At 66.1% G+C, this 57,671-nt stretch carries 38 protein-coding genes and 5 pseudogenes (1 of these 43 running past the window's edge); 21 read left to right on the forward strand and 22 right to left on the reverse strand.

What is annotated here, in order from left to right; all coding sequences use genetic code 11:
- The 5 genes and pseudogenes from ACIREI_RS26370 to ACIREI_RS26390 all read left to right on the forward strand — a co-directional run.
- Positions 1-289 (forward strand): hypothetical protein (locus ACIREI_RS26370; protein ID WP_403337438.1); only part of this gene is annotated, 289 nt, incomplete at its 5' end.
- A 525-nt stretch (positions 290-814) separates the two neighbouring features.
- Positions 815-1,054, forward strand: a complete 240-nt coding sequence (locus ACIREI_RS26375) for a hypothetical protein (protein ID WP_403337441.1) — start codon at positions 815-817, stop codon at positions 1,052-1,054.
- 1,182 nt (positions 1,055-2,236) lie between these two features.
- Positions 2,237-2,671 (forward strand): hypothetical protein, encoded by a 435-nt coding sequence (locus ACIREI_RS26380; protein WP_403337444.1) that lies wholly within the window; start codon positions 2,237-2,239, stop codon positions 2,669-2,671.
- A 69-nt stretch (positions 2,672-2,740) separates the two neighbouring features.
- Complete coding sequence (locus ACIREI_RS26385; protein WP_403337447.1) at positions 2,741-3,757, forward strand: hypothetical protein; 1,017 nt, start codon at positions 2,741-2,743, stop codon at positions 3,755-3,757.
- 100 nt (positions 3,758-3,857) lie between these two features.
- Positions 3,858-4,704: pseudogene (locus ACIREI_RS26390) on the forward strand (IS5 family transposase); the annotation flags it as partial.
- A gap of 1,106 nt (positions 4,705-5,810) precedes the next feature.
- Here ACIREI_RS26390 and ACIREI_RS26395 read toward each other — a convergent pair.
- From ACIREI_RS26395 to ACIREI_RS26410, 4 genes are all read right to left on the reverse strand, one after another.
- Positions 5,811-5,996 carry a hypothetical protein gene (locus ACIREI_RS26395; protein WP_403337449.1) on the reverse strand — a complete coding sequence of 62 codons (186 nt, stop codon included), beginning with the start codon at positions 5,994-5,996 and terminating at the stop codon, positions 5,811-5,813.
- A gap of 881 nt (positions 5,997-6,877) precedes the next feature.
- A complete protein-coding gene (locus ACIREI_RS26400) occupies positions 6,878-7,399 on the reverse strand; it encodes a hypothetical protein (RefSeq protein WP_403337451.1) in 522 nt (173 codons plus the stop codon).
- Between the two features lie 1,693 nt (positions 7,400-9,092).
- Positions 9,093-9,650 (reverse strand): hypothetical protein, encoded by a 558-nt coding sequence (locus tag ACIREI_RS26405; protein WP_403337454.1) that lies wholly within the window; start codon positions 9,648-9,650, stop codon positions 9,093-9,095.
- 357 nt (positions 9,651-10,007) lie between these two features.
- Positions 10,008-10,505 (reverse strand): hypothetical protein, encoded by a 498-nt coding sequence (locus tag ACIREI_RS26410; protein ID WP_403337457.1) that lies wholly within the window; start codon positions 10,503-10,505, stop codon positions 10,008-10,010.
- Between the two features lie 129 nt (positions 10,506-10,634).
- Here ACIREI_RS26410 and ACIREI_RS26415 point away from each other — a divergent pair.
- Positions 10,635-10,755, forward strand: a pseudogene (locus tag ACIREI_RS26415) (IS5/IS1182 family transposase); the annotation flags it as partial.
- Between the two features lie 157 nt (positions 10,756-10,912).
- Here the strand turns inward: ACIREI_RS26415 and ACIREI_RS26420 are convergent.
- From ACIREI_RS26420 to ACIREI_RS26450, 7 genes are read right to left on the reverse strand one after another with little or no spacing between them, the layout of a single operon-like run.
- Positions 10,913-11,119, reverse strand: coding sequence for a hypothetical protein (locus ACIREI_RS26420; protein WP_403338041.1), 207 nt, complete (start codon positions 11,117-11,119; stop codon positions 10,913-10,915).
- 17 nt (positions 11,120-11,136) lie between these two features.
- Positions 11,137-12,081 (reverse strand): hypothetical protein, encoded by a 945-nt coding sequence (locus tag ACIREI_RS26425; RefSeq protein ID WP_403338044.1) that lies wholly within the window; start codon positions 12,079-12,081, stop codon positions 11,137-11,139.
- A gap of 13 nt (positions 12,082-12,094) precedes the next feature.
- Positions 12,095-14,515 carry a hypothetical protein gene (locus ACIREI_RS26430; protein ID WP_403337460.1) on the reverse strand — a complete coding sequence of 807 codons (2,421 nt, stop codon included), beginning with the start codon at positions 14,513-14,515 and terminating at the stop codon, positions 12,095-12,097.
- A gap of 33 nt (positions 14,516-14,548) precedes the next feature.
- On the reverse strand, positions 14,549-16,780 hold the full coding sequence (locus ACIREI_RS26435) for a hypothetical protein (RefSeq protein WP_403337463.1): 2,232 nt from the start codon (positions 16,778-16,780) through the stop codon (positions 14,549-14,551).
- A gap of 41 nt (positions 16,781-16,821) precedes the next feature.
- Positions 16,822-18,999, reverse strand: coding sequence for a hypothetical protein (locus ACIREI_RS26440; RefSeq protein WP_403337466.1), 2,178 nt, complete (start codon positions 18,997-18,999; stop codon positions 16,822-16,824).
- 20 nt (positions 19,000-19,019) lie between these two features.
- Entirely contained in the window at positions 19,020-21,275 is a 2,256-nt protein-coding gene (locus ACIREI_RS26445) for a hypothetical protein (RefSeq protein WP_403337469.1), read from the reverse strand.
- The gene (locus ACIREI_RS26450; protein WP_403337471.1) at positions 21,272-23,374 is read right to left on the reverse strand and encodes a hypothetical protein; all 2,103 of its coding nucleotides are present in this window, start codon (positions 23,372-23,374) and stop codon (positions 21,272-21,274) included. The genes ACIREI_RS26445 and ACIREI_RS26450 overlap by 4 nt, the downstream gene beginning before the upstream one ends.
- Before the next feature lie 661 nt (positions 23,375-24,035).
- Between ACIREI_RS26450 and ACIREI_RS26455 the strand changes: the two genes are divergently transcribed.
- The 4 genes from ACIREI_RS26455 (at position 24,036) to ACIREI_RS26470 (ending at position 28,490) form a co-directional block, all read left to right on the forward strand.
- Positions 24,036-25,091 (forward strand): hypothetical protein, encoded by a 1,056-nt coding sequence (locus tag ACIREI_RS26455; RefSeq protein ID WP_403337474.1) that lies wholly within the window; start codon positions 24,036-24,038, stop codon positions 25,089-25,091.
- 351 nt (positions 25,092-25,442) lie between these two features.
- Positions 25,443-26,576, forward strand: a complete 1,134-nt coding sequence (locus ACIREI_RS26460) for a hypothetical protein (protein WP_403337477.1) — start codon at positions 25,443-25,445, stop codon at positions 26,574-26,576.
- 31 nt (positions 26,577-26,607) lie between these two features.
- Positions 26,608-27,327 carry a hypothetical protein gene (locus tag ACIREI_RS26465; protein WP_403337480.1) on the forward strand — a complete coding sequence of 240 codons (720 nt, stop codon included), beginning with the start codon at positions 26,608-26,610 and terminating at the stop codon, positions 27,325-27,327.
- A gap of 722 nt (positions 27,328-28,049) precedes the next feature.
- Positions 28,050-28,490, forward strand: a complete 441-nt coding sequence (locus ACIREI_RS26470; protein ID WP_403337482.1) for a hypothetical protein — start codon at positions 28,050-28,052, stop codon at positions 28,488-28,490.
- Positions 28,491-28,544: 54 nt separating this feature from the next.
- Here ACIREI_RS26470 and ACIREI_RS26475 read toward each other — a convergent pair whose 3' ends face one another.
- From ACIREI_RS26475 to ACIREI_RS26490, 4 genes are all read right to left on the reverse strand, one after another.
- The gene (locus ACIREI_RS26475; RefSeq protein WP_403337485.1) at positions 28,545-29,144 is read right to left on the reverse strand and encodes a hypothetical protein; all 600 of its coding nucleotides are present in this window, start codon (positions 29,142-29,144) and stop codon (positions 28,545-28,547) included.
- 148 nt (positions 29,145-29,292) lie between these two features.
- Positions 29,293-30,585, reverse strand: a complete 1,293-nt coding sequence (locus tag ACIREI_RS26480; protein ID WP_403337487.1) for a hypothetical protein — start codon at positions 30,583-30,585, stop codon at positions 29,293-29,295.
- Positions 30,586-30,624: 39 nt separating this feature from the next.
- Complete coding sequence (locus tag ACIREI_RS26485; protein WP_403337490.1) at positions 30,625-31,488, reverse strand: hypothetical protein; 864 nt, start codon at positions 31,486-31,488, stop codon at positions 30,625-30,627.
- 160 nt (positions 31,489-31,648) lie between these two features.
- Positions 31,649-32,839 (reverse strand): hypothetical protein, encoded by a 1,191-nt coding sequence (locus ACIREI_RS26490; protein ID WP_403337492.1) that lies wholly within the window; start codon positions 32,837-32,839, stop codon positions 31,649-31,651.
- 155 nt (positions 32,840-32,994) lie between these two features.
- Here ACIREI_RS26490 and ACIREI_RS26495 point away from each other — a divergent pair, with 155 nt between their 5' ends.
- From ACIREI_RS26495 to ACIREI_RS26505, 3 genes and pseudogenes are all read left to right on the forward strand, one after another.
- On the forward strand, positions 32,995-35,031 hold the full coding sequence (locus ACIREI_RS26495; RefSeq protein ID WP_403337494.1) for a helix-turn-helix domain-containing protein: 2,037 nt from the start codon (positions 32,995-32,997) through the stop codon (positions 35,029-35,031).
- A gap of 407 nt (positions 35,032-35,438) precedes the next feature.
- Positions 35,439-35,735, forward strand: coding sequence for a hypothetical protein (locus ACIREI_RS26500; protein ID WP_403337497.1), 297 nt, complete (start codon positions 35,439-35,441; stop codon positions 35,733-35,735).
- Positions 35,736-35,855: 120 nt separating this feature from the next.
- Positions 35,856-36,370: pseudogene (locus ACIREI_RS26505) on the forward strand (hypothetical protein).
- Here the strand turns inward: ACIREI_RS26505 and ACIREI_RS26510 are convergent.
- Positions 36,362-37,303 (reverse strand): IS5 family transposase, encoded by a 942-nt coding sequence (locus ACIREI_RS26510; RefSeq protein ID WP_403337500.1) that lies wholly within the window; start codon positions 37,301-37,303, stop codon positions 36,362-36,364. The pseudogene ACIREI_RS26505 and the gene ACIREI_RS26510 sit on opposite strands and share 9 nt — an antisense overlap.
- A gap of 105 nt (positions 37,304-37,408) precedes the next feature.
- On the opposite strand from ACIREI_RS26510, the gene ACIREI_RS26515 reads away from it, so the two are divergent.
- From ACIREI_RS26515 to ACIREI_RS26525, 3 genes are all read left to right on the forward strand, one after another.
- A complete protein-coding gene (locus ACIREI_RS26515; RefSeq protein WP_403337503.1) occupies positions 37,409-41,023 on the forward strand; it encodes a LamG domain-containing protein in 3,615 nt (1,204 codons plus the stop codon).
- A gap of 150 nt (positions 41,024-41,173) precedes the next feature.
- A complete protein-coding gene (locus ACIREI_RS26520; protein ID WP_403338007.1) occupies positions 41,174-47,677 on the forward strand; it encodes an RHS repeat-associated core domain-containing protein in 6,504 nt (2,167 codons plus the stop codon).
- Positions 47,678-47,696: 19 nt separating this feature from the next.
- Positions 47,697-48,014, forward strand: coding sequence for a hypothetical protein (locus ACIREI_RS26525; RefSeq protein WP_403337506.1), 318 nt, complete (start codon positions 47,697-47,699; stop codon positions 48,012-48,014).
- Between the two features lie 275 nt (positions 48,015-48,289).
- Here the strand turns inward: ACIREI_RS26525 and ACIREI_RS26530 are convergent.
- Positions 48,290-48,608 (reverse strand): annotated as a pseudogene (locus ACIREI_RS26530) (transposase); the annotation flags it as partial.
- Between the two features lie 142 nt (positions 48,609-48,750).
- On the opposite strand from ACIREI_RS26530, the gene ACIREI_RS26535 reads away from it, so the two are divergent.
- Positions 48,751-48,981 carry a hypothetical protein gene (locus ACIREI_RS26535; RefSeq protein WP_403337508.1) on the forward strand — a complete coding sequence of 77 codons (231 nt, stop codon included), beginning with the start codon at positions 48,751-48,753 and terminating at the stop codon, positions 48,979-48,981.
- 97 nt (positions 48,982-49,078) lie between these two features.
- Here the strand turns inward: ACIREI_RS26535 and ACIREI_RS26540 are convergent, their stop codons facing one another.
- The 4 genes from ACIREI_RS26540 to ACIREI_RS26555 all read right to left on the reverse strand — a co-directional run bounded on the left by ACIREI_RS26540 (position 49,079) and on the right by ACIREI_RS26555 (position 52,319).
- Entirely contained in the window at positions 49,079-50,554 is a 1,476-nt protein-coding gene (locus tag ACIREI_RS26540) for a UvrD-helicase domain-containing protein (RefSeq protein WP_403337511.1), read from the reverse strand.
- Positions 50,551-51,027 carry a hypothetical protein gene (locus ACIREI_RS26545; RefSeq protein ID WP_403337514.1) on the reverse strand — a complete coding sequence of 159 codons (477 nt, stop codon included), beginning with the start codon at positions 51,025-51,027 and terminating at the stop codon, positions 50,551-50,553. Before ACIREI_RS26545 ends, ACIREI_RS26540 begins: the two co-directional genes overlap by 4 nt.
- A 2-nt stretch (positions 51,028-51,029) precedes the next feature.
- Entirely contained in the window at positions 51,030-51,884 is an 855-nt protein-coding gene (locus tag ACIREI_RS26550) for a DUF6083 domain-containing protein (protein WP_403337516.1), read from the reverse strand.
- Between the two features lie 171 nt (positions 51,885-52,055).
- A complete protein-coding gene (locus ACIREI_RS26555) occupies positions 52,056-52,319 on the reverse strand; it encodes a helix-turn-helix transcriptional regulator (protein WP_403337519.1) in 264 nt (87 codons plus the stop codon).
- A 175-nt stretch (positions 52,320-52,494) separates the two neighbouring features.
- On the opposite strand from ACIREI_RS26555, the gene ACIREI_RS26560 reads away from it, so the two are divergent.
- The 4 genes and pseudogenes from ACIREI_RS26560 (at position 52,495) to istB (ending at position 57,372) form a co-directional block, all read left to right on the forward strand.
- Entirely contained in the window at positions 52,495-53,541 is a 1,047-nt protein-coding gene (locus tag ACIREI_RS26560; protein ID WP_403337522.1) for a hypothetical protein, read from the forward strand.
- A 186-nt stretch (positions 53,542-53,727) separates the two neighbouring features.
- Positions 53,728-54,342 carry a hypothetical protein gene (locus tag ACIREI_RS26565; RefSeq protein ID WP_403337524.1) on the forward strand — a complete coding sequence of 205 codons (615 nt, stop codon included), beginning with the start codon at positions 53,728-53,730 and terminating at the stop codon, positions 54,340-54,342.
- Positions 54,343-55,015: 673 nt separating this feature from the next.
- Positions 55,016-56,612 (forward strand): annotated as a pseudogene (gene istA / locus ACIREI_RS26570) (IS21 family transposase).
- 52 nt (positions 56,613-56,664) lie between these two features.
- On the forward strand, positions 56,665-57,372 hold the full coding sequence (gene istB, locus ACIREI_RS26575; RefSeq protein ID WP_403337527.1) for an IS21-like element helper ATPase IstB: 708 nt from the start codon (positions 56,665-56,667) through the stop codon (positions 57,370-57,372).
- Here the strand turns inward: istB and ACIREI_RS26580 are convergent.
- On the reverse strand, positions 57,365-57,671 hold the 3' portion of the coding sequence (locus ACIREI_RS26580; protein WP_403338010.1) for a hypothetical protein. It continues 119 nt past the right edge of the window; only the last 307 of its 426 coding nucleotides appear in the window; its start codon lies off the right edge, out of view — the gene reads right to left on this strand; it ends in the stop codon at positions 57,365-57,367. The two genes, istB and ACIREI_RS26580, sit on opposite strands and share 8 nt — an antisense overlap.

Genomic DNA, 57,671 nt, shown 5'->3' on the forward strand with positions numbered 1-57,671 from the left:
GGGGCGGAGGGGCATAAAGCCCCTTTGGGAATTCCTGGCGGAATTCCTCGCCCGGGAATTCGCCTGGCGGCGAATTCTCTGTGGTTTATGCCGGGCCGCTGGCGCGGCCCTGGGTTTAGCGCTTGAATTTGCCTGGCGGCAAATTCTGCGTTGTGGGTGGATTTTTGGTTTGTGTATTTTGCCTGGCGGCAAAATTTCTTGTTTTGTTTTGTTGGGCCGCTGGCGCGGCCCTTTCTTGGGTTTTTGGGGTTGTAATTTTGTCGGAGCGCTGGTGCGCTCCGGGTGTTGACGGATTGTCAAATGCGTGACGCGGTGTCATGCCGGATGGCATGACGGGGAGTTACCGGGTTGGTGGGGTGGGGTGTTGCGGGCCTGGTGGCCCGCGGGGGTGTTCTGGAGTTGGTGTCTGCGTTTGAGGTGATGTCAGGTGTCTTGGCTGGCTGGTGCTTTGTACTGGATGGCTTCTGGTGGTGGTCTGCTCTGGCTCTTGGCCGTGTAGCGAAGTGCTCGCTATCGGCGGTCCGGGCCCTGCTCGGCAAAACGGCCTGGGACGGGTCCTCCTGACGGGCCGTACGGCAGAGCACGGTCGGCATGGATCGGTCGGCGGCGCCGGGCCGGGCGTGCACACATGCTGCTCGGTTATGTCCGCTGGCCTGCGCTGCGATGCAGAGGGCGGAGTCGATGTCGCGTTCGGCGGCGGCCGACTCAGGTTGGGGCCACGGGCGCTGCCACCATCAGCTCGCCGCGTCGTTGAACTTCTGCCAGGCCCACGGTCGTTGAGCACTGCGCCCGATATCCGCCCGGAGGCTCCGCCATGCCCACCGCCCAGCTCGACCATGCGCCGACATCCAGCCGACCGCCCAGGCCCCTGCCGCGTCCTCGCGTGGGGGAGGGTGAGGCCGCCGTCGTGATCACCGCGATCGCCGCAGTGACGGTGCCCGCCGTCCTCGAGCGCCCCGTCCCCGCCGTTCTGACCGCCCTCGTCGCCGGGGCCTGCATGCTGCTGCGCGGCCGTGCCGCCGAGCTGCTCAGCGTCCTCACCGGCGGCTGCTGATGCTCCATCCGCCACCCGAACTGTTCGAACTGACGGTGCTACGGGGCCTGTTGTGCGCGTGGAAGGGACGGCTGACCTTCGAGGCCATCGCGCGCTGGACCGCCAAGAGCGACCGATGTGTCTCCGCGTGCATGCTGCGCCGGGCCCTGGACTGCTGGCTGCCCACCCGAAACACCGTCCTCGCCTTCGCCGTCGGCGCGGTCCATGCCCGTGCCCGCGGGGCGCCAGCCAAAATGAGGGTACGGGTGGCCGAAGAGGCCGCCGAAGCACTGTCGCAGGCGGCCTCGGGCTCGGTCGCCCGCCAGCGGTCGGGACAGTCCCCGGCCCCGCACGTGCCGGGCCGCATCGGCGGCGTTGGCCGGCAAGCGCGCCGCCACGATGCTTCTCCTCCTGCTCGGGGCGCAGCCTCGGTCCGGGGCGGGCGCGCCGCGACGTGGCAGGGGAGGCTGTGGTGCCGGGCCGCACGGCGGCCGCTGTTCATGGTGTGCGTCCGATCAACGGGGTGGCCGCCGGGGCTGGTCAGGACGGCGCCGAGGGTACCGGCCCGGGCCTGAACATCTCTCCTTTCAGTACGTGTTGTCGCAGTTCACCGCCCCTGTGACGGAGATCGTCACGGTCGCCGCGGTGGTCGTGACGGACTCGGTCGCCGAGCTTGTCCCTCGGGGCAGGAGATGCCCTGGGAAGGGGGCGGGAACTCGGCCAGGTGGCCGCTGCGTTGGGATGTCGTTCGGGCCGCGTCGGCCAGAGCATCGTGGAGCAGGAGGACGTTCATGGATCGCGTTTCCGGTTCTCGATGCGACGACGGCGCGCTGTTGAGCAGCTTCGACTGCCGCGTGAGCAGGCGGGATGCCCAACAGGGCCTGGGGCAGGAGCCGGTGAGTGATCTTCAGAAGTGGCTCATGGCTCCGGGAAGTGGTAGCGCGTAGGTCATGATTGGTACCGAGGACCTCTCGCACCTCGTGGCGTCAGCTGCAACTGACGTCATGAGGTCACGGTGCTCGAGCAAGACCCAAATCCCTGTCTGGACCAACGGATGAGAGGAGATTCCGCGAGGTGGCGCCGCTGCGGTGGCGCCACCGTGCACCCCGCCTGGGGCCTCACTCATTGACGAAGAGACGTACGGAGAACACGTTGCAGTCCAACGATCCTTCGAACCCGTCCGCCATCGGGACTGGGCCGTTCATGCTTGTCGACGGCCGGATGGTCCCCTACACCCCCACCCCCGTGCCGGACACGGGTGGTGTCCCGGCCGGCTCGACGTTCTCGGCCTCCCAGGCCGCGTCCGCCGCGCCGACGGGCCCGTTCATCATCATCGACGGTGCCGTCCGTCCCTACGAGTCGGCCACGCCGATCGCCCCGGCGGCCGTGCCGGTGCCCGGCTCCGGGCCGATGGTCGTCCACGGCGTCACTCTGCCCTCGCTGCCCGTGGCGGGCACGGCGGGTGGCGTGGCCAGCGGCACGGCGCACAGCGTGTCCTGGCCGTCCGTGGCGATCACGGCGATCGTCGCCGTGGTCGTCGTCACCTGCATGCTCATGGGCATGTCGACCGAGGCGATCGTCGCGGGAATCGTGCTGATCGTCCTGCTGGCCAACCACGTGCGGACCGCACTGGCCTGACGTCCTGGATCCATCGGCCGGGGCCCTGACAGGGTCCCGGCCCCGGGCCGGACGGAAAGGAGACCGGTGATGGCCCGTACCCCCGACCCGCTGCCCCAGCGGGACGATCCGATGATCAAGCTCGCGCGGTTCCTGCGTGCCACGCAGGCCGACGCCAGCACGATCACCGAGTTCATGACCTTGCAGAAGATCTCGCAGCTGTCCGGGGTCTCGGAGGGCTCGCTGTCCAAGGCGCAAAACGGCGATCCGCGCGTCTCGTGGCGAACCGTGGAGGGGTGGATGCACGCCTGTGGCGGTGACCTCATGACCGCGCGCCGCCTGTGGAACAAGGTCCACGAGCTGCAGCAGGCGAAGGCCCCCGCTGACGCGGCCGCCGTGCAGGCCCGGGCGTTCGGCTACTGGGAACGGTCCGGGGGCCGGGCGGTCGTGCCGGGCTTGGAGACCGAGGCGCAGTTCCTCCTCGCCCTGACCGCACTGCGCAAGTACGTGGGCATGTCGCTGCGCGAGCTGTCGCAGGCCACCGAGCGCCTTGGTGTCCCCTACAGTCGCGCCACCCTAGGTGCCGTCATCGCCGGAGAGCGTGCCATGACCTTCGAGCACCTGGCCGCGGTCCTGGCCGGCTGCGGTGTGCCGGTACGCCAGCAGCAGGGATGGGCGCGCACCTTCGCCAAGTTCGATCCGGCACGTGACGTGCGCACGGGCTGGAGCCCGCGCTCCTTGCGCAGGTCCCGCCTGGTGGAGCCGGCCGGCGAGCAGGTCGAGGAGATCCTCCTCTCCTCCCCCGCGCGCACGCGCTTCGCGTCCGTGCTGGAGCGGGCGCTGACGGAGGAGAACGTGACCATCAAGGAGTTCGCCGCGCGCGCCAAGCTAGACATGCCGCTCGTCGACCGCCTGTTCGCGGGCAAGTTTCTGCCCGCCCACATGCTCGCCCGGGCAAGCGAGGCGGCCGTCGGGGCGAACCCCCGTACGAGGAGGGAACTCACCGTGCTGGCCCAGGCGCTCGTGCGCTCCCCCGCCCCCGGGGAACAGCGGGAGTGGGGCAGGTTCTGTCGCGCGAACGGCATCGCCGAGTCCTGGGCCGGGTAACCAGCCTGTTCCTCCAAAATAGGTGTTTTTGATCCCTGGCCCTGAGGTGTGTGCGCCTGGATGATCTGAGCTGGTAGGTGGGTAGGCCCGCGGGCGTGCCATGCCCGCTGCCGCCCGTCGCCGCCGCTACCCGTCCGACACATCCGTCGCCGAATGGGCCCTCCTGGAACCCCTGTTGCCGATCCCGGCCTGCCAGACCAAGACCGGCGGCCACCCAGAGAAGTGGCCCCGGCGGCAGATCGTCGACGGCATGCGCTACATCGTCGACAACGGCGCGAAAGGCGGGCTCTGCCTGCGGACTTTCCCCGTGGGAGACGGTCTACGGGTTCTTCCGGCGGTGGAACCGGGCCGGGGTCGTCACCTACATCCGTGACCAGCTCCGCCGCCGGATCCGTACCGGCAAGGGCCGCTGCCCCCACCCCGGTGACCCTGATCGTCGACTCCCAGTCGGTCAAGGGAGCCTCCACCGTCGGCCGCAACAGCCGCGGCTACGACGCCGCGAAAAAGATCAACGGGCGCAAACGACATATCACCGTGGACACGTTCGGCCTGCCCGTGATGATCACGGTCACGCCCGCCGACATCCAAGACCGCGACGTCTTCTGGCACCTGCGCCTCACCCAGCCCCAGATCACCCAGGTCTGGGCCGACCGCGGCTACGCCGGCGACCTCGTGGACTGGGCCCGACCCCGCCTCTGGCTCACCCTGCGCATCATCTCCCGGCCCCAAGGGCACCCAGGGCTTCGTCGTCCTGCCCCCCCCCCCGCTGGAAAGTCGAGCGCACGATCGGCTGGTGCATGAACGCCCGCCGCAACGCACGCGACTACGAACGCCTTCCCCAGCACTCCGAAGCCCACCTGTAACTGGGCACTCATCACCATGATGACCCGACGCCTCACCCGCAGAGCCCCCGCACCAGCCAGTGGGCCAAGAAGCCCCTGGTGACCCGCTGACCTGTGATGCCCCATACTGCGAAAGGGATGCGCACATCCGACAAAACAGCCGTCTTCGTCACTCATCGGCTTCGAGAGCGTGGCGCGCGGCAACTCGGAACTCGGCGAGCGCCTTGGCGAAGTCAAGGGTGAATCTCGTCCAGAGTTCTCTCACATCTGGGCTCAGCGAAGTCCTGGGCAGCGCGGATGATCTCCCAGGAGAGGGCAATAACTGGGTGAAGAGCCTCAGAAAGAGGCTCGGGGCCTTCGAACCCCACCAACTGTGCGGCCTGAAGCAGATCTGATCGCGCTCGAGACGCTGCGGAAAGGACCTCGGCGCGTTCGTCGCCGGTGAGTTCGTCCCTCAGCCTTCCGGTGTTCCAGGACATAGTGCGACCAGCCGATATGAAACCGATGTAAGCATCTCGTCGGGCTTCACGCCGCCACTGTTTATGAGCGGCGCTTGCGTGGAAACGGGTCTGCCATCGCATGGCCCAGGCGGTCGCCAGGGCCGTGAGGGCGGCGCCTACCGCACCGATGCCAGCACCAAGGACTGCCGCTACTCCTGGGTCCATACAGAGAGTATGTCGACACAGAGGCAGGAACAGGCCCGCTGCACCGGGTTGAAAAACAGCTACAAAGGGGCGGGGCGAGGTGTTCGTTGACCTCGCCCCGCCCCTTCTTCGATGCCGCAGCCCGGCGGCGCAGCCGGCGACGAGTGTCCGCTGCTGCGCAGCAGCGTCGGCCTGTGGGGCGGGATGCCTACCGTATACGGGGCGGCGCCCGCCAGCCGGTCGCCAACGACTGCACCTGGTACAAAGGGGTTGGGCGGCCTCGATGCCGTGTTCTGCGTGCCCAACTCCGGCTTCCTTTCCCGCCGCTCCTCGGGGTGCCCGGGGCCACCAGTCGTGGCTGGCCCGCAGCGGTACCGGGGGGGCCAGCCACGGGTGCAGCGGTACTGCGACGCCGTACACGTGCAGCGTGATCGGCTTCGGGGGCGGGTCGGTCACGCGCCACTCCGGCGTCGTGCGTCCTCGCGGCCGACCACCGTCGGCCGGATGCCCTCCTCGACCGGTGGCCACGACGGCACGGCGCACCGCCTGCCCCACCGTCGCAGTTCCTCAAGCTCGCACCGGCGCCTGGCCTTGCGCAGCACGGTCGTCGACGCCGACCTCCATGCCGGAGAAGGCCGTCGGCACCGTCTGCCCAGGGGGCTGCTGGCCTCGCGACGACTGGCCCTGGCCGGTCCACGCTGTCTGCGTGCCGGACGCCACGTCGTTCCACCGCCAGATCACGGCCGACGACATCGGACTCTTTCGGAGCGGACCGCGCCAGACCAGCCCCCAGGACGTCCGCCCTCGGCGTCTGCGAACAAGTAGGCGTATACCCCGACCGCCGCGTCGTCCACGGGAATGAGACTGGCGCTCCGTATGCCGATGTCCGGATACGACCACTCGCATGCGTGACATGCATGCGAGTGGTTCACAGCGAACCCGGGCAGCACAATGGCTACCAGGGTCACGCAGTCTGACTCTCCACCGGCAGAGCTACGGACCCGGCGCCAGGGCTTCGGAAACGGGTCGTCAGATCTTCCGGCTTCCTGTACTACTTCCTCATGTCCAAGAAGATCGACCTGTGTGGGATTTCTTTTCCGCGGCTATTGCATCATGCCAGAGGCGACTTTTCATTGGGTGCTCTCCCATCCTCAGCAAGGGGTGGCTGGCGAGTACCTCAGCACAAAATTCAATTCACACAAAATGTAACTACTAAACCCTTCCAGCTTCAAGCGAGATACAAGTTAGTCACAATTGCAAATTTTTCATCGTGCCCCTGATCGCCGAGGTCCGGCTCCGGGGAAAGAAGCGCGTCTGCGTCGACGATCTCGCCGGATCCACTGGCCACGCAGTGTCGCGGCGCCGCGGTCGGGCAATGCCCGGTCTCCCCGGTTGCGCTGGCGACCTGGGCACTGCGGGGCCGACTCGCAGCAATGGCATGCCGAGAGGGGCCTCGCGGATTGCTCTCGGGCAGCCCGCTCGATGGCATCGCAAAACCCTCTCGGAGCAGCCGAACAAACGCACCGACGAGCCCCACGTTGCAGACCGGTGCCAGCATGCTGGAAGCCTGCCCCTCAGGACCGCCGGCAGGGCCTGCTCAGTCCGATTACCCATCGGAAAGGACTGCGCCGCCCCTACGTGTCGTGGAGGGCGCACTTCGGCGCGTCAACGAAGCGGCTGAGTGCCGCCCAGTATGGGGTGTAACAGGCGTCGAAGCGGGTCTCTGCGCCTGCCTCTCCGGCAATGATGGAGTTGAGGTCCTGATACGGATCGGTTGTTGCCTGTTTCACCGCGTACGCTGCAGCAGCCGCCTCGTCTGGCCCCTCCAGCTCGATGACACGCACAGCCCTCCTCAGGTCGCCGTAGGTGTCCCGGATACGGTCCCGGAAATCCTCGAGCGACACCGACCGACTCTCAGGGTCGCTGAGGCCTTGGACTTCGGAAACCTTCCAATACAGCTCGGCCGTCCGCTGACCTTGCTGGATGAGGTCCAGGTAGGCCGCCCTACGGGCCTCGTACAGCCGCTGCATGCGCTGCGACGCCGCCGCGTCGGCCTGGATGCGGGCTGCTCTGGTGTTCCCTCGGCTGGTCACCCAGCTGGCCACCACAGCAGTCCCGCCGGTGAGTGCGGCAATCCAAAACGTATTGTCAGCCACGCAGCGCAGTGTCCGGGGCCTGCGTTACAACCGCCAGAGCGCACTCGAGCACCCGCAAGCGGCCTCTTTTGAACCCCTGTTGAGTCAAAAACCCCAGTGGGGCAAAGCAGAACCGGTGACATACCAAAGCCCCTCATCAACCACTGGCGCAGTCTGACACCTCCGCGACGTCAGCGGCCAGACAACCACATCAGCAGCAGAGCGCGTTGCCTCACAGGTCACTGCCCCCTTGCGTCCCAACGCCGGCAAGAGCAGGTGGGGCGGGAGCCTCACTGGCAGAACGTGGTCCACGAAAACGGCGAATGCTCTCGTGGCCCCCTGGCCTGATAGCCAATCCAGGCAGCACGGACGCCAGAGCGTTTCCCGATGGGACTTGGCAGTCACGCCAGCACCTGTCGCCCAGGTCCGCGGCATCCGCTGCGGGCGTTTCTCTAGAGTGCTGGAAGCGGCTGGCAGGGTGCCGCACCGTCCGAAATGCCGACCAGTTCCCCACGGTTGCCGCGCATGGGCGGGGCCCTGCAGACGGGCCCCGCCACACACAGAGGCGCAGGTGAGGCTGCAACCAGCACCCACGCGAGCTTCCGTCACCCCGTCTGGACCAACAGATGAAGAATGACGAAGAGCCGGGCACAGGAAGGCCCCTAATGCCAGGACCAGCGACCGTGCCTGAAGCGAACCATACGCGACTCGCTTCGTGGTCCTCAGCATGAGTGCTAAGCCCAAAGAACCGGAAACCGACAAGACAGTGCGAGACAGATCTGAAGAACGGGCGGCTCCGACCTGCTCAAACGCTGCGGCCATCGGCAGTTGTTCAGGCGGACCATGGAGCTCAACACTGCACCGCTGATGCACAGTTGGCCGACCGAAGCGCTGCTCCTGACGCTGCCTGGTAGACGCAAATGGCGCCAGCGCTAAGCGGAAAGACGAGACAGCACAAAAGAATCAATCCCGCAGACCAGGCCACCGCTCAGTTGCCCATCCATCGCACCAATCACACCGTGCAGACAGGCCAGCCAGCGAAGCTCACGGCCCGCGCCTGCATCACAATCGCCATGTGCCGTACGGCCAATCCTGCAGTCCCGAAGGCTGCAACCCGCCTCACAAACGCACTGGCCGACAGCACCCAGGGCCGCCTGGCCTCTGCAGCTGCCGCTGCCAGAAAGGACCGCAGCAGGCCGCCCGAGGCCTGTTGCGTGAATGATCTGCAGGCGTCGGCTGCCGATGCCCGTGCACCCAGCCGGCCGACACACCGAAGGCCGGTTCTGACTGCGGCCGGATCGCAGTGGGCCGGGAAGGCCAGCATGCGACCTCATTGCAAGAAGAACAGGCTGCCCATGTCGATGCCCGGTGCTGCAGGGCCGCTCCGGCGTGCCCGAGTGAGGGCGACCCCGGTCCTCCAACCTGGCACACCGGTAGGGACCAGGAACTGCCCCTGATATTTGCTATAGCAATTACTCTTTACCTCTCCTGTGGGTGACACTTCCACCTTCCCTCGATTAATCCCATGACGGTGTGACCTGCTGCCTGCCCGACCGTTCGATGGACGGTCGCCGCTGCGCGGGCAGGTCACATCCCTTGGCTGCCGCTGCCCCAAGCTCCGGACGACCGGTGCAGCCAGTGGACGCAGCAGTCCAACAGGCGGCCCGGCCATCGGGCGCCTCCGGCACCCCATGCACCATCGCAAGGTGAGGGGTCATGTGTTCCCGGCCGCCCAGGAGAACGTGGGACACCAGCTCATGAGGAGCTCGCAAGGGACCACTCCCCGGCTGGCCGCGGGTAGGTGCTCCGGCGCCGAGAGCGTGTGGCATCCGTCCGGATATTCCTGTGCGCTGCGGCTGGCCGAGCGGACAGCGCAGTACCGGCCGACCGGGAAGGGGACGTACATGGAGCGGCTGGAACTCGTGGTCGTACAGATGTAGCGGCAGCTGCTTGGGGTCGAACCATTTGCCTCCACGTCACTGTGGTCGTAGGCGATCTGCCGCTGGTCGTCGACGAACAGCCGCAGTTGCGGGGTGTGGGCACCGTCGAAGACGGTCCAGTCGCCGACGGCAAGGACGTGGAAGCGGTGGTCACCGGCAGGTACATCGATGGCCAGGCAGGCGAGGCGAGAGCGCTGCTCGCCTGACTGCGGCATCTGTCCAGGGGCGCGCAGGGTCTCTTGTCGAACAGCGGTGACCGCGTCGACATACGCGCGGACGCCCAGGGCCATCAGGTCGAAGGCGGCAAGGATACCGAGCTCGAGCCTTGGCATGCAGCTTCTCGACGCTGTTGCTGTCCGGGGCGTCCATCCGTTGTTCGTACGGCACGAGTTCGTCCTCGACCATGTACCGATCGCTCCGGCCATTCTCTCCGAGGTGGAGGGGGTCTGAGAGGCCTTCAGGCCATCCTGGGGTCACTATGCCGGCACAGTCACGCAGCATCACATTCCACCGGTTGGATCAGCGCGCTGTCTCGCTGACGACGCTGCTACTTACTGATACCACCGGCGTGGCAGGATCCCAACCCATCGAGGTTGGGCAGCACGCCGCAGGCGGCGCGGATGATGTCCGGGGTGTCGACGAGGGGGGCAGCCGCGGGCACGGGCGGCAGCGCAAGGCGCCACAACGACTCACTTCCACAAGTAGGGAAGCGAATCCCAGTAGCTGAGGGATTCGGTCTTTTTAGACGAACTGACATACATCTGCGAGCCCTTAATGGCTACCCAGCTATTGTCTCCCTTTGCCCATGTATAGATAGCGTCAACATCATCCCAACTCTCAGGAAGTCCTACGAAGCTGTCTCTGATCGACCTGGTAACACCGAGACCCCAGTCACTGGTGTGCACCTGGTTGCCCTTCTTGAATCCGACAGCTCCACTCGCCCACGTCCAAGCACCACTTATCCCCCCGTTCTTTTGCCAGTCTTCAGGGAGCGAATCCCAGAAGCTGAGGGGTTCGGCCTTCTCCGACGAGCCGACGTGCATTTGGGTGCCTTTGATGGCTACCCAGCTGTTGCTGCTGTCTGGCCATGTGTAGATGGCGTCAACATCATCCCAGCCTTGGGGTAGGCCCTCAAAGCTGTCTCGGACGTAGGCCATACGCCCGTGGCCCCAGTCGGTGGTGTGCACCAGATTGCCCTTCTTGAATCCGACAGCTCCACTCGCCCACGTCCAAGCACCACTTATCCCTGGCATAGCGTTCTCTCCCTCATCCGGTCACATGGACACCGCAACCAAGTTGCGACTCTCGCCCGCTGCGGCACCAGGCTGGGCATCTACCGTTGGGCGTGGGGCAGAGTTTCAGTGGCTGCACGGCTTTCGGCGCCTGCGGATCCGCTGGGAACGGCGAGCCGACATCCACGAAGCGTGCCTCAAACTCGCCCACTGGGAAAGTGGGCCACGATACGTCCCACGTACCACTTCTCCGACCCGCCCCCGGGAGCGCGCCCACACAAGAGCTCGATGTCGACATCCTGATCGGGTTCCACCGGCACGGATTGCCTCTGACAACCACCCTGGTGTCCTCGATGAGGTCCTCATCGGACGGCTCCCCTCTCATCCTCAGCCGGGGGTCGCCAATACTTCTCGGAGACGACTATGTCCCCTACCGCGACGAACGGATTGGCACCGTGGACACCGAGCGACAGGTAGCCGGAGAGAGGGTCGCTCAGCCGGACCCACTGGCTGGTGGTTGAATCAGGGATCACCTGTGTGCAGATCACGTTCGGATCGAACGCAGACATCGCCACTCCTCCGCCGATCACCCGCCTACCATTTCAGTCTGCTCTTCAGCGGCGGGAACGAGCCCGACTGAGATGTACAGCTCGTCCCGACCAGGCTCCAGGCCCATGGCAACAAGTCCCCTGCGCACGCCAGGTTGGGCTCCGTCCACACCGTGCAGGGTCGGCACGCAGGAGGCCAATGGGTCGTGGACTCCGGAGCCAGAAGTAGGGGAAACGGGGAACAACGTGCGTGCCGAAGCGAAGAGTGCCAGCGCGATCGTGTCTCCGTCGTCCTCTCCCTCACTCCATGCCGCACTGAGTCCCAGGCGGCGTCCTGCCAGCCGCCGTATCCCATCGGGGAGATGGCGGTTCAGGACGGCGAGTGCCTCGGGGTGGCCCACGGTGTGCAGGAACGGCAAGAGATCTACCACATCGATCGCGGGCAGCCTGACGTAGAGTTCTCGGCGTTCGCGAGCCGGCTGGATTCCTAGTATCCGCGGTCTCGTCCCAGCAGGCAGACGCCGCAGGGCTGACACCAGCCGGCCCGGTAGCAACTCCGGGGGCAGCGCGGCGTTCTCGGCGACCTCGGCGTAGAGTTTCAGTTTGGGAGTCACACCCGGCGCCTCCCGACCGCCCAGCCAAGTACCGAAACGTATCTCGCCCCCTGCTTGGCAGGAGGCCAAGCCATCGGCGAGTTGTGGGGGCGGTTCCTGGCCGTTCGCTGCGAGCAATGTGGTGGCGAGGAAGAGTCGTTCGGTGTCGGGTGTTTCTGGAGGTGCGACTTCGGCGGTCCACTGGACGCCTTGGATCCACGAGGCCGTCGTGAGCTCGACGGGGAAACCGGTGGGGGTCAGCCGGCTCCACCTGTTGGCGACCTCGTACCAGCTGCTGCTCTGCAGACGGTCGACAGCGGCGCTCAGCAGTGGGGGAAGTTCCGCCTTTCCGGTTAGGGCTGAGACCAGGCGAGACACCGGCTCGCGCATCGGACCATCCTCCTCACACGGCTGCCTGAATGGGGATAAGGGTCTCCTCGCCGTCCACGGGCGCGGCCTGTTTGATGCTTCCGTCCGTCATCACGAGTGTCACGCGGTGGCGGAAGCTGCGGTGCGCCGGATTGAGCAGGGCGATGTGCAGTGGTACGGGCGCTGTTGCCGTTCCAGGGATCTCCAGCCGCTCGTGCCGTGTGTAGGAGTTCGCGGGATCCTGGTAGTCGACGTCCAGGAAGGCGAGAGCGACGCTGCCTGGTGTGAATAGCGGTACGGCAGTGATGTCCAGAGCGGACATGAAGGGATCGTTGACCGGTAGGAACGATGCCTCGCTGGTCAACGGGCCAGTTGTCAGGACGGTGCCGTTCTTCAGATGGTGGCGGAACGTCGCCGTCCAGCTCCGATGGTTGGGGCGGGTCAGCCGCAGACGCCATACCTGCGGGCCCCCCTTGGGCAGGACGCGGAGGACGTCATTGCGCCGGAAGGTCACGCTGTCGTCATAGCTCAGCTCGACGTCGATCGCGTCCACGATCCCCTCGTCGATGCGGTTGGGGAAGAGCTCGAGTTCGAGGAAGCCTAGGTCCTCGGCGGCATCCACTCGCAGGGTGCGGTCCATGGTCGGCCGCGGCCCAATGTCGTAGCTCAGCTTCTCCCCTATCCAGGGCGAGCCTGCGTCGAAGTTGTGTTGCAGACTGACCCGGAATCCGAGGTCGCGTGACTGGTCAAGGAAGGTCTCGAACCGCTTTGGCCCAGGGTCCGCTGCCGTCAGGCGGAACTCACCGTGTGCGTGTCCCCGGGCGTCGGCGGGGTCGCCGTAATCGATCGCCACGTCTGTGGAGAACAAGCCGATCTTCTCGAAGTCGGCGGAGCTCACGATGTCGACTCCCAGTGTGTGGAAGAAGGGGTCGTCGAGGTCGACCTCGACGAGGTGACGTGACTTGTCGGCCAGCTCGTCGAGGAGCAGACCGACGAATCCCTGGGGCGCGTAGGTCCTCCTTACCGTGTGCTTCCGGTCATAGATGAAGGTGAGTGTCTTGCGTTCCTGCTGTTCAACGAAGCGCAGACGGAAGGAGACCAAGGCAGGTACTCCACTGCCTGTTGCCGTGCCGGGGGCCGAAGGACTCGGCACTGGTGTCGCACCGCCGGGTTGGGTCGGTAGCGCTCCGGGCACAGCCGTGGTCGTGGCGGCACGTGCCAGCGTGGCGCGGATCGAGACCGCGGGAAGTGGGGCCGCGGAGGGCCAGTCGACCGTCACCGGGTGACTGCTGCCCGGGGCCACCTCGACTGTCACGGTGCCCAGGGCGTCGAGGGGCCGCGGCACGCCGTCGACGGTCAGCACAGCACCGGGTGGCCCGATCACTCGCAGCCTCTGTGCCGTCCCCATCGCCCCGGGCACCAGCAACAGACTCGTACCTGCAGGCAGTGGTTCGGGAGTGGTCTGCGTGGTGTTAAGCGTCGCTGGCGCTGGAGCGGGCCCGCCAGCCGGCGGTGTGCCCGGGGGCGTCACCGGGCCGGGTGCGCTGGGCGCACCTCCGCCGGGAGCTGCCGAACCCAGCCTCTTCACTCGCTCGAGTATGGGGTCCAAGCCCTCGGGCTGGGCGGGGCCTTTCAACTGGCCGAGGTCCAGGGATGGTTCGAACCACTTCTTCAGCAATTCGTCTTTGAAGAAGTCGAGGGCCCATTTCTCCTTCGTTGCGGTGTCTGCGTTCCCGCCGAAGTCCGTGACGTTGATCCTGATCGCTCCGTCCTGCACGAGTTTCTCAAAGCCGGCGTCGATGCCGGCCTTGACCCAGTAGATCTGTGCCTCCAGGCCGGCCGAGAAGTGGTTGTAGACGCGGTCGAGATCGGCTGTGATCTCGATGTGCATATCGGGGGTGAGCGCGGAGTACTCCAGTTCGTATATGACACCGATGGGTGTGGCGCCCTTCTCGAACGCGCCCTTCAGGATGATCGCTCCCTCGTGATCCAGGACCAGGGAGAAGGCAGCGGTCTGCTCGCCGATGAGGGACGGGCTAGTGGCGCCGAGGATCTTCTCTACCGCATTGAAGGCTCCTGGCAGTGCGGGCAGGGCCGCCGTCCCGCCGGGACCCTCCAGGTTGAGGGCGAGGCAGCGGACGGTGCCGCGTTCAACGGGCGCTGCGGCCAGTTGCGGCTCTCCGTCCGGGACCATCGACGCCAGGCGACCGAGAATCTTCGAACGGGTACTGTCAGGCAGGATCACGACGGTCTGCAACATCAGAAAGCCGCCGCCCTCGACGCCCGCCTCGGCCACCGCCGGCTTGTAGTGGATGAGGCTGAACGCGGGGCTGCCGTCCGGGCGCTTCCCGAGTGCCACCTGTGTGGCGAGGTACCAGAACTGGTGCGGGTCGGCATGGTCGTGGAACACGGTCACGCCGTCGATGTCGAACGCGCGGGAACCGAGCTGCAGCATGGTCCTTCCCTCTCGTCTCCAGCTGAAGCGGTCTTACGTCGTCGCTGCGATGGTGACGGCATCCGTGTCGAAGCGGCTCCAGTCCGTCTCGGCCGAGAGACCGTTGCGGAAGAGCCGGCGGATTTTCAGGTCGAACGCGTCTGCGGCAGGATCCTTGAAGTCGAACTCGAAGACCCCTGTGGCGTCGGGGGCGGTGAAATCGAAACGATCCTCAAAGGACAGCTGGGCGACCTCGTCCTTAGCGCGCGCTTCGACCTGGATGCGTTCCAGTCCCTTGGCGGCGAAGTCGGACGGTGAGCGCAGGGTGACACACCGGTGCCCCCGCGGGTCCGCCTGGACGAGGATGCGGCTGCTGACCGTCGTTGACCATGGGCCTTCCCGCACTGTGGAGTCGAGCATTAGGACGACGACGCGGTACCGCGTCCGGTTGAGGGTCGGATCGACGCGGTCGGCGATAAAGGGCCTCGGCGGCGTGCCCTTGGTGACCTCGATGGAATCTTCCACGCGGATGTCGTGGGCGGGATCCTCGTAGAGCAGGTCGACGAAGGCACGATCTACTTGGGCGAAGTCGAGTACCGAAACGATGTTGATCTTGAGGCGCTGGGGGAATGGGTCCGGCACGTCCACCTGCGGCCGGGTGAGGGGTGTGAACGGCGTGATGTGGTCGCGGTGGTCAGACGCGCGGTAGGTGAGACGCGCCTGCACGGGGCCGGCGGGTGGCCCGACGAGGAACCGTTGCCACGAGCCCTCCGGCTTCTGGGCTGTCAGGCGGACCAGGTCGCTTTGATGGATCTTGTGCGCCGGGTCGTCGTAGCGCAGTTCGACCTCTACAACCGGATAGCGGTCGAAGGGGAAGTTGGGCAAGGTCAGTACTGGGAAGGTCTCGAGGGAGAACAGGTCGCGCGGCTGGATGGTCTTCGCCTCCTCCGTGACGACCTCCTTATCCGAGGCCAGGCGGTGGGGACGCTCGCCGGCGTCGACTGGGTTGAAGTCGACGGCGTATTCAAGGTCGACGGGCATGACCATACGGCCGTTCTCCACGCGCGACGGCCACTCGACGTCGGTTTCACTCCGCTGGCTGTCCAGCACTACGGTCTTCGTCTCTCCGTCGTACGTCAGGTTGACCGTCACGGCACGGATTCCGTCCCGCTCGTCGGCCTGAGAGACGACCCGTACCTTTCGCCGCTGGAACCACGGGTCGTCGGCGTCGACGCTCATGACAAGCCGCGACCGGTCCACGCCGCCTGCGAGGAACTCGAAGAGTCCCGAGAGGTGGCCCTGCGGATACATGGTGCGCTTGATCGTGATGCGCTCCGAGAAGTCCACGTCCAGCCGTTTGGAGTCCACTCTCTTGTAGTGGGTCTTGCGGTAGCTGAACTTGCCGAGCGGGGTTGTCCGCTGTGGCGAGAAGGCAGAGACGACCTCGCTCGCCCTGTCCCAGCCGTCGGGCGGCCGGCGCATCGGATCGAGCGAACTCTCGAAGAACGCGTCGGTGATCATGTCCCGGACCTGGGCCAGCGCCGCGTCCCTGCGCTGGGCAAGGGTGCCGCTCTTCTCATCCTCGGGCACGAGCGTGTCGTCTTCGAGCGTGATGACGCGATCCTCGACCAGACGCTCGCACACGTCGTTGATCTGTACGGAGTCGAAGAGTCCCTCGTGCCCGAACGTCGTGTCCAGGATGTCCTGGGTCCGGTCCCAGTCGACCGCGAGCCGTATGTGGTATGCAGGGCGCAGCGCCAGATAGTCGAGGCTGTAGACGACACCGATGGGCGACATCTCGCCGGCCATCACCTGGTCGAGGATCGTCACGCCCCGGCCGTCGAGCTCCACGGAGAACGCCGCGCGGTTGTCCCCGTACAGGGCTGGCTTGGCTGCATGGCGGATGGCCTGCACCGGGCCCGCCCCTCCGGGGGTGTCGCCGTCGCTGCCCGCGCCGAAGAGCATCAGGCTCACGCTGCCATCAACCACCGGGACCGGCGCGAGGCGCGGCGGCCGCTCCAGGCCCGCCAGCCGCTGCAGCTGCCCCTGGACGCTCTCCAGCCCGCCGGGCGGCATTCCGAGGTGCACGTCGAAGTCGGCGAACCCACCGGAATGCCCCTCGGAGCGATCCTTGATCAGAAGGAACTGCGGAACCTCCACCCCGCCGTCGCTCCGCGTGACGAACCGGGGCCCCAGGGGCAGATAGTAGAACTGCAGGGGGTCGGCGTGATCACGCATCACCGACACGCCTTCGACGAGGTAGTACGGCGGTGCTTCGAGCAGCATGGCTCAGCCCTCCGGATGCGTTGTAGAGCAGAGTGGGCGGCTCAGGCGGGAACCTGGAGAATCAGCTGCTCGTCGGTCACCTGGCCAGGCGAGGACGCCTCCTTCTTCGACCCGTCGGCCATGAAGTACGTCGCCTTCCAGGTGTATTTGCGGTTGTTCCGGTCACGGACCGCCAGCTCGTACTTCTGCTCGGGGCCGTCCTTGCGGAAGGTGAAGCTCTCCGCCTCGTCGATGCCGTGGGTTTCGTCGGTGTAGTGGAGGTCCACCGTGGCCAGCTTGGCCGCGGACCAGTCGATGAGATCCGGGATGAGCCGCACGTTCAGCAGCGCCGCGTCCTCGCCCAGCAGGAGCGTCCTGCCGGTCAGCGTCTGCTCGCCGGAGTCGGCGGACGTGCCGTCGCGGAACGTGGTGATGGTCCGGTAGGTCACCGTGCCCTTGTGCTCGTCGATCACCGGGAACTGCCAGTCGTGGAAGCGCTTTTCCTTGGTGAGCGCGATCGATGTGGTCTGCCGGTAGTTGTTCTCATCGTCGGCGTAGGTGAGGTCAAGGAAGATGGTGTCGATCTGCCGCTCGAAGTCGCCGCGCGTGCGTACCTGCACCGTCCCGTTGGCGGAGAACGGATCGTCGACGTAGAACCGCTGTCCCCGGAGGCCCTTGAGCTCCTTCACGTACTCGCGTCCGTCCTTCATGAAGTACGTGATTGAGCCCCCGTAAGGCTGCACAGGCTGCATCAGGACCTCTTTCACCTGCTCCACCTTGGTATCCGACGTGATCTGGAAGCGACATACCGGTGGAACCCCCGGTGACACCTCGGGGTGCGTGAGGGTCAGCACGGCTCGGGAGACCTGGTCGAAGTTCATGTCACCGCGCTCGATGTCGACGAGCCAGATACCGAGCTCGTCGATGTTGACCCGGAGCTCCGTGGTGTCGGCGTCCAGCCATTCAGACGTGAACACTCGGCTCTCGCCCTTGTAGTTGACCACGTACTGATACTTGTATCCGGTGGGTCCTCCGTCGGTGAAGGCCTCGAACTTCCCGATGTCGTCAGCCTTCTTAAAGCTGAAGGTCTGGATACCATCGCGTGCAGTGCGCGGCGGATAGTCGATCTTCACCTCCACACTGAAGATCGGCAGGGTCTCGAAGTCCGCGTTCACCAGGATATTGACGCCGAGCCGACGGAAGAACGGATCGTTGACGTCGACCTCCATCGCGTAGTCCTCCCACTTGAACCCCTGGCCAACCAGCGAGGGCATGTTGGCCTGCGGAAGGACGTGAGCCGAGATGACCTGGTTCTCCTTGAACTCGATGTGCACGTCCGAGGTCTTGTTGACCGTGATGTCACGCCGGATGTTCTCGAAGTCCTCTTCCCGGATCTTGGAGAAGTCACGGTTCTCCGCCGGGATCGCCTCGATCAGATTACGCTTGACCGCCTCGTCGAGCTGCTGCGTCACCGACGACCGCAGTGTCTCCAGCATCTTGGCGACAGCGGGGTCGTTGCCCGGGAGTGCCCCCGGGTCGATCTCGACGATGCGGGACTCGGAGTTGGTGAAGACCTCGCTGATGTGCTCGCTGAAGTCGTCCTCGGACCAGAAGTTCTCCTCGAAGTCGACGGTCTGGACGAAGTTGTAGAACTTGCTGGCGAACCACGTGCCGACGGCCTTCACCGGAGGCATCCGGCCGGCGAAGACCATGTGGTAGATGATGCGGACGCCTCCGGCACCCTCACTGCGCATGACGGCCTCGAAGACCGGCGCGCCGAACTGGGTGAGCTCGGCCGAGATGGCCACCACGTTGTTCCCGTACATGGACGGCCGGCCCGCGTTGTTCACCTTCTGGACAAGATTGCCGCTCCCGGCCAGCACTTCGACGGTGACCTCTGCGTCGGTGATCTGGGGCTTCGACAGGACGATCTGCTGAGGGTCGACAGCCGGGGCGCCCTGGCCACGCCGGCCCGTGAGCTGCTCCGCGAGTCTGGCGCGGACCGACTGCTCCTGCTCCGGGGTCAGCGCCAGTTCCACGTCCATGAAGACCAGTGCCGCGCCGATGTCTCCGTTCTCCATCTCCTTGGGGGTGCGGTACTTCACGTACTTGAACACCGCCTTGTTGCCGTCGCGCCGCAGGATCGGCACCTTGGGCAGCACATACACCAGAAGCTGGTCGACATCGTCCGTGTAGACCATCGCTTCCGGCAGGTCGATGGCACCGTGCAGCTGAAGCATCCTTGCCTCCTGAAGGTTGATCAAGACGCGTCGAGCAGGTCGGCCACGTCTTTTTCGTGTACGAGAGTGCGCTCCCCCGCGGTCATCTCGCTGACCAGTCGCATACGGCCCCTCACCCCGCCGATGGCCGCCTTGACCGCGTCGGTCTGCTCTGCCGTGAGCGTCGCCGCCAGCGCCGTGTTCCACGGGGGAATCCCTGAACTCGTTCCCTCGGTCACGGTGGCCCAGCTGCCATCGGCGGGCCGTGTCTCCACCGCGACACGCGTCACGGCCACGGGGACGGCCCGCACTGAGGGTGCCGCCCCGCCGTCGCCTGCCGGCAGCCGAGACGGCAGCACATCCCGTGCGGCATCGGGCAGGTCCAGACGACTGGTGAGCTGGAGGAAGGACACCGCTCCCGCATCCACCACGCCGAGCGCCGGACGGCCACCCGGCCCAGCCTCCAGAAACGGCCCCGGCGGTACGTATGTCCAGACCGACGGATCCGCCGGGTCCGGGCGCAGTTCCAGGCCGTCCAGCACAACCGGCTCCTCGGCTGCCCCCTTCTCCACGGACAGCACCAGGTCATCCGCCGGCATCACGACCGCAGACCACGGTCCGGGCGTCCTCCCACGCGAGAGCCGCCAGACGAAACCCGGCTGGAAGGGCGAGACCGCAACCCAGGAGATCTCGGCTTCCCTCCGCTCCGCGCTCAGCCGAATCGCCTGTGGGTCCAGGTCGCCGCTCTCAGGCCGCCATTCCACCAGGAGAGGCGGATCACCAGGCTCAGCACGGCAGACGAGCTTGGCCCGGTGTACCCCGAAGCCTGGGAGCGTCACAGGATCCAGGTCGATCCGCGGCCTGTCCTCCAACGGAAGCTCGATGTCTTGCCCCGCACCGAGTGGCTCGAGCAGGAGCGTCCCGGAGGGACCGAGTCCTCTCGGTACGGCGAGCAAGGGCGTCGCCGCGTCAAGCCGGCCCACTACCCTTCCCGACGCGCCTCTGAGCGTGACCGTGGCCACGTCGGTGAGCGCACGGGAGGCTCGAACGACGGTCAGCGGCAAAGGAAAGTATTCCGGGCCGAGCAGAAGCCGGTCGGTGGCCGCCGACCGCCACGGGCCAGCGTGTTCGAGCGTCGCGTCGCCGTCGGTGAGAAGCGCACGCAACCGCACCTCTCCCGCGAGTCGTTCGCCTGGCGACAGCACGATGTCGGCCGTTGCGGCCCAGTCGGGCGGAGCCAGCCTGACGCCCGCCGTGACCTCCTGCGGTCGCAGAGGAGGCGCCGGAGGTATCCGCAGATCGGCGAAAAGCGCTAGGAGGTCTGCCATGGGCTGCGGGAGATTGGCCGTGAATGAGACCCGGAGGTGCCCGGTCGGCAGGCGAGGCACCTCGACCGTCCGGAGGCAGCGCTCGACGGAGCCACCGGACAGCTGTCGCGCTGCGGCGAAGGGGTCCATGCTCAGCACTCGTTCGGCGGTGATCTGCGCTGGCTTCGAAAGGTCGTCGCGGCGCGGGTCGTCCGGAAGCTCGGCCGCAGGCAGAAGGCGGTACTGGTCAGTTGTCGAGAGGTCGGGGGCCGCCACCTCTCTCCGCAGGCGCATTGCCAGAATGTCCGCCCGCAGCCGCCGGTCGACGGCGTTGGGATCCCCGGTCACCGTGAGAACAGGATCGCCCAGCAGCGCATCGAGTGTTTCCGCGAGCGCCTGGCTCGTGACGACCGCCTCCCTCCCGAGGCGTTCGGCGACGGCCTCGGCCAGACGCCGCCGGGTGAACTGGAGCGCAAGGGGAATACGCGACGGCACCGCAGGAAACGCGAGCCGCAGTACCGCGTGCACCGGCAGTGTCCCCTGCTCGACCAGACGCCGGGCGAGCGCCGCGCCCTCGGCGTCCAGGTCTGCGACGATGTGCGCTCGCGTCAGCAGTCCGGGGCTGATTTCGGCCGGCGGCATCAGCCAGCGCTCCGATGCCCCGAAGTGAGCCGACACACCCAGCACACCGCCCTCCAACTCGGCGGGCACCACTCGGGCGGGGATCCGCTGGGCTACGAGGGCTTCTCCGACCGCACCGAGCGGGGTGTCGACGGCAAAGCCAATGTCCAAGCGACCGGACGGGCCGCTCTCCGCGTTCCCGCGGCGGAGAAGCGTGAGCAGTAGGGCGGCAGACCCGTCCTCCTGGAGCGCCAAGCCCAGGATGTCAGGGACCAGTACGACAAGCGTTCCACCGAACGACCAATACGCCGACCCGGGCACCGAGTCCACAGGTCTGCTCAGGTCGGGCACTCCCGCGAGCATGATCACGGCCCTCCGCCCGGGGGCGGAACCGTCTTGACCGGCAGCAGGATCGTGTGGTCCGTCTGCCGCCAGGGGCTCACACCAACGCCGCCGGACTGCCAGACTGTCTCCGTCTGGTACCGGATAGGGGGCGCCTGGACCCCGCTCACCAACGGTTCGATGGGCACACGCACAGTGGTGGCGGCCGACAGATGATCCTCGGTCAGGCGCACCGTACCGCCGTGCTCGACGGTCACCACGAAAGCGGCCACCCGGTCGCCAGGCCGGTCAGGGCTCAAGAACAGAGCCGGGACCGCCTCCACGGTCACGTTCCTCGTCAGGTGTGCCTGCACCCTGCGGTCGAACACCAAGTCCCACATGACCTTGCGGTCCGGCTCCGCCACGACGCCCGTCTCGTCGAGACGGATCACGTCGAAGCCAGCTGCGGGCAGAGGGCTCTCCGGAGCCAGCCGTACGTCCAGGCCAGCCCCTGGGGCCAGTTGCGTACCCGCCGCGATACCTTCCACCCGCAGTACCACACGGTCCGCGCCGCACAGAGCCATCGCCGTGAGGTGGTCGACACGCACCGTGCTCTCGATGACGTTGGTGAGGCGCGCGCTGATGCCGTCCGGCTTCGCCTGTCCCGGCACCAACGCAAGCACCCCTCCCGCCGTGCGGTCCAGGCGCAGCTCCAGCGGTATGTCCTCGGGGGCCTCACCGCCAGCGGCGATCCGGACCTCGCCCCGCAGCAGGCTCAGCGAAGCCCCGAACAGGGCCTCGTAGACCAGGCGGAAGTCCTCGAGCCCAAACGTCTCAGCGTGGGTGAGACCGCGCTCCAAGTCGATCAAGGCGGCGGGTCTCTCCGTCAGCGCGGTCGAAGGAGCGCCGTTCTGGGGCAGTGCCAGCCGCAGCGCCGGCTGCGCTTCCGGGAGGACCTCAAGGCGGACGGGCACTGTCGCCCCCGAGGCCTGGGCATCCGCCTCGAGCGTCGGCAGTGCCGCACTCAGACGGCTCTCCTCGGTAACCGGCCGAGCCGAGAACTCCACAGTGAACTTTAGGTCGGCCTCGCTTGCCGCACTGGTGGCGCGGATCTTGAGAGCGGGCCGGTGTCCTTCGTCGGGGAGCCGGGCCAGCAGGAAGCGGTCTGGCAGGAAGTAGTAGCGCTCCGGTCGTACCGGATCGTGCCAGTAGGGGTGGCTGCGGTCGCCGTGGAACACGCTGAGCCTGCCCATAGGCTGCACCGCGCCGAACCGTTCGCCCAGCCGGGCTCGCTCCTCCTCGGGCAGAACCAGGGGCGATGGCTGGACCACTGAGTCAAGTGCAAGGCGGACAGTGCGGTAGCCAGCCTGACCGTCTTCAAGGATCTCGCCCGTCGGGATACTCAAGGTCACACCGTGATTGACGACCAGTGACGTCTCGGACTCTGCCGAGCAGAGAGCCGCGATCACCTGCCGCCTGAGCGTGGGGGCTGGCAACGGCATCGTGGCGATGAGCTCGTGCTCGTCACGGCCAAACTGCACAGAAGGGAAGGCAAGTTCCTGAAGAACACTGCCTCCGGCTTGCGCCACGGGGAGCCGGTACCTGAGTGTGACTCCAACCAGATGCGGCAGCGGCAGCACGGTGGACAGCTCACGTCCCTCTTCCCAAAGGACGGCAGACAGCTTTACGGCATCGTCCTCCTGCACGACGGTAACGAGCGGTATATCCGTATCGGTGGCCACGTTGTAAGGGATGAGCTCGAACTGCAGCACCCCGTCCGGGCTTGTGAAGAGATCACCGAACGCTGGTGTGGGGGTCGCCGCGACCGCCACGCTGCTCCGGTCGGACGGTGAGGATGAGGCGTGGGGGACTCTGCCTGGCAGCTGTTCGAGAGGCGACTGGTCGACCCATTCCCGGACGGTCCTAACCGAAGAGGGCGGCGCCTCGGGGACAAGGCTGCTCAGGAAGAGCTCATACGAATCGATGCTCATCCTGATTTGCGCCATGGCCGCTTCCGGATCCATCTCGCGCAACATCTGGGAGTCGAGCCCGAGCATCTGGGCCGTCCACTCGTCGGCTGGATCGAGGTTTAGGTTCAGGGCAGTCGTACCGGCGTTTACTACAACCGCCTGAGCGTCTTCCGTCACCGGTCCTCCCGTACGGGGGAGTCGTGTACAAGGCTTCCCCCGGACCGCAGCGCGGTGCCCCGCCGTAATAGCGAGTTCCACGGTCCGTGGACGCCTCCGCGGCACACGCTGGGGTCACCGAGCGGACACTCGTCGGGACAGCACCGGCATTAGGCCGCCCGCCCGGGCCCCGTGGCTCGGGCTACGCATCCGTGCGCCAGTCCTACGCGTGAAACACGAGAACGGAACGGATGTGAGGGCGCGACCTAAGGTCACGGCATTCCACCAGTCCCAGAGTGACACAGGGATCCGGGTCCCGCATCTGCGGCCTCCTCTCGCTCCAGCACCTGGACTTAACCGCCGTCGCCCGTACATCGACGCGTCAGGTACCGGCCCAGCAGATCGCGCGCGACGAACAGCGCGGCGCTCTGGCTCACTTCGTGCGGCACTGAGGCGGGCGGCAAGAGCAACCTGAAGGTCTCTCACTGTCATGCCACTTCAGCAGCGTGGCGAAGGACCGCAGCTGCCTGGTAGGACTCAGCGGCTTCGGGTGGTGATGGGGCATCACTGCTTCAAGCGTGACGGTCGGCTCCGTAGAAGGCTGACCGCAAGCTCCGTCCAGAGATGCGCGTGTGGGTGAGCAGTGACAGATTGAAAGAGGGGTGGGAGAAGTTCCTGAAGCGTGGCAGAGCCACTGCGTCAGGTAGGTTCCACCGGTGCGCTGGGAGGTCTCATGCCCGCGTCTCCCGAGTTGATCGCAGCCAAGCAGACTCTCACTTCAGATGTGTTTCTCTTTGATGAAGTGACCGGAATCGATATCGGATTCCGTGACGAGGGAGCTGCCGACCCCGAGGATCTCGCTATCCGCATTTTCGTGCGGGACGCAGCGGCAGTACCGCCGCTGCTCAACGATACCCTGGCCCAGTTCCCTGTCCCTATTGTCGTGCTCCAGCGCAGCTTTCGGTCTCTTGCCACGCTCCCTGACAAAGGCAAGCACCGGCCGCTGGTGGGCGGTGTGTCGGTCTGCTGCGCCCGCATGGGTTTGCAGGGCTTTCACGCCGGGACGCTGGGGGCGTTGGCTCGCACCACGGAGACCGATCCACCCATTCTAGTTGGTCTGTCTAACCATCACGTCCTTGCGTTCGACAGCAACCGAGCGTTCGGTGACGAGATCATGCAGCCTGAGCCAGGGCCTCTCGGCGTGATTCCGAGTGACCGTGTGGGTGCTCTCGCCAGCTGGGCCTACCCTGAACAGGTTTTCGAGGGCACTGCGGATGCGGCCGTGTGTACGATCGAAGTGCCCGCACTGGCGGAGATCAGCGAGGTAGGCGTCACTGCCGGTACCGCTTCGGAATCGATCGGCATGCAGGTACGCAAGCGTGGTAGGACGACTGGACTGACGTTCGGCATCGTGACAACGGAGAACGACCAACTGCGGGGCTCCTACCTCGTAGATTGCCCCAATTTTCCGCCCGTGAACAACCCGTTCAATGGCCAGCCAACGACGATGCGGAGATTGACAAACCAGTTTCTGGTAAAGCCCGACTTCATTCTCTCCGTCTCCTTCTCGGACCACGGAGACTCGGGCTCGGTAGTCGTAGACACCCAGAACCGTATCGTCGGGCTACTACACGGTGGCGGCTACGTCGATGAGCACAGCCCGCAGGAAGTCGCGGTCGCCACCCCGATTTCCATCGTCGAGCAGGATCTGCGGATCAGTCTGACTTCACCGCTATAGCGACCTCGTGCGTGCCTCGATGGAGGCTCACCACCCTCCGTCGATGTGTACGGCAGAAGGTGTCTTCCCATGTCCGGTTTCCTGTCTGTCATCCCAGGTACTACGGCGAATCCAGCTCTGCCTGGGAGCACCGTGAGATTGCGGCTCGTTGACCCACCCGCAGGGACTGCATTCGGCCCCGTGCCCGGCACGGTAGCGCTCCGCTCCGCAGACGGATCTGAGACGACCATGAGCGTGACCACGTGGACTACGCAGGAAGTCATGGCACTTATGCCAACGCGGATTGGGCCTCCACCGCACAGCGTTGTGATCGCTCCCGCATCCCCCCTAGAGCCGCTCACAGCTCCTGTCGTGGTGAATCTTGGCATTTTCGACGAGGCAAGACGGAACATCAAGCAGCAGCTCGATACAGCCCTCAAGGCCGTCAGACTGCCGGTTGGGCCACTGGTGGTGACACCGGAACGGCAGCCTGTGAAGCTCAGTCTGCAGGGACTCCCAGCCAATCCCACCGTGTTACTGCCAGCTCTTGCCAGTACCCCGACGGCAAGCTCTCTCGTCGGCGCGGAGTCAGCCGTCTCCAGTTTCACCGAAGGAACCGCTCTGCCGGTAACGATCGAGGTGACCTGGTCGACCGGGCCTGCAGGGTCAGAGGCGTCCATCAAGCAACTGAGCCGCGATGCGGTCGAGCTGACTTTTGCGCCGAGAGTCGTAGAACGGCTCGACAACGCCCAGGGGCAAGCGTTGGACCGCACGGTCACGGCTACCGTATCCGCAACCGTAGCAGTGCCGGTACCGCAAATAGGTGTGGTGCAGAGTAGGCGGACTGTGCCGCCGATCCGGGTACGCATCGAGCCGCTTCTCGTGCCGACCTTTCTGGTGCTCTTCCGAGACGCCGCGTTTGACAGCAATGCCCTTGTCGTCGTTCCGCCCGGGTCACCCATCGGAACCCTCGACGAGTTGACTGGCGCCGGCGGCCATCTCGGGCGCATTGACGACTTGGTTGGGGGCCTCAGGGACAAGGTAGAAGTTGCCACGACACTGTTGGGATTTGTCACTGGATTGGGTTCAGTCCTGTCGACCCTTGGTCCACTACGCCGGGCCGCCAGTACCGGAAGAGTGAGGCTGATCAGCAGCCGCGACGACGGTTCGGTGAGAGATCTAAACAACCACAAGATCGAGGACGGGCCGTTCGGAATCGATCTGACTTGGGAGGACCGGACATCATCGTTGCTATTGGTGGGCCCGCCAGGAACGCGTGTCACCTTGTATGCGGCACCTCGCCTGCAAACTCATGAAGGGGTATTGGAGCTTGAAGTGGGACCGCAACTGCATGTACGCGTGGCCAGTCTGAAGCAACACCAACTTCGAGCGGCCCCCGACCCGAAACTCGCCAAGATCACTGGCACCCGTGATTTCAGCGATAAACTTTCCTCATTGAAATTCAGACTCACATTCCGTGCACCGCCCGCACCACTACCTCGGTGATTACTGCGACAATGATCTTGAGGAGCCCCTTATGCCTGCTACCTGGAGTAAGATCCACACAGGCATAATCTGCCTTCTACTCATTCTATTCGTAATCCTCTTCTTGACGCCGGAGCCTCAGTCGGGTGGCGCCTGGCTAACCTTCGCTGTGCTATTCCTGGCGCTGATCACTGCGGTCGGCAAGGGGGTGTGCGGAGTCTTGGCGGGTGCACTGATCGACGGCCGCGGCCGCATGAGCGCATCTCGACTTCAGTTGATCATGTGGAGCATCACGATTCTCTCTGCGCTCCTCACGGCGGTGAAATGGAATTTCCACAAGGGTAGCGAAAACCCTGTCGACATCACCGTGCCTGAACAGGTTTGGGTACTGCTAGGCATCAGTGCTACTTCCCTTGCTGGATCCGTGTTGGTGAAGAGCAACAAAGCCGGACCGCCCTCCCCTGCTGGAGCAGCAGCCCCCGCACGAGCCAACCTGCTCGCGACCAACCCCAGTGCCGATCAAGCAAGCCTTTCTGATCTGTTCTCCGGGGACGAGGTATCGAACAAGGATTATGTAGACATTGGCAAGGTTCAGGTGCTCTTCTTCACACTCGTCATTCTCCTGGGATACGCGTCATCCCTCTATGACACTCTGGCAGCGCGTCCCGATGCCATAAAAGAACTCCCTGACCTTTCTGAAGGAATTCTAACACTGCTGGGCATAAGCCACGCCGGATACTTGGTCGAGAAGGCAGCGCCGCACCATAGCTGATGGCATACCTGTCTGCCGAACAAGGGCGCCGTCTTTGGCGTGCTCAGCCGAACCTGTTCAGGATCACTTGCGGGAGGGTGTCCGCCGTGTTTCGAGCGCGGCATTTGGGTGGGCGCGGGTGGGCTATCCCATGGGCGCGGAGCGCCAAGGGAAAGGTTCGGAAATACGAGGGGAGGGCACAGAGCGTGCCCTGGTCCGCCATCAGAAGCAAAGACAGTCACCCAGGACAGTCGCTGCGCATTTTCCAAGATCGCATAACCTCTTCGGCGGGCGCCTCACCGAAGTCTGCCGGTACGCACCTCAAAGTCCCGAGCCGCAGAGGTGACAGTGCGAACAGCCGATGACAGTTGGCTGGCCACCTCCGAAATGGCCCTGGAGCCTGAGGCGTCCGACCCTGAGATATGGCAGCCTCTACATATCCGCTACACCACGTTCCAGCAGAGTGACGCAGCCTTTACAAATTCATCGCCTTGGGGCCGGCTAACATCGGGTTTCAGACGCACGCCACAAGGATCACCGCCGGAGCGGACGTTTCCGGCACGAGCACTGGTGCTATCGGTAGGTGCCAAGGGGCGAATGGTAACGGTGTTTTTGGAACCGGGACAGGCCAGGGAGGTGCTGGGGTCCACGGTGTTTCTAGCTCCTTTAACGGCAACGGCGTTATCGCAGCCTGTCACATCGGCCCCCAGGCTTTTGGGATTTGGGCCGCTTCGAGCTCAGGCTTGGCGGGGCGCTTCGACGGCCGGGTTTTGATCAACGGGAACCTCCAAGTCACCGGCTCCAAGTCGGCAGCTGTCCAGTTCTCGGACGGAACCCTTCGGCTTTTGTATGCAATCGAAAGCCCTGAGAGCTGGTTTGAAGACTTCGGGTTCGGGCGACTCGTCAATGGTCACGCTAAAATTATGCTTGACGAAGCGTTCGCATCTATCACCAGCAACGACCCATACCATGTCTTCATCACGGAGTACGAAGACAGCAACTCCCTTTACGTGGCAGCGCGAACAAACACCGGATTTGAAGTTCGCTCTAAAACATCAACGGGTGACGGAGATTTCAGCTACAGAGTCGTCGCCAAGCGGAACGACATTCCCACATCGCGGTTTGAGGACGCAGACCCGCACGAGAAACCAACAGACGCGGACGCAGAGTCGTCGGCGACTTGATGGTGGAGTCGTTCGACACCGTCCACTCCAAGCGCCCACGGCGTCGTCGCGGACTTAGAGCAGCCGGTTGACCAGCACATTGGCCGACATCCCAGAGTCGAGCCCCACCGGCCCTGCCCAGCCCATCAGCACTTCAGCTTCATCCTGGTCGTTCCCCAGCCTGCTCGGGGCATCATCGAGGCATGACGTTCGGGGGGCGAAGGCGGCGGCAGCGCCGCCGCTGGAACTTGCTGGCTGGTGCGTTGGACGGCGTCCCGCTGAGTCGACGGGGCACGATCGTGCGTTGACCGCGTGTGCGGTGACGTCTGTCCTATGGGCCTGGCAGGCAGGCCGGCGGTGTATCAGCCACAGATGCGTTGACCGACTCGCCCGCACGGCGAGCGCGTGCGCCAGGCGGGCGCCGGCACGGCCGGCCAGCATGACCGCCAGCCGCTGCAGCACCGCCTGTAGCCCAGCACTGCGTCGCCCGTGCCGGAAGGTCAGCCCGTCGGCCTGCTCAGCAAACGCCGAGAGCGTTCCGCAGGCGGGACACTCAGCACGCTCAACTGACGCGTTGGCCCGTACGATCACCAGCTCGTCATCGACTACGACGTCTTCGATCAAAACGCCTTCGGCGTTGGGGAACCACAGGTCCCGGAGGAGCGCATCACCCACGGCCGTTCATATCCCGCTTGTCGTGACCTCCGTGGCTCCGGCACTGAAAGTGATCCAGAACCCACATTGAGCCGTTGCTGACAGCTTCCGTCGGCGATGGCGGCGGAAGCGGTGCGCCAGCTGCATGCCGGCCGCGGCCGAAGCTCTGTCATGCTCGCTTGGGCTCATATGGACTCCAGCCATGCAGGTACGGGCGCAAGTCCTCTGGTGTGATCGCCGGAGGATCCGGTAGTCCTGGGTTTTGGGGTACGGGATCGATGCGGTCGGCGTAGGTCCGGGCCCAGGCAATCCATCGAGTGACCGCCGCGACCGCGTCGGGGGAGGTGCCGTGGTGGTCTTCCAGCGCGCGGCAGTAGGCGCGGATAGCGGTGGCTTCATGCCAGGCCTGGACCTGTGTGCGCAGGGTTTTCTGCCGGTGGTCTTCGATCAGGTCTGTGCGGGCTTGCGTCATCGCGGCCAGCCAGCGCTCTCGTGTCTGTTCCTCTTTGCGCTGCTGGGCGAGGCGTCGCTCGTGCTCGGTGTGGGCGCGATGGGCGATTTCTCGGAGGAGGGCGGGGAGTTTGTCTTCCAGGCGCCACCGTTGCCGGTCTCCCCAGTGGGAGCGGCGGCCTGGGTGCGCGTAGGAGTGCTTGAGGCTCAGCTCGAGTTGATGGGAGGGGCGTGTGGTGCGCGCCGTGACTCGCTGCCAGGCGTACTTCACGCCGCTGGGGTCGGGGACCTCGTAGGTGCCCTCGTGGAAGAACAGAGGATATGCACTCTTGGCGGCAGTGATCACCAGGCTGGCCGTTGAATCGGGGGCCGGGCTGCTGACCGTGAGGTTCCTGTCTTCCGCGGCGAGGCACAGGGCGTGAAGAATGCGGCGGGCGCGGTGCTGGCAGTCGGGGCAGACGGGGAGGGGCGCGTCCCTGGCCACGATGTGGAGGCGATCTGGCGGTACCTGGTCGGGGACGGCGATGGTGTCTGTTGCAGGTGTCGTGCGCGCTGGCGGGGGCCCTGTGCGCAGGGTGATGATCAGGTCGCCTTTGTCGCGGCCGCTGTACCGCAGATGGTGGCCGTCGGGGATCAGTTGGCCGGCGCGGGCGGCGTGCAGGATGCGGCGCCAGTGGGCACGCTCCGCGGGGTTGGGGTCGGTGATGTGAAAGGTGCCGCCGGATTGCTGGAGGCGAGTGATCAGCTCGGCCGCTTCTGTTTTCGCCGATGAGCGAGGTGTTCTTGGAAGTGGTGCAGGTTCTGGATCGATCTGAGCAAGGTGCTGACGGCCGGTTTCGGTGGGTGCAGCGGTCCAGCGTCCGTCGGCCCACGAGGTGGTGACAAGTCCCCTGTTGCGTAGGGCGTAGACGGTCGCGGCGAGGCCGGGGTCGTCGGAGGTGACGGGCGTGTTGTCGTGGCAGATGCGGCGTAGGACGTCGAGTTGGCGCTCGTTCAGCTTGATACGGGCCACGGTTTGTTCCTGTGGGTGCTGCGAGGATGGTTCAGAGGGTCAGTCTTCGTGCGGAGCTTGGCGCAGCGCTTCGAGGGGGATGCCGAGTTCGCGTTCAAACCGGTCGGCGGCTTTGGCTTGTCCGGTCTGGCGGAGACAGCCGATGGCCTGCTCCATGAGTTTGCCGATGCGGAGCACTTCCGCCCGCAGGGCCTTCAGCTCTTCGAAGCTCTCTACCGCCTCGGTGCCGCACCACTGGCGCAGCAGGTCGCGTGCCGGCTTGGAGCTGCGGTCGACCTCTGCGCAGATCTCAGGGCTGATGTAGGTGCCGGGATTCTTGCCGCGGCCGCGGTAGTAACGGCCGTGGATCGCGGCGCGCTGCGCTTGCCGTTCCTGTTCATCGAGCAGGGTCACGAGGTGGTCTGCCTTGGTGCGGGCCAGAAGGCATGCCACCTCGAGGGTTGTCGGCCATGGCGCGATCAGCGTGCCCTCGCTGTCGCTGAAGGCCCGCGGATCGGTGCGGAAGAAGTTTTCGGGGACGTCGAGGAGGCCAGCCAGCGCGGGCACGTCCTCGATGTACAGCACGCCGCGGTCGCGGTAGTTGACGCCGAACGACACCAGCTCCTCCCAGAGGTGCTCATCGTGCAGGATAGTGATCGCTCGGAAGGCGGTGTCTTCGTCGTCCGGGCTGTCTTTGGTCAGCTCGCTCCAGCGCTTCTCGTGTGCCAGCCAGGCGTCCTTGTCCTGCCACCGGATGCGTAGCCGGGCCGACGGTACCCATTCCTCACGGCCCTCGGCCTGTTCGGCGACGAAGAGCACCTTGATCCGCAGCGGGCGCTGGGTACCGATCTTCAGGACCTCGACCTCCTCGACCGGGCCGTGGTGCGGTGCCATTCGGTAGGCCCACCGCTCTCCCACCTCCATAAGGCGTTCCTCCTCTCATCAACACCGTGTCCGCCATGCTGCTCCTGCTGCAGCGTAGGGAGGTGCACGTCGCCGAACCGGTCATAGTGTTCGGGAGGTGCCGTCCGGCCTTGCCGAAAGTGTGTCGGGGCCTGGAACGGGCCCCGCAGTCGTTGAGGGTTCAGGGCCGGCGGAAGAGTCGTCGCACGGCTTTCCTCAGCCGTGCCAGCCGCGGCCGCGCATCAGAGATCGGCGCGGGCGGTGCCGAAACCGGTGCGGGCTCAGTCGATGGTTCGGCCATGCCCCCGGCTGCCGATGTGGCCGGTCGTGCTGGCGTCACGGCATGCAGGACAGCGGGCTGGGTTCGGCCGCGGGTGAACTGGGCGCGGGCTTGGGCGCGCCGGTAGCTTTCGCGGCCGTGCTGGGCGCGCTCGAGGCCGGTCATGGTCTGCGTCGCGGCGGCTAGCAGGGCGGGAGCAGTCAGGGCTCGTAGTGGGAGGGGTATCAGGCCCCACCAGGTTGCGTCCGGTGCCGGCCGGGGGTGGCTGATCTTCCAGTCACGCTGGTAGGTCGCGGCTGGGCCTGTCCAATCTTCTCCGATACGGGGTTCGTGGAGGACCGTGTGTCCGCCGAAGGGAACCAGAAGCAGTCCTTGGGCGCGCCAGGCCACGGCGATGGGGGTGGTGGCCAGGCGGCGTTGGGTGGGGGTGGGGGTGAGGCGCTCCAGCCGCTGGTTCTGCCGGTGGGGCCGCACAGTGATGTGTCCGATGTCGCGGGTGTGGGCGGGGTTGAGGCGGTCGTACAGCAGCCAGTGACGTGTGGTGGTGTCGCGGGCGGTGTGCGCCAGTTGATCGGCTTGGTGGGGGGAAAGATCGCTGGCGTAGGCGAGGTGGATGGTGGTGTTTTGCTGGTCGGAGTGCAGGCGCAGGGCCAGCACCGGTGGGCAGTTGCCGTCGGTGACGGTGGTGACTGCCAGCTCAATGCGCGCACCGGGCTGGGTGGCGTGGAGCTGTTCGGCCAGGGCGTGGGCGTTGCGGATGGCTGCGGGGACGCTGGCCTGGCGTGCGGGGCTGGCGTTGCAGCGGTCCGGGTCGTGGTGTGTGTGGCGGAAACGGGCGGTGAAGTCGGGGCGAGTGCGCGGGGCGCAGTACTCCAGGGGCAGTCCGCATGCCAGGCAGCGGTAGCGTCCCTGGGCTCGCCCTCGTGGAAGCTGCGGGGCCGGGCTGGCGAGGGTGGTGAGGTCGAGCAGAAGGCCTGTTTTGGTGTCGAGGGCAACGTCCCCGCTGCGAGGCCGTGGTCGGCGTGCGGTGAGGGCCGACGCGGATGCGGACGGCTGGGTGGCGGGGGCGCGGGTGCCGGTCTTCGCGGTCATGGGGGAGCTCCAAGACGAGGTCGGGGAAGAGCGGTTCGCCTCGAGCATGCGGCGGCCGCGAATTGTCCACACGGGCCGGGAAGGGTTCGCGCAGGTCGGCTCTGGACATTGTTGGCAATGTCCAGGACAACGGCATTGTGCAGGTGGGGGCAGGGATGGCCGACGGCAAGAAGCGAGGGCGTAAGCCGGCACCGATCCGGGCGGAGACACCTGAGGCGCGGCGGCTGACGGAGTTCCTGCGCGGGCTGCGGGAGCGATCCGGCAAGATCTACAAGGAGCTCGCGGCGGAGCTGAACTGGTCGCGGTCCAGCATCGGCAACCACTACAGCGGCACTGTCCCGCCCCGGGATGTCGTGGTGCGGCTCGTCGAGGCGACCGCGTTCCCGCATGAGATGGAGCAGAGGAAGGCGGAAGCAGTCCGTTTGTGGGAGCGCGCCGCCAATCCCCCCTCCGCCCAGGTGGCGGTGCGGCAGGAACCGGCCGGTGCCCACTCCGCGGTAGCCCGCTACATGCACGACGGGCGGTCCCGGTTATCCCAGGCCGACCAGCAAAGCCGTCGGCTCGCCAGGGAGTTGGCGACCGCTCAGGAACTGGTGGTGATGCTGACCGCACTCAACAGCAGCCTCGACGCTCGTATCCGGGAACTGGCCGCCACCCCGGACGAAGACAACAGCGAGCAGATCGAGCAACAGCTCACCCAGGTGATGCAGCAACTCGAGCAGGCGCAGAAGGACCTGACAGAGGCCCGGCAGGCACGCGATCAAGCAGAAGCACTGGCCGCGACCGCACGACGCCGCTGTCTGGAGCTCGAAGAAGAACTCGCTCTGCTGCGGCTGCTCGACCCAGATTCCTCGCCGCCTGCCGAGTCTGCTGAGCCGGAGCAGGGGCCGGGCCTCGATACAGAGGCGCTGCTCGCCGATCCGGCGGAAGCATTGCGCACCGCGCGGCGCCTGCTGGATGAGGGGCGCGCGCTGCGGGGAGAGGCAGCCGACGCTCTCGGGGTGGCTGCGGCCACCGTCGCCACGAGCCGGGTGGTACGGCGCAGTGAACGCTGGCAGGCCTCCGCACTGGTTCTGGGACGCGCCCTGGGTTGCGTGCTGGCCATGAGCGGCGCGGCCGTGCACGTCGCTACCGCACCGGCCTGGCACCTCTTGACCGCCCCGGTCGTAATGCTGGGCGTGTTTTTGGCCATCGACCCGTGGCGCTGGGGCGCCGTGGCGTGGCCCTGGCTGCGCGCCGTCCTCCGCCGGGAACCGCCGCCTCGGCAGCTGCCGATCCTGCTCGGTGATCTCACTCCCCGGCTGCTGCGCGGTCTGACCGCAGCGCTGTCGGCCGTCGGCGCTGGCTACACGACATCACTCGCCCGCGAAGACCATCTGTGGTGGCTCTATCTCACGCTGCCCGGCACCATGACCTTGGCCCTGGTCACGGTGTTCGGCTACGACCGCGACCTGGCCCGAACTTTCCGTGCCGCGCTCGCCGACATGCAAGCCGACCTCAAAGCTCCCGCCCTATCCACCCCAACGCCTCTCGGAGAGCAGCGCCAGCCGGCCCGGCAGCGGTGGATCCAGATCCTTGACGGCCGATGGTTCGACGCCCGCGTCGATGAAGTCAAAGCCTTCCTGCGCCGGCCGTGGAGCCCCCACACCCCTTGGTGGCTGCTGCTCTGCCTCATGCCTTTCGCGTTCATCGCGCTCATCCCCATCGGGGCAGTCCTCGAAAGGTTCTTCAGTCCTCTCACGGACCATGCAGGCGGCGTATGGTCCACCATCAGCCAGCCCGTCACCCACTTCCTTGCCATCCACACCCACGGACTGCCCCTGACAGCACAGGCCGCCCATGCGCTGTGGCTGGCGGGCGGCATCGCGATCGCGCTGCTGTCCGCCTCAACCCGCGCTTTCGCAGCACGCCTGACCTGGACCCTGTGGGGAGCCGCCACGGTCTGGATGACGTGGGCGGGCACACCCGCCACCGCGCGGCCCACAGCCGCAGGCCTGACAGCGATCATGTGGGGGATCGCGTCAGTTATTGCTCTCAACGGCGTCGGTGCCCGCCCTCGTGTCACCACCATCAACCTGATCGGTGACCTTCCCGCCGCCCTCCAGAAAAACTCCGCCACCGACCCGCCCGCACCCGACCAAAGCAGTCAGGACCCACGCGACGGCAAGCAGCAGCCGACAGCCGCCACGTGAGGCCAAGCGCATCAACGGTGTGTTCAGACGGGTTGGTCTCCGTCTCTGCAGTCTGAGTCCGCCGAGTGGCGGCACTTCCCTTAGCAGTCCGCCATTCGGTGCTCTGTGTGGTGACGCATTCAACAGCGCGATGGCGACGAACTCCACTGAGCAACCTCCTCCAGTGTGCGGCTCCTCAGCTCCCCGGGGCGGGGCCGCGGCCGTACATAACTGGAGAGGGACCGGGGGCCGGTTCTCTTGACATCTCCTCCAAGATCTTTTCCGGGCGTCCGTCATCCCCGCCAAAGCGACGGGAGGGAGCCAGCTCGATGTTGCGGTGACGGGGCGTGCGTCCGGAGCGGGTTGGTCGTTGTCGTCGTGGACGGCGCGACCACGCCCGCCCCCCCTCTTCAGGAAGGACGACGACCGTGGCCGACGCCCGGATCATGACGCCCGAGCAGGCGCGGACCCTCTTCGGCGGGGTGGCTGTCGACCGGATGCGGGCGGAGGCGGAGCGCTGGCACGAGTTCCTGCAGGCTCGGTTCGAGGAGGCTGAGCGGCGGCCGAAGTATCATCGGATGCTCGGCGAGGCGTACGGCCGGCTGACCGTGCACCTCGACCACTACGACACCGAGCAGGCACTGGAACAGCTCGACTGGATGCGGGCGGAGGCGCAGTTCTTCGCCAACCACCCGGCGTTCCCCACCGGGTCGGCGGACATTTAGAGGTCGTTCTCTTTCCGAACCCCGGGTGCGGATTCCGCTGGTCAGGCCTGTGATCGCAGGTGTCGCGGAAGTCTCGGCTCGTTGCTGGCCGCGATGTTGTGGGGGTGGCGGATGCCGTCGATGCGGGCGGTTTTGGAGGCCCGGCGGAAGGCCGCGGTGGTGCGAGTGGAGGAGCTCGAAGCCGAACTGGAGCGGGTGCGGACGGACTTGGCGGACGCGGAAGAGGTCCTCAGGCGCCGGGTGATCGGTCTCGAGCAGTATCTGGAGGCGCTGGCCGAGGAGGAGGCGCCCGCAGTGGCCGTCGGGGTATCGCGGAAGAGGCCGGTCGGACCGCGACGGGCGGTGCCTCACCGGGAGAACTCGGCCGGGATCGAGGACCTGTCGGTGGACTACCAGGCGGTGATAGCTGCCGCGGCGGACGCGGGAGCCGAGGGGCTGGGTGCCCGTCGGGCGGCGGTGGTGCTCGGCTGGGACAGCGCCTCACTTCCCGCGTCGAGGGTGCGAGAGCACGTCTGAAGAGGCTGGTGGAACGGGGCTGGCTGGCGGAGGTCAAGCCGGGACGGTTCACGCTGCCGACATCGGAGCAGGCCCAGGATGCTGGTGCTGTCGGGCGGCCAGGCGGCGGTTCAGAGTGAGATCATCGACCACCGGATGACGGCTTCGCTGGTGTCGGTGCGTCGCTCGTAGTCCCGGACCAGACGCCGGCTGCGCAGGAGCCAGGCGAAGGATCTCTCCACGACCCAGCGGCGGGGCAGTGCCTGGAAGCCGCGGACGTCTTCGCAGCGGCGGACGACGTCGAGGACGAGTCCGAGGTGCTGGGCAGTCCAGTCCTGGAGGTGGCCGCGGTAACCGGCGTCGGCCCAGATCCGCGAAAGTCCTCGCAAACGGCTCCTCGCCGCGGGCAGCAGGATGCGGGCGGCGTCCCGGTCAGTCGTGGACGCCGGCGTGACCAGCACGTCCAGCAGGAGTCCGAGGGTGTCGGTGAGCAGGTGCCGCTTGCGCCCGTTGATCTTCTTCCCGACGTCGAATCCCCGAGAGTCGTAAGCCACGGTGGCGTCCGCTTTCACCGACTGGGAATCGATGACAGCAGCACTCGGCTCCAGTGCACGGCCCGCAGCCCTGCGGACCGCCCGGTGCAGACGTTCATGCAGTTCGCTCACCAGCCCCGTACCCCGCCGGCGGGCGAAGAAGGCCTGTACTGAGCGCGAATCGGCCACGACGACTGCGGCGGCGGCGACATGGTTGTCGACGTGATCTGGATGCGTTTCCCCTGGTTTCTGAACAGCCCATAGCTCACCCTGACTTACACCTGGATCTGCATCGGGAGCTGGTCCTCTGGCTAGGTCAGCGTCATCTGTCCGCCACCCGGCGACCCAAAGGTCCGCAGGATCATCCGGGCAGGTCAGGCACATTCGTACAGCCTGAATGTGACCTGCGACACGGAGGATTGACCAAATTGAGTAACTCCACGTTAACTCTGCGCATCTTGTGGAAATCTTGTGGCTGGAGTGGACGCCGTGAATTTGGGGTGGGGTGTGGCGCCCGCGTTGAGGGGGCGAAGAAGTCATGGTGTGTTGCTGGGTAGTTTGGCAACCGCGCTGGTCTTGTCGGCGCTACCGGTACTGCCGATAGCGGAAGCCGCGCCACTGGCTACCGCAGAGGCGGAGTCGGGGGTGGTTGACGAGTCGACTGCGTTGGCTCAGGCGCAGGCTTCGGGCGCGCCAGTGGAGGTGACGGCGGACCGCACGGAGTACTCCACAACACATGCGAATCCGGACGGCACGTTCACACTTACGCAGTCCTCGACGCCTCAGCGCGTCAAGCAGGACAACGGTAGTTGGGGAGCCGTCGACCCCACGCTTGAGCGTCGGCCCGATGGGCGCATCGCTCCCAAGGGCGCTGTGGTCGATCTGTCCTTCTCTGGCGGTGGGTCGGGGGCAGACATGCTCCGCCTGGGCAAGGACGATCGGTCGGTCACCCTCGGATGGCGTGACGCGCTTCCCGAGCCGACACTGGACGGGGCCACGGCAACCTACGCCAACGTCTTCGACGGCGTGGACTTGCAGTTGACCGCTACCGCCGAGGGCTACCGTGAAGTGCTGGTCGTCAAGACGCCCGAGGCGGCTGAGAACCCCGCGCTGGAGCACGTAGAGCTCGCGGCCTCTGGGGACGGGCTCACTGTGGCGCCCGGCGCCGGCGGCGGTTTGCGCGCCCTTGACGAGGACGGAAACGCGGTCTTCCGCGGGCCCGCCGGGCAGATGTGGGACTCCGCCGGTGATACGGGGTCAGGTCCGCAGACTCAACTCCTCACGGCCGACACAGGCGTTCCGGCCAACGGCGAATCGCAGAACGACCCCTCACAGCCCGATGCGGGGGATGCAAGTGCCGTGCTGCCGGTGAAGGTGGATGACGGCAGCGTGGCTGTGCAGCCGGACCTGGAGTTGCTGCGCGGTGACGACACCGTCTACCCGGTGTATATCGACCCCTCCATAGGTCTGGGCGCCCAGGAGCGCACGAAGATCTCCTCCGACGAGGACGAGTTCTGGATGTTCGAGGGTGACAAGGGTGTCGGCAAGTGCGGAACCGCAGACGGCTATTCCTGCGGTAGTGGCTATGTCGATCGCATGTACTTCGAGTTCGCGCCGACGAAGCTCGCCGGCAAGTACGTGCTCGACGCCACCTTCCGGGCCAAGGAGACGTGGTCGTTCAACTGCGAACCCCACTGGGTCGACCTGGAGCGCACCGACAACATCTCCGAGGCCACCAACTGGCCAGGCCCTACGCAACTCGACCAGATGGGCGACCAGTACGTCTCTGCGGGACGCGGCAGTCTATGCACCCCAGATCAGCCCGACGCCTGGATCGAGTTCAATGACAGTCCAAATGAGCCGGACGAGAATCTCAAGAACACGGTCCGCTCCTTTGCGGACGGCAAGATCAACCGTCTGACGCTGATGCTGCGGGCCAAGGACGAGAGCGACCCACGGGCCTGGAAGCGGTTCGATGACAGTGCCGAACTGCAGGTCACCTTCGCCTACAAGCCTGGTGTGCCGACGGACGTTGGTCTCATCCCAGGCAACGGCACGACGGCGTACTGCAAGAAGTCTTCATCCGACCCGCTCATCGTCACCCGCACAACGCCGAAGGTGCAGGCCCGCGTCCAGACGCAGGTCGAGTCCTACAAGGGCGAAGAGGAAGGTTCGTTGCAGGCCGAGTTCGTCGTGGAGCGTGGCGACGACGCTGCTTGGCACCAGGTGTGGACCGGGCACTCGCCCGACACCGGCTGGCATCCGGACGGCACGCTGGAGAGACTTGCCACCAGCGAGCGAGCGGACGGCGGACTGTACCGCTACAAGGCGCGAACACAGTCCCACTGGTCCTACAGTGGCAAGAGCGGTGATCTCTGGTCCTCCTACAGTCCCTGGTGCTACTTCAAGGTCGATTCCTCGGCTCCGAAGGAGCCGCGGATCACGAGTGTTTCTCCGTACACCGAGTGCGCCACGATCTGTGACGGCAAGGGCGGCCCAGGCGTACCCGGCACCTTCACTTTTCAACCGAACACTGCGGACATCAACTCTTCCGGCCACACGGATGTGACGGCCTACGAGTGGAAGTTGCTGAACACTCCCGCCAAGTCGGTGCCCGGAAGCCTGAAGGTCACGGTCTCGAACGTGACTCCGCCGCTGGCGGGCACGCAGGTGCTGTCGGTACGGGCCAAGGACGTCTACAACCGGTGGGGTGCCTATCAGGAGTTCATCTTCAAGGTGACGCCCGCCGAGGCTGAGGTTGGCCGCTGGCACTTCAATGACGGTGCACCGGGCTCTGGGGTAATGACGGTCAAGGACACCGCTACGGTGGGGCCCCGTCATGATGCGACCCTGGTGGGAGCCGATGGGACCGGCTGGTCGACCAGAGCGCGGCGCGGCGAACTCGACTACTCGCTTCGCCTGAACGACGACACCCCTGATCCCGCGAAGCAGACCGGATACGCGGCGACGGCAGCCCCTGCCATCAATACCGAGTTGTCGTTCACGGTCTCCGCCTGGGTGCAGTTGTCCAACGCGTCAGCAAACCGGGTCGTGCTGTCCGCACCTGGCACTAACGGCAGCGCGTTCGCGCTGTACTACTCCGCTTCCTATAAGAAGTGGGTGTTCAACCGCACAGACAAGGACCTGACGAGCCCGGCATACATCCGGTCTTTGGCTGACCGTGAGAATCCGCCGCAGAACGTGTGGACGCACGTGGCAGGCGTGTTCAAGACGGAAGGCGACGATGACCTCCCCGACACCGACCCGGCCAACGACACCATCCAGCTGTTCGTCAACGGCCGGCCTCAGGGCCAACCGGTAGTCCTGTCAAAGGCAGCGTCCACTTACACGCCGTGGACCTCCAGCGGAGGACTGCAGTTCGGTCGCGCCAAGGCGGGTGGCAGCTATGGTGACTACCATTTCGGCCTGCTCGATGAAGCCGCTGTGTGGCAGCGCTTCCTGAACCCGGCGGAAATCGCGGACGAAGCCAAGCTCATGCAAGAGGGTGTGCCGGCCAACGAACTGGTCGCCCAGTGGGACGCCACAGCGGCCAAGGGCAGCCAGATCGCCGAGAGCACCGCGTACCCGCTGCCAGCGCTGACGCTGTCGGGTACCGGCGCAGTGCTGAACGAGGAGGACAACGCGCTGTTCCTGGACGGCACAGCTGGATACGCAGCGGCCGCGGGTCCGGCCATCGACGAGAGCGGCTCGTTCACGGTCTCTGCGAGCGTCCGCCTGGATTCGAATGCCCTCGGGGCCAAGCCTGTCGGGTACCGAGCGCAGGTCGCTGCCCAGCGCATGGGTGGCGAGTCCTCCTGGGCTCTGTGGGTGATGAAGCCCGCAGAGGGCGTTTACCAGTGGAAGTTCACGCGCACGGCGGTGGGCGCCGATGGCAAGGTCACTCAGAGCGCGGAGGTTCCGGCTGCGGATGTGGCCGCGACCGACACCTGGGTGCAGATCACTGGCACCTTCGATGCGCAAGAGACGTGGGAGTGGACCAACCCGTCCGACGGGGCGACGGAAACTCGTTACGGCAAGCTGCATCTGTACGTCGGAGAGTACGACCAGCCCTCTGAAGGGGCAGCTGGCTTCACGACCCCGCAGCAGGGCAGCGGCGAACTGAGCCTGGGCCGCGGAACCACCGCCAATAGCACCGGCAACTATCTGCTCGGTGGCCTTCAGGGCTTGCGGATTTGGGCCGGAGCCATGACCGCCGACCAGGTCCGCTCGCAGGTCCTCGCCACTCCCGACAACATCTGACGCCCCTTACATCGCTGCCGGGTGGATGCGCATGAGCGCTACCGCCCGGCAGCGGTGACGGTTCCGTAGTTCCTTCCCTTGCTCTTCCTTTCCGTCTCAACGGCACGCGCCCGGCGGGCTCCTGTCTGGCGCCGCACAGGAAAGAAACACATGACTCCCTTTGGCATACCTCGCCCCGGTCCAGGCCACGGGGGCGGGACCAGAAGACCCTGGTCCCGTCGCCTCGCCGCAGCCACCGGTCTGGCGATGCTTCCTGGCCTGCTCACCCCCGTGGCCTTCGCCGCGGACTCGGATCCGCTCGGCGCCCCTCGGTTGAAGGAGCCCCGATCGGCCGAGGTCAGCCCGTTCACAGCCAAGGTGAACAAGAAGACCGCCGCCGTGGTACAGAAATCAGCCGAGGCGGACCGAGCAGCTTCCGCACGCGCTCGCCAAGACCAGCGGCGGCAGGTCACCTGGCCGAAGGCCGGGACGGCGAGGCTCAACATTCCAGGCAAGGGAACCGCCAAGGCCACACCCGGATCGCTACCGGTCACGGCCGCCGCACCAGCCAAGGGAACTGCGGCAAAGTCCGTCACCGTTGAGGTCCTGGACCAGAAGGCAGCCACGAAGCTCGGCGTCAAGGGCGTAGCCCTCAAGATCACCCCCAAGCGAGGCGGCAAGACCCAGCTCGGCATCAACTACTCGGCCTTCGCCTCCGCCTATGGCGGTGACTGGGCCGGCCGCCTGCGCCTGTTCCGCCTGCCGGAATGTGCCCTGGACGATCCATCGAAGGCCAAGTGCCGCAAGCGAACCGAACTCGAAACGGACAACGACCGGGCCAAGAACCGCATTTCGACGGGCCTGAGTCTGGCATCCGGCGGAGAGCCGATGATGCTGGCGCTGGCAGCGGGTACGCAGTCGGGAGCCGGCAACTACAAGGCGACACCGCTGGCAGCCTCTTCGACCTGGGAGGCTGGCGGTTCGTCGGGATCGTTCACGTGGTCGTACCCGCTGCGGGTACCTCCGGCTGCGGCGGGACCGCAACCCGACCTGTCGATCTCGTACGACTCCGGCAGTGTCGACGGACGTACGGCAAACACGAACAATCAGGGCAGCCAGATCGGCGAGGGCTTCGACCTGACCTCGTCGTACATCGAGCGCAAGTACGGCTCCTGTGACGACGACGGCCAGACAGACAAGTACGACCTGTGCTGGAAGTACGACAACGCGTCCCTCGTGCTCAACGGCAAAGCCACCGAACTCGTCAAGGACGACACCACGGGCAAGTGGCACCTCAAGAACGACGACGCCTCCACCGTCACGCACTCGACGGGCGCCGACAACGGCGACGATGGTGACGACATCGTCGACGGCCAGGGAGACGGCAAAGGCGAGTACTGGACCGTGACCACAGGTAACGGAACCCGGTACGTCTTCGGCCTGAACAAACTCGACGGCGCGGGCACCGATGACCGCACCAACTCCGTGTGGACCGTCCCGGTCTTCGGCGACGACGACAAGGAGCCGGGGTACAGCAGCGGAACGTCATTCTCCGCCCGTGCCAAGACCCAGGCCTGGCGCTGGAACCTCGACTACGTCGAGGACACCCACAACAACGCCATGTCGTACTGGTACACGGCAGAGCAGAACAACTACGACAAGCTGGGCGACGACACCACCGGCACCGCCTACACCCGCGGCGGCTACCTCAAAGAGATCCGCTACGGCCAGCGTGCGGGTGCCCTCTTCTCCGGCTCCCCCGCGGCCTCCGACAAGGTCGTCCTCTCCTACGCCGAACGCTGCGACCCCTCGGTCAGCAACTGCGACTCACTGACCGAGGACACCCGCGACAGCTGGCCGGACGTGCCGTTCGACGCCATCTGCAAGGACGGCGACAAGTGCACCGGTAACACCGGCCCCACCTTCTTCACACGTAAGCGCCTGACGGGCATCACCACCTACGCATGGAACGCAGCCGCCGCAACCCCGGCCTTCGAGCCGGTGGACGCTTGGGCCCTCAAGCAGAAGTACCTGGACCCGGGCGACACCGGTGACTCCACGGACCAGTCGCTGTGGCTGGACGAGATCCGGCACACGGGCAAGCGCGGCGCGGATCTGTCCCTCGATCCCGTGACCTTCACGCATGAGATGCAGACCAACCGCGTGGACGGCACAGCCGACAACATCCTGCCGCTCCACAAGCCGCGCCTGAAGACGGCCACCTCCGAGACCGGCGCGCAGACCATCGTCACCTATTTGGAGGCCGACTGCGTCGCGGGTCAGACCAAGCCGAAGGTCGACGCGAACGCCAAGCGCTGCTACCCGGTGTACTGGTCCCCCAACGGGGAGAAGGAGCCGATTCTCGACTGGTTCCAGAAGTACCCCGTCAGCTCGGTGTCCACCACCGACCCGCGCGGCGGCTCGGAGGCGGTGCAGCACACCTACCAGTACTCCTCGGACGGTGGGGCCTGGCACTACAACGAGGACCCGATGACTCCCGCCAAGGAGCGCACCTGGTCCATCTGGCGGGGCTTCCAGAAGGTCACCCACCTCGTGGGCATCTCGACAGGTACCCAGAGCAAAACGGTCAGCGTCTACCTGCGCGGCATGCACGGAGACCGTGTCCTGGGCTCAGATGGCAAGACCCCGGACCCGGACGCGCGCAAGACCGTGACGGTCTCCGGCATCAAGGCCAGCGGAGTCACCGACTCCGATCAGTACGCCGGCTTCACTCGCGAAACCGTCACCTACAACGGCGAAAACGAGGTCACCGGCACGATCAACGACCCCTGGTCGCGGAAGACAGCCACCCAGCACAAGTCCTACGCCGACACCGAGGCCTACTACGTCCGCACCGGCGCCACTCACACCCGTACCAACATCACCAGCGGCATCGCTCCAAAAGACCGTGTCCGCACCGTCGAGACCACGTACGACGACTACGGGATGGCGTCCAAGATCGAAGACCGTGGCGACGACGCCGACAGCAAAGACGACAAGTGCACCATCAACACCTACGCGCGCAACGACGCCCTGGGCATCAACTCACTGATCTCCCGCGTCCGCGTGGTGGCGAAGCCGTGTGCGACATCGAACGCCGACCTTGACCTGCCCGCGGACTCCTCCCGGCCCGGGGACGTCATCTCCGACACGGCGACCGCATACGACTCCAAGACCTACACAAGCACGCAGACACCGACCAAGGGCGAAGCCCAGTGGACGGGGAGGGCGAAGGGCTACGCCGCAGACGGAACCCCTACCTGGCAGAAGACCGCCACCACTGACTACGACACCCTGGGCCGTCCCACGTTGGTCAAGAACGCCAACGACCTGACCGTTTCCACCACCACATATGCTCCCACAGCGGCCGGGCCGCTCACCTCGACGGTCGTGACTGACGCCAAGGCATACGGCACCACGACCAAGGTGGACTTCGCCACCAGCGCCCCGCTCAAGGTCACCGACCCCAACAGCAAGATCACCGAAACCGAGTACGACAGCCTCGGCCGCCTCACCAAGGTATGGCTGCCCAACCGTCTCAAGGCCCTGGGCAAGACTCCGAATTACGTATACGACTACAAGGTCACCAATGCGGACATGTCCTGGGTGTCCACCGGCACGCTCAAGGGCGACGGCTCCGGCTACAACACCAGCTACACCTTCTACGACTCACTGCTGCGCACCCGCCAGACCCAGTCCCCGACCGCCCAGGGCGGCCGTCTCATCTCACTGACCCTGTACGACACACGGGGCATGGCGGTCAGTCAGCAGTCCGACATCTGGGACAGAACCACTCTCCCCAACACCGAGCCGGCGCAGACCTCCGAAGGCCAGGCACCGATCCAGACAGACACCACCTACGACGGTGCCGGACGCGCTATGAGGGCGGTGACCAAGACCAACAGCGTCACCCGCTGGACGATCGACACCACCTACACCGGTGACACGGTCACCACGAGTGCTCCGACAGGCGGCCAGGCGACAGCGGTCGTGACCAACGCACTCGGCCAGACCACCGAGCGCCGCGAGTATGCAGGTCCCAAGCCGACCGGCACGCCGTACACCACCACCAGCTACACCTACTCGCCCTCCGGCAAGCAGGCCACGATCACCGGCCCCGACCAGTCCAAGTGGTCCTACGAGTACGACCTGTTCGGACGTCAGACCGCGGCCATCGACCCGGACAAGGGCCGGTCCACAACCGCGTATAACAACCTCGACCAGGTCACCAAGACCACCAACGCCAACCCCACGAACAACACACTGCTCTACGAGTACGACGACCTCGGCCGCAAGACCGGCATGTGGCAGACCGACAAAACGGATGCCAACAAGCTGGCGGCCTGGACGTTCGACGCACTCGCCAAGGGACAGCTCGACACCTCGGTCCGGTACGACGGCGGATTGGCGGGCAAGGCCTACACCCAAAAGGTCACCGGTTACGACAACCTGTACCAGGTCACCGGAAGCCAGCTCCTCCTGCCCGACACCCCCGACCCCGATCCTCTGGTAACCGCAGGCGTGCCCAAAACGCTGTCCTTCACGACGGGCTACAACCTGGACGGCACCGTGAGCCAGTCCAGCGCACCGGCGGTGGCAGGCCTCCCGACGGAGATCGTCTCCTACACCTACAACGCCCTCGGGGGCCAGCTCACTTCGAAGGGCACCACCGGCTACCTCCAGGGCGCTGCCTTCTCTCCCCAGGGCGACCTGCGCCAGCTCACCCTGGGCACGGACCCCACTACGTCGGCGAAGAAGGCGTACCTCACCTGGAGCTATGAGAACGGCACCCGCCGCCTCACCCAGGCCCAGACCACGGACGACGTCCACAGCTATCCGTTGCAGGATCTGAACTTCACCCGGGACGACGCGGGAAACGTCACCTCCATCTTCGACATCACCACCTTGGGCGGCACGGTCAAGGCGGACTCCCAGTGCTTCGCTTACGACGGCCACCGCCGCCTGACCGAGGCGTGGACACCAAAGACCGCGGACTGCTCCGCCTCCGGCCGCGCGATGTCCAACATCGACGGTGTGGCACCGTACTGGACGTCGTTCACCTACAACGGGGCCGGCCAACGCACGACGGAAACGCGGCACACGTCCTCGGTCGACCAGGTCACCACATACGCGTACAACGAAACGACAGACACCAGACAGCACACACTGGACAAGACGACTGGTTTCCGATCCGGTAGCTATAAGTACGACAGTAGCGGCAACACGACCACCCGCCCCGGTCCCAGCGCCGAGCAGACGCTGACGTGGAACACCGAGGGGAAGCTGAGCAAGCTCGTCGAGAGCACGAAGGAGACCAACTACCTCTACGATGCGGGCGGCGAACTGCTGATCCGCAGGGCCAAGGGCGATGGCGACACCGTCCTTTACCTGGGCGGCACAGAAGTGCGCCTGACGGTCAAGGGCACAACGAAGACGCTTTCCGGAACGCGTTACTACACGGCCAACGGACAGACGATCGCCGTGCGCACGGCCGTATCTGGTACGACGGGCACGAAGCTGAGCTTCCTGGCCGCCGACCACCACGGCACGTCGAGCGTCGCCCTGGACGCAAGCACGTACGCGGTCACCAAGCGCTACAGCACGCCGTTCGGTGAGTCACGGGGCACGAAGGCGACCAACTGGCCCGACGACAAGGCGTTCCTGGGCAAGCCGGCCGATGAAGCCACGAGCCTGACCCACGTCGGTGCCCGGGAATACGATCCGAGCATTGGCCAGTTCATCAGCGTCGATCCGGTCCTTGCTCTTGATGAACATCAGTCACTCAACGGATACAGCTACGCGGGCAACGCGCCGGTCACCAACTCAGACCCCACCGGCCTGTGCTTCGCAGATATCTGCGGCGTCGGCGTTCCCAAGGGCGATGGCTCCGGCGAGATCATCACTGATGGCCCGATCGACCCAGGCAACCCGAGTGCGGGCAGTTGCCACAACGGCTCGTGCGGTCCGATCGATTACAACGACGGTGGGACTGCGAGTACCGACAGCTCCGGGCAGACCATGCGGAACAGTGACGGGCAAGTCCTGGCATGCGCTTACGGGCACTGCATTGGAAACGTCGATGTCCATCTAAACCTGGGAAACAATCGCGATACCTTCCATGGCCCGCAACCAGAATTCAGCTTCAGAGAATTCATTCGGTGGACCATTGAGGGTCCTGTATGCAATCCTGGATATCCCTGCGAGGATATGCAGGTTGCGGTAGTTCCGATAATCCCTGGCGGTCTCGGCCGACCCATGCCTGGACCTCGAACGACCCCTATGGGGTTCGCGAATGCTGCAGAGTTTCAGGCTTTCAAATCTCAGCTCGCCGGCGGGTTGAAGGGGGCTGGATATGAGGGAGTAACCCCCATCATGCAGGGAAGCTCAGTAACAGGACGGAGCTTCAAGTCCGGCCGACCTTTCGGTTCACACAGCGATTTTGACGTAGCCCTGGCTGGAGAAGGACTCCTTGCGCGAGCGAAGGAAGTCGGCATACCGCTGCGATCGGGCGGTACACGAACGGGTCCTCTGAAGGGATCCGACCTGGAGAAAATAGGGCTCGGAGATCTTCGAACAGGTCTTTCGGAGTCGGTCAATCGAGAGGTAAATTTCATGATCTACGGCACAGCGAAGGACGCGATCGGCAGGGCTCCGAGTATCATTATCCGGCCGTAACAATCTACAGGGAGCAACAATGCCGTCTCGATTCACCCTATTTGGATCAAATGGGTCCACCGTCGCTCATGTTGCACAGCTGATCGGCGAGGCGTTGGACACCGAATTCTCCCTGAGAGAGAGTACGTTCAAGGGTGGAGAGTACTTCTTCAATCGCGACAGCGACGGGATGGAGATCTCTATCGAGCGGCACATTCCCGACGAGGAGGGGGACTATGCGGAACCAGGTTTCTCCGACTATGAAGTTCTCGTCTACGTCAACTACGGGAAAACGGCAACTGAGGAGAAAATCGCAGCGCTCTCGGGCTTGCACCTTCTCCGTCTCGAGACCGTCTGAATCTCAAAAGTAGGGCGGCTCCAACGAAAATCGCAGAGCTCCCGTTCACATGATGAGTACGCCCGGCTCTTATTGGCCGGGTGTACTCATCATCTTTATGTGCAGCCTCCCCGCAACGTGCACTGGACCTGCATCCCCGCGCGCCGACGCGCACCAGTCGGCTGCGCACGGTCGAGGCCACGGACGACGAAGTCGCGTTCCGCGTCTTAAGGCTGTCCCACAATGATCAACTGAGTCGCCATGGCCAGCCTCGGGGATGGCGTCATCCGGCCGGTCTATCCGGCGAGGGCAAGGTTGTGCAGGCGGGCGATGCCGAGCATGGTGGGATGGACGCCGTCGCCCTTCAGGCGGCAGTCGCGCAGGACCTTTCAGGCTTTCACCCGGGCAAAGACGCGCTCGACGCGGGCACGGACCTTGCGGTGTGAGCTATTGTGCTCCTCTTTCCAGGCCGGGAGTTCGGCCTGGCCCGGTTCGAGCCGGTGCGGGATCACCAGGCCCGTACCGCGGTAGCCGCCGGTCAGCGATCACCGTGGTGTTGCCGACGGCTGCCTTCGCTCCGGACAACTCCCATGCCCTGCAGCCGTTGCCGTTGCCGGGCTGGCTGTGACGTTGTTCAGCGGCCCCGGCATGTTGGCTTCGAACGGCCCCAGTTGAGGGGGACTTCGAGTCTTGCGGACGTCCTGATTTGGCCCCGGGGAATGGCTTGCGTTGGGACCACCTCAGGCGTCATGTCACTGTGGCGGCCGGCGCGTCGAACAGCCTGATCGCTGTCTCCGGCACATCCAACCGCGCCAAGGCGGACAAGGACCCGGCCGACTGGCCGCCGGTGCTGGCGTACCGGTGCACGTACGTCGCGGACTGGGTGGCGGACAGGAAGCTGACGGCGGACGCCGCCGAGCGGGACGCGCTGACGCACCTCGCCGAGGCATGTCCGGCCACCACCGTCACCTACAAGCAGGTCTTGTAGCCGCTCCTGGCCCGTCGGCTCGTATGGGGCGGGCCAGGATGCCAAGGCCTCCGGCTGCTGTCATGAGACTCCCCGAGCCGACCATCACAACCTGGTGTCACCCCACTGTCAGCAGGGGGGTGTCGTCGGGGTGGTCGTGGATCCAGGACAGTCCGCCGAGGTCGAGGCGCTGGCGGGTGCGGGTGACGGCCACGTAGGCCAGTCGGGCTTCGGCGTCATCGACCGGGTCGGGGGGCGTCGTGGTGTCCGACTGGTCGTCAAGGTTGTCCTTCGGGCGGGCGAAGTCGTCTGCGATGAGCACGCGGGGCCATTCGCGTCCTTTCGCCTTATGGGCGGTGGAAACGGTGACCTGGGCGTGCGGCTCGGGGGCGAGGCGGGCGATGGCGGTGAGGATGGCGTCGGTTCCGTGGGTGTCGACGAGGTTGACCAGGGGCTGCAGGTCGCGGCCGGCCGGGTCATGAGCGGCGTAGTCCTGCAGATCGCCCCAGCAGGGAAAGAGAAGTAGTTCGGGGTGGTGGGTGCGGCGGCCTTCCTTCAGGTCGCGGGCGGCGAGGGCCAGGGCGTGCAGGCTGTCTCCTCCCCCGGCCAGGGCGACCCGGTGTCCGGCGGCCATGAGGGTCATGACTTGGGCCATGGCGCCGACGTTGGTGCGGCACAGTACGGCGTCCGGACGGGCGACGGGGCCGAGTTCGGTGGGCACGGCAGGGGTGCCAGTAAGGCGGATCGGGGCGTCAGCCAGGTGCAGCCAGCGGTTGGCCTCGGCGGCGAGGTCGGGGCCGAAGCGGAAGGATTGTGACAGGGTCAGCTGGGTGCCGTCGAAGCTGGTCATGACGTCTTTGGCGCCGCGCCAGTGGTAGATGGCCTGGGCGGAGTCGCCGACCATGACCAGTTGGGCGTGGTCGCGTTGGGCGAGGAAGATCTGTTCGACGACGGGGTTGGTGTCCTGGGCCTCGTCCAGGAGCAGGAAGTCGGCGTCGATGCGCGGCTGGGTGAGGGCCCAGATTTTCAGGTAGTGGTCGTGGTCGAAGCGGACGGTGCCGTCGTCGGGGTGTTGCAGGTCGGCCCAGGCTTTGCGGGCGAAGGGCACGATGTGGGTGGCGAGTTCGGCGTGGTGGTCGGTGTCTTCCAGGCCGCGCAGGTGGGGTACGTGGTTGCGAGTGATGGCTTCGTCGGCGGTGTGGCAGAAGCGGGTGACGGTGCGCAGAGTGGCGTTGGAGAGGGCCTTTTGTGTCACCTCGCGCTCGCCGATGCGGATGGCCTTGGTGATGCCGAGGGCTTGTCCGGTCTGCCAGGCCGGGCGTCTGGGGGCGCCCAGGCGGCGGGTGTAGCGGTGGCCGATGGCTGCGTAGGCGAGAGCGTGGGCGGTCTTGCACAGCACGGTGCGGGGGAAGCGGGTTGTGGCGTCCTGGGCGATGGCCCGGTTGTAGGCGAGGTAGCGGCCGCGGCGTGTGGTGGCGTGGGCTAGGAGGGCGAGAGTAGTGGTTTTTCCGGTGCCGGCGCCGGCCTGGAGGGCCAGGTGGTCGCCGGCGCGGAAGGCGTCGGCTGCTGCTGTCTGTTCGTCGGTGGGGTTCATGGCGTGGGGCTTTCGGGAAGTCGGATGAGCGCGTGTCCGACGGCGGAGAGCAGGAAGGCGGGGGTGGTGTGGGCCAGCAGTTGGCGCACCGCATGGTCGAGGCGGTCGATTTCCTGATCGGCGTGTTCGGCCAGGGCCCGGTGCACAGCCAGTTCCACCAAGCGTTCAGGGCTCAGGCCTTCGCGGCGGGCGCCGGCAGCGAGGGCGCCGCGCACGGCGGGCGGGAAGGCGACGTTGAGGAGCACTTTGTGGTCTGCGTCGGGATAGTGCGTGGTGATCACGTCGATGGGCAGCTGTGTCTCGAGTTGATGGCGCAGTCGGCGTGCGGCCCGGTGGGGGGTCTTGGCGGGAACGAGGGCCATGAGGCGGGTGGCGTCGTGGTTGGCGGCGAGCGGCAGTTTGCGGGCGGCTTGGTGCAGGGCTGCCGGGGAGAGGGGGCGGGTGAGCGTGATCTCCAGGGCATGGTGCGGCATCGTCAGCGCCTGTTTCGGTGAGGTGCTGGCGGGTGCGGGAGGCGGGTGCGGATATGGGCGGCGTGCAGCAGAGAGTCGAAGACCTGCCAGTCGGCCAGGGTGAGATCAGGGGCGCTGTCGGCGGTGGCGTGCGCCAGACAGCGCTGGGTGCGCCAGCGCTGTTGTTCGGTGGACGGCAGGTGACTGAGGTCGTAGACAGCCATCATCGTGGCCGGTAGGGCGCGTTGGCCGCGGTCGGGGCTGGTGGGCAGCAGTCTCCAGTGTCCGGTGGGCCGTTCGGGGGCCTGGACAGGCTGGGGGCAGCGGTGTCGGTGGCGGGTCTGGGCCACGCAGCGAATGGCCGCGAGTGGGCTCGGGGCGAGGTAGCGGACCAGCAGGATCTGCACGATCGGGTGGGCGGTGTCGGTGGCTGGGGGGCTGCTGGCGGGCGGCGGGGTGGGGGTGAAGGCGCCGGTGTCGATCAGGCGGCGGGTGCGGACGGCGAGTTGGCGGCGTGCCACCTGAAGGGGCGGGCTGAGAGGGCAAGTGGGGGTGCCGGCAGGGCACAGGATGGCGTGCGGGATGCGGCACCAAGGGCTGCCGTCGCCGTGGGGGTGGGCGATGCCGCCGCTCAGGTGCCAGCGGCAGGGTTCCGGGACGTGGGCGGTGGCCAGTTCGGCGGGGTGCAGGGCGATGGGCCGCTGGTCGGTGCGCTGGTAGAGGTCGATGCGGTGGCCGCAGTCGCGGCAGCGGGTGCTGTGGCCGGCGCGCAGCAGGCGGCTTGGGCTGGTGGCGGCCACGCGTAGGGGGCGGGGGTGTCGGGTGATGCGGGGGCTGCCGTCCCAGTGGCGGCCCGCGGTGGAGGGGGTGGGGCGCATGGCGGGGACCGTGCCAGGTGACACGCGGAGGTGGGCAGCGTGTCGATGGGTGTGTCCCGCGGTTGGCCTAGCGTGTTCGAACATGCACGCCAGGGTGCGATCAGGCGTTTGATGCCTGCTCGTCGGTTCGGGTGATTTGAAACCGGGCGCCTGTCGGGCGGGGCGAAGGGGTCAGGCGCCGGATGTGCTGGGCGGGGTGTGGTTGTCGCAGAGGGTGCCGAGCAGGTGCTCGATCGGGACGTCGAAGGCGTGGGCGAGGGCGTGCCAGGTGGTGACGCTGCCGGTGGTGCGGCCGTGTTCGAGGTCGATGAGGGTGCGCCGGGCCAGGCCGCTGCGGTCGGCGAGTTCGTCGAAGGTCCAGCCGCGCTGACCACGCAGGCGCGCCAGCGTGATGCGCAGCGCGTCGAGGTCGGGGTCGGGCGGCAAGATCGTCACTCCACCATCCGACGGTGCAGACCCCTGCCCTGTCAGTGCAGACTTCTGCACTATTTGCCCGGGACGGGAGTGACATTCGCGGTGCAGGAATCTGCACTACGGTGCGTCCGTCCCGGCTTCCTGCCGTTGGGGCAGCGACCATTGTGGAGCGGACAGTTGGGAGGACGACCAGCCGATGAGGCTTGCCGACGCGCATGTGGCAGTGCGGCGCATCTGGACCGTGGAGCTGCGTGCGCAAGCAGGCGGCCTCACGCTCGTCTGCCCCTCCTGCACATCCCACGCCTCTCCCCTCAAGGCCTCCTCCGCCCGGTCTGCAGCACTCGCGCATCTGGCCTGCCACGCCCGCGCCGAGGTGTTGCCGGCCTATCTGCGCAGCTGCCAGTGCCGGACGCGGGGCTGCGTGTGGCATCCGCGTCACCGCGGCTGTGCCGGGCCGGTGCTGCTCGCCCTCACCCGTGACCGGTGCGGGCGCTCTTGGCGGCTGGCCGACACCTGCTCTGCCTGCGCGTCGGCGACCGGCAATACCGCCGTCGTGCCGGACACGCTGCTCGGCCCCTCCCGCCGGCATCCCGCCACCTGTCCCCCACCCTCTACACACGGCGGGCTCCGCCTCGGACTCAAGGAGCGGGTACGCGTGCGGGAGATGCTCACCTACCTCGGCACCGCGCTGCCCCGGTTCACCTCCCCTGCCGCCCGGCTGCTGGCTCTGCAGTGTGCCCTGCGCGCCGATGCCCGCGGTCATGTCCGGCTGCGTGCAGGTCTGCTGCGCGGCATGCGCCTGCGCGGGCACCGTGAACCGTGGCAGGAGCTGGCTCACGCCGACTGGCTGGAGCTGCCGGACTTCAAGTCGGTGCCTATGCGGCTGCGGCTGCTCGATGCCGCAGTCCTCGAGCAGGTGCCCGGGCGGCGCGCCCGCTGCCGCGCGGCTCACTGGGCGCTGTATCCCGCGCCGTTGCCCCTGCTGGCCGCGCCACCCGCCCTGCGGCTGACCGCCCTCGTGCTGGCCGCACACACCTCCGCCCAGGCCGAACACACCACTGACATGGACATCCTCGCCCGGCTGTGTGGGCACTCCCCTCAGCAGACCGCAGAACTGCTCGACCGGCTGGTCGCCATGCACGCACTGACAGCCTGGCATCACAGCCGGGACACGGACGAGGTGTTCTGGCAACTATCCCCGTGTCACACACGGGTGCCACCCCTAGCAAGGCCACAGCGGTAGACCGTGCAATAGCAGTCCCGTGGCAGGCCCACTGGGTCCCAGGCCGACCGAAGGTAACGCTTGAGAAGCAGAAACAGGTCTACCCACCCGTATTATCACTGCCTCAAGCACCCACAGCCGGAGCGCCTGTCCTGACTCGCTGCAAGGCCGCGGGACTTCACCCGGCCACGAACCGAGGAGAAACGGATGCCCGAAAGCACCGCCCCGTCCACTGAGTTGACATCGCAGTACATCAACCAAGTGACCAGTGACCTCGAGCGCAACGTCACGGAGCAGGAGCGCATCACTACGGAAATCACCGCACTGCAGCAGCAGTTGGCCGCTCTGCAGCATGACCACACCGTGCTGGTGAACATGCAACACGCACTTGGCGTCGCGGCAACGGCACCTGAACCTGTGCGCGCCGACAGTGCCACCGTGCCCTCCCCCCGGCAGAAGGCCACTACTAAGCCTCGCAAGCAGGCGAAGACGTCGACTGCCGAAAAGCCCGCGGCCAAGAAGCAGACCGGCGAGAAGTCCGTCGCGAAGACCGTTCAGCCCACGCTGGTGGAACTTGTCCGCGGTCACCTGACCGAGCAGAGTGAACCGCGCTCTGCGGCGGAGATCGCCACGGCACTCAGCCAGGCACACCCCGACCGCGACATCAAAACCACCGTCGTGCGCACCACCGTCGAAAATCTTGTGGCCAGGAACCAGGCTCAGCGCACCAAGCAGGGCAGCTCCGTCTTCTACACGGCTCCCAACCCGCCGGAGCCCACGGCAGCGTCCAAGGACGAGACTCAGCCCGAAACCGCTGAATAAGCCGCCCTGGCATGAACGGAGTTGCCGGCGCCGCGTTCGCCGACACTCCTGTTGAGGAGAGCTTGCCCTCTCTGCCTGCCGCGATCGCTGTGCGACGGCGGGCTGGTCAGCGCGGGCACCAGGTGCGTACTTCATGCGCGTCCGCCCGAATGCGTCCAGTCTCGGCACTCCACTGGTACGGACGCGACGCCCTCCGCCGCGAACAGCCGAGCCGCCCGCCCCGCCAGCGCGAGCGTACGGCCGCGGTGACGTCGCCCGCTACCGCATCTACGCGGCGGGCGAAGTCGGCGGCATTGAAAGCCGCCGGTTGGGCGAAGCCGTAGGAGTAGGAGCGTTCCTCGGTGTGGTCGACGCGTTGGATCACGTGTCAGCGGTCAAGCAATTCCCCACGATGTGCATGATCAGCGTCACGTAATTCCCCACCCTGGCGGTCACGATTCCCCAGGGGGACGCTGACCGTTGATGGTGCTCGTGACCGTGCTCGAACTGGCCCGATGTTCCCTGCTTTGGGTGGTTTGGGTCACTGTTGGATCTTCCTTGCGAATTCGTCGGGTTCCCCATGGGCATGCCGGTGCCGGGTTGAGGGTCCTGGCCCTCTCGGAGACGTCGCGGTCCCTCGACCTGCGAACCGAGAGGTCGACGGACACACCGGATGGCAAGGAGAACGTTCACCGTGGTCGACATCGTCGAGATCTACGTGCACTGGTACGCGGGCCGCTCGAAGAGCCAGGTGTCCGCCTCGCTGGGGGTGGACCGCATAGACGGTCAGGAAGTACCTGGCGCCGGCGGAGGCGGCCGGGATCAGTCCGGGCGGGCCGCCCATGAGCGAGACGGACTGGGCCAAGCTGCTCAAGAGCTGGTTCCCGGAGCTGGCCAGCCGGAAGCTGAACCAGGTGAGGTGGGCAGAGATCGAACCGCACCGCGACTACGTCAAGTCCCTGCTGGAGACCACGACGGTCACCACGATCCACCAACGTCTTCGGGACGAGGGCAAGTTGAAGGTGTCCTTGTCGACGTTCCGCCGCTGGGTCCACGAGAACCTGCCCGACGAGGCGGCCCGCTCGAAGGTCACGGTGCTGCGGGATGATGTCGAGCCAGGCTCGAAAGCCCAGATCGACTATGGCTTCCTGGGACAGTGGATCAACCCAACTACCGGCAAACGGCACCGGATCTGGGCCTTCGTGATGGTCCTTCCCAGCTCGCGGCACATGTTCGTCCGCCCGGTCGTCCACATGGACCAGCACGCCTGGACCGAAGCGCACGCGGAAGCCTTCCGCTTCTTCGGCGGCGTCCCCCAGCGCCTGGTCCCGGACAACCTGAAGACCGGGGTGGACAAGCCGGACCTCTACGACCCGCAGATCAACAAATCGTACGCCGAACTTGCCTCCTACTACGGGACGTTGGTGGATCCTGCCCGCGCGTCGAAGCCGAAGGACAAGCCCCGCGTCGAGCGGCCCATGCCCTATGTCCGCGACTCGTTCTGGAGCGGGCGCCAGTTCACCTCGCTGGAGCACATGCAGGCCGAAGCCCTGCTCTGGGCAACGAACGTCGCAGGCCAGCGGCAGTGCCGGCCGCTGGGCGGCGCGAAGCCGTTGTCGGTATTCGAGGCGGTGGAAGCCGAGGCCCTCCTCCCTCTGCCCGAGACGCCGTTCGTGCTGGCGAGATGGTCAACTGCCCTGGTCGGGCCGGACATTCACGTCAAGGTCGGCCGCACGCTCTACTCGGTGCCCTGGAAGCTCATCGGCCGCCGGGTCGATGTCCGCTCCACCGCCACCATGGTCCAGATCTTCCACGAGGGCGCGCTGGTCAAGACCCACGCCGCCCTGGAGCAGGGCAAACGCACCGACAAGAACGACTACCCGCCCGAGAAGATCGCCTTCCAGATGCGCACCCCGATCTGGTGCCGCGGCCAAGCCTCCCAGGTCGGGGACGCCTGCCGGGAAGTGATCGACCAGCTCCTGGAAGTCAACGCCCTCTACCGGCTTCGCGCGGCCCAGGGAGTACTCGGACTGCGCAAGAAGTACGGCGACGCCCGACTGGAAGCCGCCTGCAGAAAGGCGATCACCGTCGGCGACCCGTCCTACCGCACCGTCAAGGGAATCCTGGTCGCCGGCACCGAGACTGATCCGGAGCCGGAGACCGGCGACGCCGGAGCCGCTGCCTTCCTGCACGGCCCCGAGGGCCTGTTCGCCGCCGACATCCCCACCCAGACGCCCGGCGACGTCCACGACGACCAGGACCGCGGTGACGCCGAGGAGGCCGCGCGATGAGCGTGCTGACCACCGCCCTGCGCGACTCGCTCAAGACCCTGCGCTGTCCGGGATGCTCGAGACGCTTGACGCACGCCTGACCCAGGCCCAGAAAGGCGAACTCGGACACCTCGACTTCCTCCAGGTCCTCTGCCAGGACGAGATCACCCGCCGCGAGTCCGTCGCCCTCGAACGGCGCCTGCGCAGAGCGAAGTTCGAGCAACAGGCCACCCTGGAGGGCTTCGACTTCAACGCCTCCCCGAAGCTGCCCGCCGCCCAGATCCGCGACCTCGCGGCCCTGCGCTGGCTCCACTCCGGCGAGTCCGTCATCCTGTTCGGACCCGTCGGCGTCGGGAAGACACACGTCGCCCAGGCCCTCGGCCACCAGGCCATCCGCCAGGGCGCCAACGTCCGCTTCGCCAAGACCAGCCGCATCCTGGCCGAGCTCGCCGGCGGCCACGCGGACCGCACCTGGGACAAGCGCATCCGCGAACTCATCCGGCCCGACGTGCTCATCCTCGACGACTTCGCCATGCGCCAACTGTCCCCGTCCCAAGCCGACGACCTCTACGAACTCGTCTCCGAGCGGCAAGGCCGGTCCCTGATCATCACCAGCAACAGGGCACCCAGCGACTGGTATCCCCTCTTCCCCAACCCCGTCGTCGCCGAGTCGCTCCTGGACCGCCTGATCAACGCCAGCCACCAGGTCATCATGAACGGCCCCAGCTACCGGCCCAACAAACGCCCCAAGAACCCCGGCGACAAGCCACCGATCAACTAACCAGGCGAGAAGGCTTGTTCGCTCTGGGGTGACGCCGATCGAGCTCCTCCAGCACACGGCTGCGGAGGAGCTCGTACTCCTCACGGAGCCGACGCCACTCGGTCACGGGCGGCCGGGGAATGACAGTGCCGCCAGTGACGATCTCCTCCGGCCGGAACTGCTCTCGGGTGAGGTCGATCTCGACCCCCAGCCCTATGCGATTCCACCAGTGGTAGTCCCGGAACTGGCCGTTGACCTGGACCTCACCGCGGATCAGCTCGCCGCCAAGCAAGTCGTTGAGGACCATGGCGGTGACTCCG

This window comes from Streptomyces sp. NPDC093591 (genome assembly GCF_044764885.1).
Taxonomy (GTDB): domain Bacteria; phylum Actinomycetota; class Actinomycetes; order Streptomycetales; family Streptomycetaceae; genus Streptomyces.

Coding starts and splice junctions, on each gene's coding strand:
- ACIREI_RS26375 (WP_403337441.1), top strand. CDS start 815: ATGCCCACCGCCCAGCTCGACCATGCGCCGACATCCAGCCGACCGCCC.
- ACIREI_RS26380 (WP_403337444.1), top strand. CDS start 2,237: ATGCTTGTCGACGGCCGGATGGTCCCCTACACCCCCACCCCCGTGCCG.
- ACIREI_RS26385 (WP_403337447.1), top strand. CDS start 2,741: ATGGCCCGTACCCCCGACCCGCTGCCCCAGCGGGACGATCCGATGATC.
- ACIREI_RS26395 (WP_403337449.1), bottom strand. CDS start 5,996: ATGTCGTCGGCCGTGATCTGGCGGTGGAACGACGTGGCGTCCGGCACG.
- ACIREI_RS26405 (WP_403337454.1), bottom strand. CDS start 9,650: ATGCCAAGGCTCGAGCTCGGTATCCTTGCCGCCTTCGACCTGATGGCC.
- ACIREI_RS26420 (WP_403338041.1), bottom strand. CDS start 11,119: ATGTCTGCGTTCGATCCGAACGTGATCTGCACACAGGTGATCCCTGAT.
- ACIREI_RS26425 (WP_403338044.1), bottom strand. CDS start 12,081: ATGCGCGAGCCGGTGTCTCGCCTGGTCTCAGCCCTAACCGGAAAGGCG.
- ACIREI_RS26430 (WP_403337460.1), bottom strand. CDS start 14,515: ATGCTGCAGCTCGGTTCCCGCGCGTTCGACATCGACGGCGTGACCGTG.
- ACIREI_RS26435 (WP_403337463.1), bottom strand. CDS start 16,780: ATGCTGCTCGAAGCACCGCCGTACTACCTCGTCGAAGGCGTGTCGGTG.
- ACIREI_RS26440 (WP_403337466.1), bottom strand. CDS start 18,999: ATGCTTCAGCTGCACGGTGCCATCGACCTGCCGGAAGCGATGGTCTAC.
- ACIREI_RS26465 (WP_403337480.1), top strand. CDS start 26,608: ATGCCTGCTACCTGGAGTAAGATCCACACAGGCATAATCTGCCTTCTA.
- ACIREI_RS26485 (WP_403337490.1), bottom strand. CDS start 31,488: ATGGAGGTGGGAGAGCGGTGGGCCTACCGAATGGCACCGCACCACGGC.
- ACIREI_RS26490 (WP_403337492.1), bottom strand. CDS start 32,839: ATGACCGCGAAGACCGGCACCCGCGCCCCCGCCACCCAGCCGTCCGCA.
- ACIREI_RS26495 (WP_403337494.1), top strand. CDS start 32,995: ATGGCCGACGGCAAGAAGCGAGGGCGTAAGCCGGCACCGATCCGGGCG.
- ACIREI_RS26510 (WP_403337500.1), bottom strand. CDS start 37,303: ATGACTTCTTCGCCCCCTCAACGCGGGCGCCACACCCCACCCCAAATT.
- ACIREI_RS26520 (WP_403338007.1), top strand. CDS start 41,174: ATGACTCCCTTTGGCATACCTCGCCCCGGTCCAGGCCACGGGGGCGGG.
- ACIREI_RS26525 (WP_403337506.1), top strand. CDS start 47,697: ATGCCGTCTCGATTCACCCTATTTGGATCAAATGGGTCCACCGTCGCT.
- ACIREI_RS26540 (WP_403337511.1), bottom strand. CDS start 50,554: ATGAACCCCACCGACGAACAGACAGCAGCAGCCGACGCCTTCCGCGCC.
- ACIREI_RS26545 (WP_403337514.1), bottom strand. CDS start 51,027: ATGCCGCACCATGCCCTGGAGATCACGCTCACCCGCCCCCTCTCCCCG.
- ACIREI_RS26550 (WP_403337516.1), bottom strand. CDS start 51,884: ATGCGCCCCACCCCCTCCACCGCGGGCCGCCACTGGGACGGCAGCCCC.
- ACIREI_RS26560 (WP_403337522.1), top strand. CDS start 52,495: ATGAGGCTTGCCGACGCGCATGTGGCAGTGCGGCGCATCTGGACCGTG.
- ACIREI_RS26565 (WP_403337524.1), top strand. CDS start 53,728: ATGCCCGAAAGCACCGCCCCGTCCACTGAGTTGACATCGCAGTACATC.
- istB (WP_403337527.1), top strand. CDS start 56,665: ATGCTCGAGACGCTTGACGCACGCCTGACCCAGGCCCAGAAAGGCGAA.